This is a genomic window from Bacillus sp. AR2-1 (assembly GCF_008368755.1).
In the GTDB taxonomy this organism is placed as follows: domain Bacteria; phylum Bacillota; class Bacilli; order Bacillales; family Bacillaceae_G; genus Bacillus_A; species Bacillus_A wiedmannii.
On the sequence record NZ_QORY01000022.1, the window covers coordinates 1 to 57,671 of the forward strand.

Consider the following 57,671-nt stretch of genomic DNA (forward strand, 5'->3'; position numbering starts at 1 on the left):
TACCCGCTATATCTAAAGAACCTATATTAGCTGTTGTACCTAATCCAGATGAAACAAAAGTACGAAGCATATCAGTAATCATATATGCTGTAGAATCCTTCATAACTCGTTTTGGCTTTGGCTCAAAGTTTTTTGATTTACCATCTGGATAAACGATTTTCTTAACAAAATGTGGTTTCGTATACTTACCATCATTACCAAATGCCGCATAAGCGCCTGCAATTTCAGTTGGTGACGCTTCATTTGTACCAATCGCTGTTGATTCGGTCGGTGCTACATTAAATGTAATACCTAACTTTTCAGAGAAAGCTTTTGATTTATTAATTCCTACTTCTTTTGCAGTTTTAATAGCCGGGATATTTCGGGAAGTTTTCAATGCATCACGTATTGTAATTGGTCCTAAATGCTTTCTATCAGCATTTCTAACTTCTTGTCCCGTTGAGTACTTAAATGGAGAGTCATCAATTTGATGGTAAGTAGCCCATTTTAAATATTCAATTGCAGGAGCGTAATCAAAAATTGGTTTCATCGTTGAACCTGCTGAGCGATTTAATTCAATTGCAATATTATGTCCTTTAAAAACAGCTTTATTTTCACCACGCCCACTACCAATTGCACGTACTTCTCCTGTTTTCGTATCCATAAATGTGAAAGCCCCTTGGAATTTCTCATTTGGATAATTAATAATATCTTTATTTAAAAGTTTGTCCGCAAAATCCTGTGCCTTTGGATCTAATGTTGTATAAATTTCTAAACCGTCAGATCCTATATTAACATCTGGCAACTCTTTTTCAACTTCTTTCACAACCGCATCCATAAAAGCTGGATAGGGCATTTCTTTTTGTTCAGTTGCTTTCTTAAGTCCTTCTGTTACTGGAACTTTTGATGCTTCTTCCATTTCTTTTTTTGTAATATAACCATGTCGATTCATTAATTTAAGTACAACATTTCTTCTTTCTGTTGCTTTTTTGATATTTTGTTCTTTCGTTGGATCATAGTTATTAGGAGCTTTCATTAAACCAGCAAGCATTGCAACTTCTGGTAGTGTTAAATCTTTTAATTCCTTACCATAGTAATTTTGTACTGCTGTTGCGATTCCGTATGAACGGTTACCTAAGTAAACTTTATTTAAATACATTTCTAAAATTTCATGTTTTGAATACTGTTGTTCTAGCTTATATGCTAAATATATTTCTTGCGCCTTTCTCTTTGACGTTTTTTCCATCGATAAGAAGTAATTTTTAATAACTTGCTGTGTAATTGTACTTCCACCTTGAGAACCGTAATCCCCCTTTAGGCTAATTAAGGCTGCACGTGCAGTACCTTTATAATCTACGCCACTGTGCTCGTAAAAACGTGCATCTTCTGTTGCTAAAAACGCATTTTCTACTAACTTAGGAATCTGATCATACATAATATTCGTTCGTTTTTCTTTTCCATATTCATATATCAATTTCCCATCTTTATCATAAATTTTTGAGGATAACGGATTAACAAGTTTTGCTTTCTCAAGTTTTGGAGCATCTTTGATCATAACGAAAAAGGTAGCAACCCCTGCGACTAACCCCACAATACCAAGTAATAAACAACTAACTAAAAACTTACGAAAAAAAGATGTTTTACCTTTTGCATTTTGTTTCTTAGCAACAGGCTGTTTTTTCTTTTTAACTTGTCGTCGCTCCTCTCGAGAACGATAATTTTCTGACATGCTACTTTCTCCTGCCTTTCAATTCTCCTGTTGGTTTACTTAAAATTATTGAAGTCACTTTAAGAAATATATTCATATTTAAAAAGTGTACTAAATAGACAATTTAAGTAATAAATTTGTTCCACTTTAAGATGAGGAAGAAATTTGAGCTTATCTGATAACGAAACAGAAACGGTAATAGTGGCACAACAAAAAAATGGAATTTCATAGAAAATCCATTTTTAGCTTGATGGGCATGTGGTGGTACCCCACATCCATCAACTTAAGTGATTTTAATACGCCTAAGTACCAAAAAAACGTTATTCTTCCTAAAAAAGCTAGACTAAAAAGGATGACGTCTATTTGGCTTTATGGATAGTGAAAAACCTTAGTTTTATAACGATGTATCGGTGCCTTATATATCTGTTTAATCATTATTTCTGTTACCTTTATATATTTACATAATCTTCATTATCAGTAGTCAATACTGCATAGAATTTTTGTTATGGAGAGATTTTATTACTTGGAGATAAGCTAATATATGTTCACCTGTGTTTTTAAGAAATAGCCTATTCTTGGTCCATTGGAGAAGTAATATTATCTTTATATGTGTCAATATAAATGTTTCCATTTGCTGCAAGTACAGCATACGTAACATCTTTGTAGCTAAGGTTACGTTTTTTCAGCTCACATTGTAATTCTAACTCTGTCTGATTGTTTTGCCTTAGGTTTTCAGTCATAATTTCTCCATCCATAATTAGCTCGATGGGTAGTTTACACTCTTTTTTTGTTGGTATATTTAAATCTTGTTTTGTAACAGTACGATATTCAGGTTTTTTCAAAACAGATATTTTACCATTTGTTTCAACTACGACATAAAGAACTTCTTCAATGTTAAAAATACCATTCTCTCTTAATTGTTGGTTTAAATAATCTAGAGAATAGCGCATTTTTCGCATATTATTTTCTAAAATTTTTCCGTTTTCCATAATGACTGTTGGATTTCCAGCAAATACCTTTCTACCTATCCGACTTTTCATGGATATATAGCTAACCATTAAAATGACAAATACTAAAATAAGAAAAGCTATAACTGCATGATGAGTTTTTACATTCAAATTAAATGCTAAATTTGCAATAATACTTCCGATAGAGATAGCACCAATAAAATCAAAGGTATTCATTTCAGCGATAATCTGCTTTCCTAATATTTTAGCTCCGACAAATAAAATCGAGAAAGATAACAGTGTTCTCAAAATAATCTCTATATGTTCAGACATAAGTAGCTCCTCCTCTTAGGATTGCGTGTTCGTATTATAACGATTTATATAAGGATAGTATGTATCATTGTAAAAGAATTTATTATGTTCAATGGCATTAAATAATTCTTGTAGATGAATTAATCTTGGTTCTGTTTTCAAGTTTCTCAAGAAATAAAAAGAGACATGAATGTAAGAGGAAATATAATGATGTTGAATGTTTTGATACAGAGTATATCTTTTGAAATCGAATAAAATATGAATTATCAAAAAGAGATTGGATTCCCTTAAAGAGTAATAACTGGATAAATATGAACTGATTTGAATTACCGGGATATGTTTTCTAACTACAAAATCCTGTATCACTCTTACCTGTCCAGAAAATCATAACTTTTTAACTGATGATTTCTTTGAGGAAAAACAATCATGTGCCGACAAGTATTAATATTTTAAGAACATCCTAAAAATATATTTTTGGTGTTTTTAAATTAAATGAGAAGTGAATATGATATGTATTGTTTTCTTATTATCTAAATAAGAGTTTCTTAAATTACTTATATAAAAGCTAATGGACGAGTATTAATACTTATGTAGTAACTTTTATCTGATAAGAAAGGGGTATAAGATTTATGAACAATCTTAATTTTCCTTGTGAACAATTTGCTAAAATTCTTAATGGAAAAAGCAACATAAATCAGGGTGTTTGTTCTGTCTCCTTGCGTCGTAATATTAAAGTGCTGGTTCAAGGACGACCCAGCACCTCAGTGATACCGGTTGGGATATCTTTTGAATCGTTAGATCAAAATGGCAATGCGTTGAACTTTGGAGAAATCGCTATTTTACAAGAAGAAATCCCTTTATTTATGCAATCAATTGTTCAACAAGGGATTATTGTTAGCGCCTTACATAATCATTGGTTATATATGAAACCATTGATCATGTATATTCATATCCAATCTGTTGAACCACCATTGAGTTTTGCAAAAAAATTGGAAAATTCCTTTTCGGTTTTAAGTAGTTATCCAATTGCTGATAACGGGAGCTAATGTTCAGCAGATCCTAGCTATTGATTTTCTATATCGAGAATTATGAGAATAAAAAAAGCCCTCCAGTTAAGCAATCTGGAAAGCATTTTTATAAATTTCTAGATACATTGAATTGCGACCTATTGTATTTTTCGCTTAGCGTGAGGGGTTCCGAAATACTGGAGGTAGCCCCTCGCCACATAGTTATCAAGTTCAAATTTTTTAGTACCCCAAAAACGAATTTTTGTGCTAGCTTGTAACAAAACAGCTTATTTTTTGGTTTTGGGGCAATCTTGAATTCTGAAGTTAATAGGAATGGTGTACCGTCAGCATTTCAGAAAAAAACCACGCTAAGCAAATTTGAAATATTAAACGGCTCTTTAATATTTCAAGGACGTAAAGAATTTAGATTTTTAAACAATCAATTGTTTAAATTATTGATTGTTTAAACGTAAAATATAGTTTGTATAAATTAATTAAATTGCCGTAGAGAATTTAATAAGTTTTTATGAATACGCTACTACCTCTCTTACTCAACTTTGTAGTCAATTAGAAACTTCAACAGGAATTTTATTAAGTCTGAAGGGACTTAATCGACGATTTAACTCGGATTCTGTAGCCTTCTTTCGCACTGTATTTACTACACTTCTACTCATCAGGTAGCATAGTAAAAAAATTGAAGCCCATCAGGGTTTATTTGATATGCCTACTTTTATAAAATCTATAAAAGATAATAAAAAACTATATGAAAAGACCGCATTTTGTATAAAAATATACCTTAAGTTGATGGATGTGTGGCGGTACCCCTTGTATAAGAGTTTGTTTTTAAACAACTCTGCCTCAATAGTATCCTGATATTGCTCAATCATTATTTTACTTCATTGGCAACAAAGAAATGCTCACATACACTTGAAATACGTTTTAAATCCACATTGCCACCTGAAATAACCGCTACTACTTTTTTACCCTGTACATATTTATCAACTTTGCCTGCAAGAAGAGCGGCTGTGGCTAATGCTCCCGCTCCTTCTACGACAGCCTTCCCGCGTTGCAATAAGTCTTTCATTGCTACTTCCAATTCTTCTTCTGATACAGTTACAATTTCATCTACTAGGTTTTTTACAATTTCAAAGGTTAAATTTCCAGGCATTTTAACTGCACAACCATCCGCTATTGTTGGAGCTTTATAATGTGATACAATTTCTCCAGCATCATAAGAAGCTTTCATACCGTGTACGTTTTCAGCTTGAACCCCAATAATATTAATGGAGGGATTAAATGATTTCAGTGCTACAGCAATTCCTGAAATAATACCTCCCCCACCAATAGGTACTATGACAGTATCAACATCCCACATATCATCTAGAATATCTAAGCCAATTGTCCCTTGGCCAGCCATTACTTCTACATCATCATATGGATGTAGGTATGTTTCGCCTGTTTCTTTTATAATTGCTTCACATTTCACTTTTGCATCATCAAACGTATCACCGTATAAAATAACTTCAGAACCATATCCTCTCGTCGCATCCACTTTAGCTTGCGGTGCAGAGGTCGGCATTACAATTTTGCTTTTAATTTTGAGTAAATGGGAAGATAATGCAACACCTTGTGCATGATTTCCAGCTGAACAAGCGATTACACCACGTTCTTTTTCTTCATTTGTTAGTTGGGAAATTTTATTAAATGCACCACGAAATTTGAATGACCCCGTTAACTGCATGTTTTCTAACTTTAAATAAATTTCTCCACCGGTTTTACTGGTTAAATAGAAAGATTTAACCAAAGGCGTTTTTCTAGCATTTCCATCTAAAATTTTTTGTGCTTTTTTTATATTCCCAATGTTCAGTGGTAAAACCTCATTACTCATATTAACACTTCTTTCAATGGCTTATAATCTAATTCTAGTGTTAAACCTAAATTCTCATAAGTTATTGTACCCTTGTAAATATTTATCCCCGTCGCCAAAGCCGGTTTATTTTGGATTGCATTCTCTAATCCATTTTTAGCTATTTCTAGTAAATACTCAATATTTCCATTTGCTAAGGCCATGGTAGAAGTACGTGGAGTAGCACCAGGCATATTGGGTACTGCATAGTGGATCACATCATGTTTAACAAATACAGGATTATCATGAGTTGTATAATGATCAACTGTCTCTACCGTACCACCTTGATCTATTGCAATATCCACAATCACGCTTCCAGGTTTCATGGATTGAACCATATATTCTTTTACGATTTTCGGTGGTTTAGATCCTGGTATTAAGATTGTTGAAATAAATAAATCGGCTATTTGTATATGTTTTTCTAAGTTTTGAGTATTAGATTCAATAACTTCAACCGGATCATTTATATATCTCTCTTTTAAATATGTTATTTGTATTTGGCTCAGCTCTAAAATAGTTACACTACACCCAATTCCAATTGCCATATCACAAGCATTAATTGCAGCATTTCCTCCACCTAAAATGACTACATTTCCAGCAGGGATTCCCTCAATACCTGATAATAAAATCCCTTCTCCTTGATGTTGTTTTTCTAGATAATATGCTCCCATAAATACAGCACGACGGCCAGCAATTGCACTCATTGGCTTTAATAATGTCAAAACACCATCTTCGCTAATTGTTTCTCCTGCAATTGCAGTAGTTCCAGCATTTTTCATTGCTTCTACACACTCTTTCGACGCAGCCAAATGTAAAAAACCCCAGATTATAAGATTCTTTTTAAAATAACGATATTCTTCAGGTAATGGTTCCTTTACTTTAACTACCATGTCGACTTCCCAAGCTTCTCCTTGTGCTACTAAATTTGCACCTGCGCCTGTATATTCATCATTTGTATATCCTGATCCAATACCTGCATCTTTTTCTACTAAGATCTGATGCCCTTCTTCTACTAACTTCCGAACATTTTCAGGGGTCATTCCTACACGTGCTTCTCCCTTTTTTATCTCTTTAACTACTCCAATTCTCACTTCTCACACATCCTTTTATTAGCAATATAATACCTGTGATGAAAAAAGTAATACATGAATTTACCAAACTTATTATGTCCATTTATGTTATTTTTATCGCCTAACTAGTTTTTAAGGTAGAAAACATTCGATATCAATTATTGTTATAAGGATATGTAAACATTTTTCGAAATCCCAGGTAATATTCCTCCTTCCAAAGGTATGTGGAATTGATTCAGTGATTAAAGAGACAATGCGATGAAAGTAACTATGTTCCTTGAAGGTTAACAAACACTACTTAAGAACGCCTAATCAAGCGATTCTACCAAATAAAAGATACTGATTTATATCAATTATCATATGTTATTGATTAGAGGCGAATCGTTAATAAATAGATTTCGATAAATACTTCTATTCCTACAAAAACTTTTTAACCATTTAGTGTTATAGAAATACCACTAAGGAATGTATTTACTGAAATTGTGGCGATAACAGTATTGCTACTTGTATTAATAACCGAAACTGTATTAGAATTCACATTGGCAAAATAATATATGAACTAATTCAGTCAATGATGACCTCATAAACGTAGATGTAAATTAAGAAACCGCTTTAGAGAAAAAATCCCTGATTAGGGATTTTTACTGTGCTTTTACAGCAAGGCTATTCAAGAAATTACTAATTGAAGAAGCTTGAAAAATACGTAGGCTAAAAGAGCTGATATTATAATACTTTTCAGTAATTATAAGTATTGATGGAAAGTATTTAGATTCTTTTGGTTGCCAAGATTCGTTATGCCATTCCTGACTGTGAAAGTATAATTCATACCTATTTATTTTATCTTGCATAACTTTTTTGCTGTAAACTGACTTCTGGACTTCAATGAAGAATGGAGATCTACGCCAAATTGTAAATGCATCAGGTTCCATGAATTCTTTACCGTACTTTGGCTCCACTTTAAACAGTTTAGGTTTTTCATAATAGATAAGCTGTTTATACACATCTAATATGCCTAGAAAGTGGGGAATCTTTTGGCTAGTTTTGCGAAGTGTACTGGATTGAGGGAAGTAAATGTATGGCTGTTGCGAGATATTGGCATCCACATGACCATCTCTTCTTAATCGCTTCATCACCGTATTACAGCATGTAACCGCGTTCTTTAATCCTTGAAAATGCAAATCAATAATGTCATCACGAGACATACATCTAAAACGCTTCAAATTGTTTAGTATGGCTTTGTCTCTATTCCTCATAATCTAACACCCCGAATAATTGATTTTCTTCTTGTGGTAGGTTTTGCAACTTTATATTCTCTTTCGGAACGCGATAAGGTTCAACTATCTTCTTGGCTTTACTTAATTCTAAATAAGGAGATTGTACTTTCTTTAATCCATTTAACTTTAATATCATTTGGCCAGATTGCTCCAAGCGTTCTGAACCAGGAGTACCCATAATATTACTGTTAATTGTACTATCACATTTAAAGCCCATTCTAACCGTCATATTGAGCTTTAACTTACCATCCAGCACTTTTGCATCAGGGCGTTGCATACTTAGCATTAAAAAAACTCCAAGCGCCCTTCCGACTGCCGATATTTTTTCAACTATAGACATACATTCTTTTTCATCTTGCAACATGACCACTTCGTCGATAGCAAGTAAGATATATGGTTTCTGATTATCAGGATTTAATTTGTTGTATTCGTCAATATGATCTACTTCATACTCTTCCATCAATTTTCTACGTTCGCGTATTTCCTTCCACACTTTCTGCAGCATAATCTTCATTTCTATTTCTTCCATGCAAACCTCTTTTACGTGTTTCACCCTTCGCAAGAAATGAAATTCGGAATTCTTCAAATCACCCAGGTATAAATGTAATTTATCAGGAGACATATATTGAATGAGTGTGGACAGTACAACGCGTACCATACTACTTTTTCCGCTCCCTGTCTCTCCTGCAATTAGAAGATGCGGCGTGTTTGAAGCAATCATGTCATACGTAATCATATTTCCAAATTGGTCACGCCCTACAATTACGGGAAGATGATGTTGTATAAGTAATGGTTGCCACTTCTTATAACTGTAATTGTATGCTTGTAGCCCAGCATCCGAATGAAACACATTAAGTACAAACCTTTTAATATCACCTTCAATTGCTACATTACGCCCTAATATTTGTTGAAAGCAAAACCACTTCTTTTCAATGTTTTTCGGATCTAATCCGTTTGGAATGGTAAATATGTATCGAACCTTTTCTTTCGAGGAAAAAATGTCATGTATCTTCGGGTAAATGGGTACTTTTCCACCTCTTGTTTGATGGTCTACATATAAACCTGCCTTTGTAAATACCTCTATAAGTCGATTCTTCAAACTTTGTTTATGAAGCCAATCCTTTAAAATCCCCATGTAATTTCCTCCTTAAAACATCTCCACAATTTGAATGAATACATAACCAATGAAAAAAACTCCACCTATCCTCATTCCATGATATATTCCATCACTTAAAAGTTTCGCTGCTGCAACATGATCATTTTTCACAAGATGCTTTTCTAACAACGCCCCTCCAATTGTCGTTACTCCTAAAGCTCCTAAAGAGATAAATGTAGTTAACATATAAATTTCCCCTTTATAAACAGAATTTTGAATGTTGATGATACATGGGCTTACAAACTTAGAAATTTGGTAGAGTTACCTTGATAGCTAATTTGGTAGCAACCTTGATACATCTTATTGTGAATAGCTTGTACAATATGCAAATTTTTCTTTGCAATTGCGTATAGTTTTTTGCATTTTGGACAAGGATGATTAAAAAAGATTATGGAGGAGATTAGCGTGTGGGGTAGAGGTATTGGAAGACATAGAACAAAGCTAGCTAAATTTTTAGCTAGCTATGATTACTCAATTCAGGATTTTTCTAAAGCTAGTAAAGTAAACAGAAATACATTAGGCCAACTATGTAATGACAAGGATTATGTACCATCACCAAATACAATGCAAAAAATAATGAAGATTGTTAGAAAACATGATTCTCGAAAACAAGTAACTGACTTTTGGCATATATAAAGAGAATAAACTCTTTATATATCATTCCTTATGCAAGCTTGATATTAATTTTTATAGGGATACGGTAACGATTCCTTATAGGCATTTCATTACTGCCCTCTCGTTCTCGCACTAAGCCTTAATTAATTTTTTAGTAGTGGAAGATTGTTTTCTTTTATTAAATCATAAATGAATTTTTCTAATACACTTTCAGCTGCTTCTCGCATTTGATCCGGTGTTGAATCATTAAACACCTTTTCTATCTCCCTAAGTAGTTGTTTTAAAGAATGGGTTTCCTTGCTATTTTCCAGGAATTCCTCACCTAACCCTTGAACAAATGTACTAATAACAATTACCTTTTCCAATTTAGTTAGTTCCATCTCTATGCCTCCTAATCAGATTATCATCTAACATGATATCTCCCCTAATTAATAAAGAATTACCAAAAGTCTTGGTGTTATGACAAGATATGCATAGATATTTTCGAATCCCATGATTTAAGGGTTATATATTTCCTGTGGCCTAATCTTAACGATATGCCCAGGAACTTCCCTAAATCGTATAATTTTCATAATAGACAAGTAAAAGTCTCTAAAAGTATTCTTTTAAATTCAAATCACACGTTTGTTAGGATCTATAAATCCACATTTGAGGTAAATAATGGATTTATAGATCCGTATTTTTGGACAAATTTACCGGCTGAATTAACAGAAACTTTGTGTTACTCTGAACTTGTTGAATATCCCAATACATTCAACAATGCTCAAAATTGCATATTTACTATGCAACCATCCACCCAGATACCTTAGTTAATACTTCTCCCTAATTGTCGTTATTGCTAAGGTATCTTTTTAGATGCCCTGTGTGCAGGGCTTTTTTCTCTCAGTGATAAAGCTATTTTCCCCTTGATATAATCAATTTTTTTAGTACACTTTCTTAAGAAAATTCAGATTTGGTATTTTTACTACCATTTACTTTATATACAAATTTTAAGTTTTGAAGTTTTCCCCTTACGATTTTGAAATCTTCTGCTAAAATCTAAACATATTTTTGCGACCACTAAACTAATATATAAAAAGTAAGTAAAAGCCTTTTATATCATTTTAAATGGTTGCCATAAAGATAAGGCAAATATCCAAGTAGGATCTCCATTTCCTTGATAGCTTTGAACCGCTTCATAAAATTTCCCTTGATACTCTACTTTATCTCCCTTTGTATATGCCTTCTTTGGATCCCATTTTTCATAAGATACATTTTGATCTTTTGTTTTTACCGGAAGAATGTTACTTTGAATTGATGTATTTCCAGCTACATCTACAGCCTTCACTGCATATTTATATTCCTTATTAGCTGTTAAGTTTTGATCATTAAACGTCGTTCCTTGTACCGTTTGAATCAATTGTCCATCACGTAACACTTGATACTCTTTTACACCCACATTGTCTGTAGAAGGATTCCATTTTAACTCTACACTGTTTGTTGTAACATCACTTGCATATAATCCTATTGGCTGTGTAGGAGCTTCTGTGTCCGGTTTAGGAATAACAATTTGATTGACTTTCTTCAAACCATCCTTTGTAACTTCATATATTACTTTTTTATCAAAGCTTTCGCGTTTATTATTATCCAAATTTGTTAATATTGCTCTCTCTGCACCTTCTAGGTGTGTAAGTTCAATAAAATTGCCCACTTTTACTGGGACTGTTTTTGATTCAGCATTTTGTTGGGTATTCCCATAAACCTCTTTGTTATATACCACTTTACCTGATGTATCCTGTACTTTAATACTTGCATACGTACTATCAAAATAATTGTGTGGTGTCCCTGACATTAAATTAACTTGTAATTCTTCTGTTGATTTATTTAAATTAACTTTTGCAAATTCAAAATCTCCTATACCTTTCATCGACCATGCAAACTTATCCCCTTCTAAAATGTTTGGAGATTCATTTTTGATTTGTACCTTTTTTTCCACTGTTTGATCAAATATATCCGTTAATACAATTTTTGCATAAGTATTTGTTGGTAATGATATAGATTGACTGATTCCATTTTGATAAGATTTAATATCATTAATTACATTAATCGGTTGGCCCGTCATATTTTCATTATTATAAATTTCAATTTTCCCCTTAAATTGAGGTGTACTACTATCTTTTAGTTGCCAAGATATATTTAATTTTTCATTTTCATAATACATAGACTTTACATCATAATCTAGTTTTCCTACTTCAGGTTGGCTAGGTTGATTTAACGTAAATGTTTTTCCTGTTCCAATAGTTGATCGAGAGTCTCCCCCAGCCTTAAACCAAAGATATTCTGAAGTAGCTCCCCCATCCCAATTATTATTCAATGGCTCTTGCCCCTCTATCGATTGAGTATTCCAAGATATCCATTTTTTATCTGAGATATTTCTTCCATATCCATTTTTTACACGTGCCTCTCTTACATCTTGTCCATTACCAGCCCAATCTTCTTGAAACAGCATTTGTCCGTAGTTAAATGTAACGTTAGGAACTGGAAAGTCCATAATCCCAATAAGCTTCCATTGGTTTTTTGAAACATCTTTTAACCACTGTCCAAATTTTGTGTGTCCATTCTCTTGCCAAGAACGCATTGTCATGCGATACCAATTATAATTCTTCCAATCATATGTCGTCTGAATTTTAAGACCCGTTCCTTCTCCACCAAAATTACCTGCAACTGATGTAGGAGATACATATTCTGCTTTTATTGCTTCCTTAGAGGAAATAGGATCCCAAACTGCAAAGTGTAAAGTACGCTTTCCATTTTCATCAAAACCGCTTTGTTGTTGGAATCCAGCATAACCACCAGCTTCTCCCCCCTGGTTCCAGTTATGTACAGCCCAATATGTATAAGGTGCTGTTTGAACAGGAGACCAGTCTATACTAATAATATCTGAAGAAACACTATTTTTAGGTGTAACATAAACTCCTGGAGCAGACGCCGCCTCTATGATAGAAATTGATGAGCCAAACATCGAAAACATCGTACTAGCTGCTGTAATTGCTAGGATTTTTTTGACGCCATTTCTTGTTCTTTGATTGAACATAATTTCCCCTCTCCTCCTTCGTTATTAATAACTATTTAAAATAATATCTCTCTATATACAATTGAACAAATTTCCCATGAATGTAGTACTATCTTAATGAAATGGATATATTTAATTTTACTTTCACTGTTATTTAATAGGCAATTGTAGTATCTTATTGTAAATTTAAATTACATATCGCCAAATTCACCCTAGTAACAATAGGAAAAATTCATAAAAATAAAAACATTTCATAACTTTTTAAGCACTTATTAATAAAAAAAACCCATTTTTCTAAAAATGAGGGCGTAATGAGTTAAAAATCTTATAGTTTAGTTTCTATATCTTACTTGTCTAATAAATATTGAATTCATTTTTAAGTATTTGATGATATTGTTTCTCTGTTATTTCTTTTTTAGTTTTCTTTCCATGCCGGGTTTCTGTAAAACTTTGCTTAGTAAGTGCAATATGCCCGTGTTCAATTAATTTGCAAATAATATTCCCCTTATTTACTGGCGATTCTGGATGCTCTATAACCATGTTTTGTATAGCATTCACTTTCTTTTCATTAATTGCATTTAAATAAAAAGCATAACCGATAGACCAGGTATCGGTAAGGTCCGAATCAAAAAAATGCGAAGTTTCTCCATTTTTTCCTTTTTTCATTTCAAACACATGGGTTCCTTTCTCCGTATTTTGTTTACGAACACGATATTCACCCGTTACAGAAGTTATACTGGCACCATTAAAAGGTACAGGATATAAAGGAAGATAGGATGCGAAACCCGCATCTATTATATAGTTTTGATTTTGGTGTTGTAAAACGATAAGTGCGTGGCCATCATCAGGGTTCCACTTTCTTGTTTTTGGATCATAAAGAGTTCCAGCTATTCGATACACATTAAATCCACAATCACACAAAAAATAATATAATAAAGAATTAATTTCATAGCATAATCCGCCACGTTTCTTTAAAAGTAGCTTTTCTTCAATGTTTTCTCTAGAAAATTTTTTCGTATTTCCTTCCATAATGTCTATGTTTTCATAAGGTAATAAGTGCCCCATCTGTAAAAGAATTGTATGTAAATCCTCAAATTTCACATTTTCTCTTGGTGGAATTTTTAATTTTGAGAAAAATTTTTTTTGTAATTCAGTTAACATTATATATCTCCTCCATTTACAGAAATCATATATATACCTATATATTACGACTATTAATTATATGTGGCGTACAGCTTGATTAATACATTTTAGAAGAGTGTGTAGCACTAAATATTAGCGTACATTAAGGATCAAGTGCTCAAAAATCCCTTAATATTTATTCAAATGTATGTTTTTAATATTTTGGTATCTGTACTAATCCCCCAAAGATGAGTTGATAAGAATTTTAAATGTAATGTCTAAAAGTGTACTTTATGATAAATCGAAAAATAGAGAATCTTAGATGCAGCTATTTTTCAGATAAACAACTATATAGCCTTTAATCCTTCTATTTATACATATAATACTCTTTATATCGTTCAAACCTCGATTTTTTTGTTTTTGCTGGTATTATGGGTGATCTTAATGTTTTAGAGGGTGCTGCTTGCTTTGGCATTTCTAATACTCCACGTTTCTTCAGCTCTCTATACAAACTACTCACTTTGCACCCTACTATTTTCGCAATATCTGGATATTCAGTCCCTTGATTAAATAATTGAATTGCTTGTTTACATCTTTCATCCCATTTTTCTTCTGTCGTTCGATTTTTAACTGATTTTTTGTCTAGCTTGATACACTTTCTTTCTAGATTCCCCTGCTCGGCATTATACTCTTCTGTATCTCCTTGACGATTACAATGCTCCTCCCTCTGTAATCGTATCATTTGTGCTTTTTTCGCAACTTCTTTCATGTTTCATTCACCTCATTTTGTTTGATAAATTTTCACATCCTACTGCGTTATCTGCAATTCCTACTAGTATTTCAGATAATTCTTTTAAGAAAGCCATTAATACTTCTATTCCTTATCCCTTCTATCACAACTTTTAATTAATTATTTACAATCCAAATTAAATTAGCTGTTTACTCAAACTACTTACGTAACATCCAAATTGGTATACATTTTTTATATGTAAATATCCATTCCTTCTTGATGGCAAATGAAACAAAAATTTCTTTAAATCTTTATTAGTGATAAGTTTTAAAGAACAGTCCATCTTGGTTATAGTTTTACATAATTGTAAACTATAGTAAATTGATATTATTAATATTGAATATTCTTAATATTAATTCTATTTATACACCTCAACAAACAAAACATTAATATTAATTTCTACCAGTTTTTTGTAAACATACTAAATTATCGCCTTTTTATGGATTTACACACCTTAAATTTATATATTGTATTTTTATAGTATTAATACCTCTTTGTATTTAATATTTCTTTTACGAATACAGGTAATCTATCAAATATAGTGAATCTGAATAAGGGATATGAAGTTTATACATCTTCTTTAATTTCTATAATTACTAATTCAGAAAATATATAAGTAACCAACTATTTATCAATGTGTATAACAATTGCCCTCGACTCTTCAAGTAACCCATCAAAATTAATTTGTCTTTCAATAATTCTCTTTAGGCGTTCACCTACTTTTTCAAAAAGCATCTTTATCTTGAATAAATCCTTTTTACGTTCAAATAAATATTTTGTTCAAACTTGTGCGTGCACTAAAAAAATACAAGTGATTTTATCAGAGTCACCTTGAATTTCTTGCACACCTAGTGGAAAGAATCCGTTTTTTACTAACGGGTTCTTTTCATTATTCGTCATACTACAACCAGATTGTTACATTTTTTTACAGCTCACCCTTACTTGAATAAATATTCCGTTCTTATAGATCCGTAAATCCTCTTTTCTTTAATGTTTTTTCGTTATTTGAGTCTATTCATGTAAATGCATTATTTATTTTTCACGTATTCAATCGCCTTTGAACCTGTCGGTATAAGGTTTCTCTAGAAGTATAGTCTAGGATACATAGGATTTTTGTGTACGAAAGAAAGTATCGTAATTTCAACCAAAAACCATTTATTTACCTATGTTAAGTTTCTAAATTTGTATTGATAATTCTTGGCTTTAGAAGTATTCTATACATATTCAAACATTTGAAGATGTATAGAATACTTCTGAAATGTTAAATGTAAATAAATACTAGAGGTGTTTTAATGGGAACTGAAATGCAACAATTTAAAGCAGATTTCTTTAAAGCTTTATCGCATCCTTTACGAATAGGGATTTTGGAAGTTCTATCAGAAGGGGAAAAAAGTGTAAATGAAATTCAAAGCATTCTTAAAAAAGAAGGTTCTGCAGTTTCTCAACAATTAAGTGTATTACGAGCGAAAAATATTGTTGTTGGCACTAAAGATGGAAAACGAGTATTATACTCCCTTCGAGATCCTATGATTATGAATTTATTGGTGGTTGCGCGGAAAATTTTTAACAATCATTTAATTGATACAATTTCTATGTTAGAAGAGCTAGATGAAGCAGAAAGCGAAATGGTAAAGGAGGAATAAATTGAGAAATGAGGCTAAAAGAGAAGATATCATCCAACATGGAATTGAGATATTTCACTCTATAGGAGCTCATCACGTTTGTAATGTTTGCATTAAAAGTGGATATTCTTGTTGCTTTTCATGTCAACATTTACAAGATGGTATTGGATGTCAAAAAAGGAATACAGCTTGTACAGCATGGTTATGCGGCATTCAGAACTTTTTGTTTGATCAAATAGGATTATTAGAAGAATGGAATAGTTTTTGGGCTGATATTCCAGGACAGATGTTTCGTAGAGATATTACCCCAGATAAAGTAAAAGTCACATCGTTTATTGATACGAAAAAGCTAGATAGTCGGGCTGGAGAACTTCTAGCGGAAAAATTACAATTCCATGTACAACAAGGTGGAGATATAGGGAAATTAGAACGCCATTTAAGCAAAACTTATAGTAAGTATTAGGATGTCGTTCTCTTTTATAAAAATTAAATTCTCCTGTATAAGCGAATGCGAAACATATTTGTAATCCGGGTTTATTAAAAATAGAAAAGAAGGGTTTGTAATGAGAGGTTTATTTACGGGAAGGTTTAAAGGATATTCATTAGGGCATTTTCAAAAAGATCTTCTTTCAGGACTGATTGTTGGAGTTGTTGCGATTCCTCTTGCTATGTCTTTTGCTATAGCTTCTGGTGTAAAACCAGAGTATGGAATATATACAACATGTATTGCAGGAATACTTATTTCTCTATTTGGTGGTTCAAGGTATCAAATTGGAGGACCTACAGGTGCTTTTGTTCCCATACTTTTAGGAATTGTCATTACTTATGGGTATGAAGATTTACTACTTGCTGGTTTACTTGCTGGAATTATCTTATGCCTTATGGGAATTTTCAAATTAGGTTCGCTGATTAAGTTCATCCCACGTCCTGTAACAATTGGTTTTACGTCAGGTATTGCTGTTATTATATTCACTGGGCAAATTGCTAGTTTTTTAGGTTTAACAGGCATAAAAAAACATGAGGCTTTTATAGCAAACTTGAAAGAAATCAGTACTCATATCGGTACCACTAATTTTTATAGTGTAGTGACTGCTCTGATTTGCTTTTTCATTATACTCATAACACCCAAAATTTTGCCAAAACTACCCGGTTCATTAGTAGGTATTGTGATTTCAACTGTAATTGCAACTATATTTTTCTCAGGTCATGTGCCTACTATTGGTACAGCATATGGTACGATTCCAAATGCACTACCGCAATTCAATATACCTGAGATTACAGTAGAACGTATCCAACATTTAATTGGCCCTGCATTTGTTATTGCTATGTTGGGGGGCATTGAGTCTCTTTTATCTGCTGTTGTCGCAGATGGTATGACAAATAGTAAACATAACAGTAATAAAGAGCTTATTGGTCAAGGAATTGCTAATATTGTTACTCCGTTATTTGGAGGAATTCCGGCAACTGGAGCTATTGCGCGCACAGCAACTAATATTAAAAGTGGAGCTGTTTCACCCATGTCCGGTGTGATTCACGGATTTTTTGTGTTATTTACACTTCTACTGCTAGCTCCATACGCTTCGCACATCCCACTTGCTACCATGGCTCCTATTTTAATGGTTGTAGCTTGGAACATGAGTGAGCAAAAGCATTTTGCTCATATACTTAAAATGAAGACAGGGGATTCTCTTGTATTATTGGTAACTTTTTTCCTCACTGTATTTACCAGTTTGACAACAGCTGTGGAAATCGGTCTTATTTTGGCTATTATTTTATTTACAAAACGTATGAGTAATATGCTTGTCATGTCAAAAGTTCTTCCTGATCATACAACAAAGAATGAAAAATTATTACCGCATGTAGTAAATAAAGCTCATGATTGTCCGCAAATTAGTATTTATACAATAGAAGGGCCATTATTTTTTGGAGCTGCACAAACTTTTGAACAAAACATTTTAGCAACGATTCATTATAAACCCAAAATATTAATATTACGTATGGGCAAGGTTCCTTTTATTGATACAACAGGCGAATCCTACTTTAGAAATATTGTTCAACATTTTAAAAACCAAGGTGGCGTACTTCTTATTTCGGGGACACAATCAGAGTTGAAAACAACACTAACTAAAAATGGATTATACGCTGAGATTGGAAAAGAGAATTTTTTTGATCATACAGGAGACGCAATTAACTATGCTTTAAGACATTTGAATACAGCAAAATGTGAAGGGTGTAAGCATTTTGCTTTTCATGAATGCGCTCAGCTCTCCCAGCAATGCCAGGATATTAATACAATCAAAAACAAATCAAATGCATTAGAATTTTAAAAAATATATTTTATATACAAATTTACTTGTTTTGAATTACTCTTTTAAATATTTTATTACAAATAGAAAAGGAGAATGTTTGATTTGGGGAATGCGAAGAAAATTTTTATAAAGTTTGAACAAGAAGGATTTTTATACATTCAAAAAATGATCATTGCACAGCAAGAAGAGAATATTTTCCTTACATTTCAATGCAAAAAAAATTGTACAAATAGTGCCCTTTCAATAGATGATAAAAAGAATTACGAAAAAAGTATATCGTTTTTTTCTCATGCTTCTGGTGGTGTAATTATATGGGGAATAGCTTCAAATAAAAAGAATAATGGTGTTCACATAGCTAAAAAAATTCAACCTATCTCTAATGGAAAAGAATTTTTTAGTAATCTAAATGATTTATTATTTAAAAATCCCAACACTACAAACCAGGATGTTAAAAATATATATTCCTTTTCCTAAAGAAGTAAACCGTGGATTTGTAATCACCTATGTCCCCAGGAAAGACTATCTGTTAAAACTTAATGACTACTATACAAAAACCTGGGATAACTTTGCAATGATGATGGGACAGATTCTATTAAATTATATGTTAAAAAACGGAAAATTATTAAGGGAATCACTATAAATCATGCATATAAAGGAACCCTCTTGATTTTACAAGAGGGTCTCACTTTACATTATTTTATTTCGGTATAAAGATAAATAAAAAACTGTCATTTGAATAAAGAAAACACTAAATACAATGTATAAGGGATATCCTGGAATATATATATTAAAAATAGGAGAAAGCACTAAAAATCCAATTGCGATGATTAACACATACCACAGTGAAACAAATGCTGTACGACAAGCTCTTTCAGTAATTAACTTTTCACGTTCGTCTTCTAGGGGAAACAATAGTGGATACATCAGATATGAAAGGGCGTTATATTTCTTCCTCTGTATTTTATAAAAAATTGTTATTACAATACCTATAACTAATAAAAATAAGACTGGTGTAATATTTAATGATACTTTAAAGGCTACTTTCTTAGCTTCAATAATATTGGCAAGTTCTATAATGCCGTAATAAAGTTCAATGAATACCCAGCATGCTAACGCCATAATAAGTACATTAATCACATAAGAAATCATCAATCTATTCATCCTCTTCTGCCTCCTTATTTAATACGAACACTTCTTCCATCTTCAAATCAAACACATCACAAATTGACAATGCTAGTAATAATGAAGGGACGTAATCCCCTTTTTCAATTGCTGCGATCGTTTGCCTCGTCACTCCAACTTTTTCAGCTAATACACTTTGTGTGAAATTAAAACGAGCTCTAATTTCCTTTACTTTGTTAAAAATAGTCAAGTTCACCACCTCTTACCTTCAATGTATACCATAATTAACAAAATGTAAAGTTAACTTAACATTCATTCCGCTAAAAATCCAATTTTATAATAAACGGTACCACCACATATTCATTAATTTAAAAAGTGTATAGTGCTCCTAAAACAAAACGCTGATTGCGTGCTCTAAGGCTGAATTATTTGATATAGCAGTAAACTTCAACCCCCCCCACCTTCCAATAGAATCAATTAATAACATGGAAAAATCAAGTGAACCCTTGCTGTTCGAGTCGTTTAGGTACCCGAAGCTCACAAGAAAAAGAAGGAACCATATTTAAGTCTTAGGAAAGAGATAAACATTATAAAAACTGTCATTAAAAATTCAAGTAAACTCTCTAAAAAGTTTTACAATCAAAGGAGAGACTTTGAAACAGGAGGCGCCAATTTATGAATCGAATTGAACGTGAAGAGAAAACAATTAGCATTATGATTGATATGTATTGTAAAAACGAACATAAACAAAATACTCTTTGTGAAAAATGTCAAAAATTAAAAGATTATGCTTATTTTCGTTTATCAAAATGTCCATTTCAAGAAAAGAAACCAGCATGTCAAAATTGCAAAATTCATTGTTATAAACCAGATATGAAAGGTTTAGTTAAGGAAGTTATGAAAAAGAGAGGACCGAAAATGATTTTAAAACATCCATATTTCACGCTCATGCATGCTGTTGGTACAATGAATAAGTTTCCTGACTTACCAAAAAGAAAAAAGTGTAAAAAGAAAAAGTGGTTTGTCTAACAAACTAGTTTTTTATTCCTTTTCGACTAAAGAATTATATGTGAGTTTTAAATCCTAATTGCTTCACAATATGTTCAGCTGTGCATTGCTTCTGAATCATCTTTAAAATAAAAGTATTTCGAAAATGTTATGTAGAGATCCCTTTCCTCAAATTTGTCCGCTTTATCTCCAAACTAATCATTTTTTTGAATAGAGATTTCCGTTAGAAATTTTGGTACATCTTCATCATAACTCCGAAGATAGGTTCCGAACCTAAAGTGGCAAAAAACAAAGAGTGAATTATCCCTGTGATATCTTGGGTCACTAGTTCAGGAAAAGATAATGTATAGTTCTAAAAATACAAATGTTTCATTCGTAAAGCAACGAGCTTATTTAGAGATAATCCGTAGTCTATATGCTAGATGTTTTTTAGGAGAGTTATCCTATAGTAGTAGGTTAGCTTTTATTTACTATTTTCTCCTCGACAACTTTATCGATAAGATCATCAATAACTTCCGTGCATCTTATAATAAAATCCGCATCCTCACGAGTAGTATCACTATTGCTAATACGTTCAATTACTTCTGTTCCATATTCCCTATCTTCATCTGTTTTTGCTAAATACCTTTTGTAAGCCCTTACAACTAGTATCGCTTCTTTTTGATCCATATCAATTTGGCGTAGCTCATCATCAAAGTCTTCCAATGAAATCCCTCCTGTTTGTAAATAACGAAGTCTATTTAATTATATTACAATATAAAAATTTATTGTTGTATTATTTTTGTGAACTTGTGTAAAAGTGTAAATGTCCACGTTTACACTTTTACACATTAAGAACGAAATTACATGGAAGAATATGAAGTGGATATGAAAAGCGATATATTCATTTGACTCTAGTGAAGAAGGATTTATAAAAGGTGAATATAACAGAGGCTTTTAGATTAAAGAATATTTATTATATATCGAGTCGATACTATAACTCGATGCTGCTGAAAACGGGATATAGTATTTAAATCAAAGGAGTGGGGAAATGAGTACACAATATAAATAAGGAAACTAAAATATCTAATGTATCTCACAAATAGTATAGGTAATGTATATAAAAAGATCACTTGTCTTGGAAACAAGTGATCTTTTCATTAGATAAATTGCTACTTGCCAACAGCAGGTAGTTGTTATCCTATTCATATGTTCAATAGATATTATATCACATTTTTTAGTTATATAGCCGGAATTGTTTCTAATGAAATGAAACCAATAATATTTCAAAAGGTACCATTAATTATTTAGTACTTTAAAAATGCATTTTTGAACCTTTCGAAGCACTAAAACGGTTAGATTTTAATAAACTTCAAAAAGTGTACCATTCTAATTTTAATTTAAGAGTTCTCTTTTGCTTAAATATAATAAAAAAGAATCCTTATTATTAGGATTCTGCAACATCCCAAACAATGCAGTATCCATCAAGTGGATTAATTGGGCATAAAATTATATATAGATTATTGATTTTATATTTTGTTTTTTATTAAATGTTACGGTACGTGAAATTAAATATGTTCTGTATTTAACCCCCCCCATAGATCTTACACCTATGAGAGCTACCTAAGGGTATTTTGACTTTCGACTCCATTCTATTGTAACAGGCTTTCACCATACATGAGAAACATAAAGAACCAAAAACAGACCATCATAATAAGAAATTCTTTAAACTCTTGCTGAAAACAAAATACAACCTTCTTCCATACTACACACCCCTTTTCTCTACAACTTTTTATATGTTAAAACATAGAGGAAAGAAACCTGCCAATTTCTTTTCCTGATAATCACTCATGACTTTGCACTTTGTTTTCTTTTGCCAATCAATATCTTTTATTTTACATACTTATACTTGTTTCCCAACATCACAAAACATAAACTCTTTAACTCTCTTGACCTTGCTTTATTAAAAATAGAAGATTGTTCATCACTTTATTGATTTTCCGATCAATTCTCTGTTTCCCCTCTTAACAATTTTATAACTAATAATCCATTTTATAAAGGAGCTTGTAAAATAGCAGTTTATAAAAGAACAAATAAAATATAGTAAGGATTTTTAATATCATTCTTATATTTATACAATTTTATCGTCATTGTATACACCATATACTTTTAATTAAACTAAAAATAATTAGATATTATTATATATACTATTTCATCTATAAATTTGTTGTAAAACTTTAAAAAATAAACAAGAGTTTTTTCTCTTCAGGGATACCTAGTCTTGTACGTCAAAGTTACGGCTTTAAACAGGTATCTAATTCTGCTATTAACTATTGATTTAATAGGCTTTATGAACTTTTTCTTATTGTTAGGCCGAGATACTATTTGATATCTAACAAACTTTTGAATAAAAACCTTAAATAATTAAATGTTAGGACAGAATAGCATTTAATATTGGTTATACACTTAAAACTGAGGTATTCTAAATATACAGCAAATATAACAAAATATAACCAAATTCAATTTTAAGTTTTTATTAATTTTTAATTTCTAAAACATGATTTATTAAATCTAGTATTTTGTCTCTTTTTGTTAATTTTTAGGGAGACTTAGTATATCTACTAGAAGATTCCCTAGTTTTTTATTTAATTAAATAAACTGTACTTCTATTAGTTGAATAGATACAATTAAATTTTATTTTTTTATTCCTTGAACCACTGCTAATACATAGTCTATATTTTGCTTCAACATATTATCTATTGCTTTAAGCATTTATTGGAAATCTTTCATGTTAACAATTATTTGATAGGCTAAGATTAACGGGATGGAATTTCATAGTATTATATTTTTTACTTTTTTGAAGCAGGATTTGTATATTATTGTACCCATAATATATAAACTTTCATTGTCTATCCTTAAGGAAGTCCGTCATTCTAACATTTAATATGCAAAATTGTATACTTGCATTGTATTGTATTCCTTTAAATCTAATAAAATAATATTAAATTCTTTCTTCCATTTATTTTTTCTTTTAATATATTTTAGTTCAAAGTATGATCGTCACACTAATAAATGCCTAAATCTATTGCCCCTTTCCCCCTATATACATTTCATATCGAATTATAGATGTATATTATTCAAAAATCTGGCCCATACTAATACACATGAAACCTAAAACTGAGTTTTTAAAGCTATGTCTATTTAATATTTAAACAATACATTTAATTTCCGAATAACTCTCATTATTTTCACTTATAAAAAAATCCTCATTTGAGATTAACAACCTAACAAATAATATCAGCACCTTTTTAAAATTCAAGTAATACATACTATGCAAACTCTTATACAACAACAAAACGCTACTTTAACGCATAGCGTTCACATATAAATAAAGCTTTTTATTTGCTTTTTAGGCATATGTAATATAAAAACTGTACTTAATTGCTAATTCTATTAATGAAAGCTTTGATTCTATTGCAAATATCTAGTAAAATTCTTATATCAGCAACAAACTTCTAATATTAATAGTTAGTTTTAAAATAATTTCCTACATACATTAATGTTGTATAAATACTTGTTCACTTCCAATAATGAACGCTATTAGAACGAATAGCGTTTATTATTGAAAAAACATTAACGCTAGATGTATAGACTGACTTAATATGTAAGTATGTATACAAACAAACTGATATGAGTACAAATGATTAGATCGCTGCCTATAAAAATTTCTACTCTTAAAGGAAAGATCTTTTCAAGAACGAATCAATATCTAAAACACAAATAATGGAGGTGTGAAGTTTGGAATATGGATATTTTGCACAAGAAGTAGCAAAACAACTAGATATAAACACCAATACACTTCGCAGATGGTCAATTGAACTAGAAAAAATGGAATATATATTTGAAAGAAATGAGCGTAATCAACGAATTTACTATGAGAATGATATAGATATCTTAAAGCAAATGAAAGAATACTTAAATCAAAACTGGAAACTAGAAGAAGCTGCCACAAGAAGCATGGAAAACACTGAAGAGAACGCTCAGAAAACGGATAGCGTTCATGAGGAAAATGAAGTTCAAATAACGCTCAGAAAACGTTCAGAAACTGATATTTTGATGATTCAAGAAAAATTTTCTCACATGCTTGAGCAACAAGATAAAATTGTACAACAGAACCAAGATATCATTAAATTGTTATTACAGGAACGCTCAGAAAAAGAAGACAAAGATCTACAGATTCAGTTATTACAAGAAAAGCTGGATAAAGCAATTGAACTATTAAATGAAGATCGCCAAGAACAGCAAGATAACACCAAAAAAACGTTCATTCAACGTTTATTTAATCTAAATTAAATCAGATACGTTTTTTATCAAATATATCTAATTGAGCAAAAAAAGCGGTAGCTACCGCTTTTTTTGCTCATCCTTACAACACGCATACGTAGTTTTGTAAAAAATTTCTATGACATATTTTTTTCTCGTTTAATTTCGAAGAGTGTAGTTTTTTACAACTTGTGTATGTTACTAATCCTAACTAGAATAAAAAGCCTGTGATACATGATGCTATTATAAGGGTTGATTAATTACATAAACTTTCTACTAAAATCATCAAAAAGCATCATATCATTGGTAAAGAATACTTATAATTCAGTGGTATACTCAAAAATAGAAAGTTTGCAAAAGCGATTAGTGACATGTCTTGGTCACTATTTCAAACAATGTTGAAATATAAAGTAAAGTGGTGTAGTGAACAATTAGTTGTAATATCTAAAACATTTGCTTCTAGTCAATTATGTTCCAATTGCAACTATAAAAACATAGATGCTAAAAATCTAATCATTCTTGAGTAGGATTGTGCTTATTGTGGCACACATCATGATAGAGATCGTAACACAGCGCTCAATCTTAGAAATGAAGCTAACCGTAGGAACTATCGGGATAGCCCTACTGAATTAGAAACCGTTTGGCTTCTGTACTTAGGTATCCATTACCTCAAGGATACTAAGTGCTAAGTTGTCCAATATATTTTGCTTAACATATCTTATTGGACCTTTCTTATGGATTCCAAAAACTCTCAATATCGCTAATAGAAACATGTTAATCCTATTTCCTAAAATTAGTTAAGTATTTTCTTTGTCAATTTTTAGGGAAGATTGACTAATCCTCTAATTTCTTAACCACATAATAAACCTGTATAGGAAACTCCATGCTTTTTCTAGTCTTCTTTAATTCATTTTGCCAGACTAAATTTTTTCATATAAATGTCATCAATCACAGCATTCATTATTATTAAATCCTATGCGTTATAAACGCTATTATTAAAGGCCATATCTTTACTTCTAAAGTTACATTATGTCCTTAAAGGAAAACTACTATATTTATGCACTGAATTTCTAATGACGCTATGCGTTCATTATTTACAAAACGTTAAATTAACGTTTTGTAAGCGCCCATATCGTTTTTTTATTGTATTAAAATACTGCCATCTAATATCCTTACAGATCGTTTCAAGTTCAAAACACTAAACACAGAAAATTTTCCATTCTTTAATTTGTTAGGCCGCTATCACATAGCTCCTAGGCCTTTTAGACGATTCATATAGCTCTTATAATTAATAAGATATGTATCACAAGAAGAACATGCCCATTAATGTCTATATTTCCGTAATCATACTTCGAATATAGTCAACTAACATCAACTATTTAAAATTTAGTAACTACTTTTTTCATACCACTTGCTTAAAATACTTTATGACATATATATTGTGAAGCTCTATGCTTCATTTGGTCAGGGTCGTTATTATAACGTTCATTCGTTAGTACAACATAGAAACATACAGCTTTATTATGGACTATTAATTGATACACCCTATCAGATTTTACATATTGCTTTAGCATAAATTGTATCCTTTAGACAACTCAGGATATTGATATTAAAGAGATAAACATCAAAAAAACGGGTAGCGTTCACATAAAAAACACTCAATAACACTTAAGTTAAAAAAAGATTTTAGCATGATCACTACTACTTTTCTCTTTGTCCTGTCTTATGGATTTCAAAGATACTTCATATATCTCCAGCCTACTTTAATAAATTTATTAGATTGTATTTGTTATATTAAATTTAACATTCACTTAAGATAAATCTTAAGATTAGTAATAATAAAACAGCACCATACCATCGCAGCATTCATTATTAATAATTTATACGCGTTATCAACACTGTTAAATAAAATATATCTATCCTAAAGTCACATTATACTTTTGGATGTAAATATATCTTAACATATCATATTAATGAACCGAATTCCTTGTAAACGCTTTGCGTTCACGTTTTACAAATCGTTAAATTAACGTTTCGAAAGCGTTCATTTTTTTATTCCTACTGTATTAAACATCTTGCGTCTCCAAACATCCTTACAGGCTGTTTGGAGACGCAAGATCACTAAATAAAAAGACACTCCATTTCTTATTTGTTAGGTGGCTATTCTCGTAATTCATACACTTTATAAATAAAACACTTCGTTCTTATGATTTAAACTTGTGTTAATACCTTTATCATAATGTGTGTTATAAGAATGAAACTCTCATGAACATCTATAACACGGCTAAAATTAGGGGATTTCTTGAAATACGCCCTTGGAAGATTATGCTTTGCTTCTTGTAAGTTGATCCCTGTTTAAAGAATTTAATACAATATATTTTTACTTCATTTAATTGAAATTGTTTTTATCATTTAAAAGGACCAAAACATCATATGAATAATTATCTTATTTATTCATATGCCTGTTAGGAGTAACGCTCTTTAAACAACTCCTAACGTTGTAGTTAAGGGGTTAGTCGGTGAAATAACGGATAGCGTTCACGTGAAAATAAACACTAAAATAACACTTTGATAACGTTTAAATTCTCCAAGAATCCCGATACCTTAAAATATCCACTTAACCTTTATAGATTATAGTTAGGATTAATAATTTAAATTTATAACGTCTTCGATTTGGTAACATCATTTAAAAGCATAGTTGCTTAATAGTAGCATTCTCAAAATTATTGCATGAATTTTATCAATCTCTGACAAAGAACTACTTCCTCAAAAATGTGAAAGTGGAAGGTGTATGCCGATTGACGTAAGCCAAAATGCTTGGCTTGTTATCATATAATTGTAGATATTGCTTTTTATGAATTCTTAAGATAGGATGTTGGTTGCATAAAACTCATTGCAATTGTAAACTATCATCCCATGCTTGATAAAATTGTAAAAAACAGGATAAGACAGGAATCTCATATATTAAATAGATCGCAGTATTGTTAAGAGGTCACAGTTTCACATTAATAGTATTCTCATATTAAATACATTCTATACAAAAAATAGTTAGTAGTGTTAAAAATATTTCCCGAGGGTTTCATGGCCGTTTTTATAACGTTCATGAAGCCCTCAATGTGTGATAGTAACTTTCGTTACACTCATAAATCCCATTATAAAATTTTTCTATTTCCTTATAATTATATTTTGACACTCCCACGGCTAAAGCCACAAGCTGACTAACGTCAGTGGGATTCTTGCTACCAAAGGCGAAGTCTATTTCTAGTATCGCTGACGTGCAAGATTGCGGTGTGCCATCACCACTCCGTATCCAGTGCATATAGCAGATACGGCACTCATTCTATTACCAAACGAGTCAGATTGTGAGTTCTCAAATGTGTTTTAGCGTCTTGTGCTTGACGACTCAATACATTTTACGGAGTAGAAGAATTTGTTACTCCAACCTCATATGTATTCTGTTTTCAGACAACAAGATTGTTTTAGAGACTTTTACTTGTCTATTATGAAAATGATACCATTTCAAATTCTTGATGTACAGAACGTACCTTCGGTGTTTTATTTGTACATCGCATTTGACCTCATTCTCATCCCACCCCTAAAGTGGGTGCTATCGCACCGTAGTGAGCTTTCCCATTCGGAAAATCTGTAAAGCTAGAAATGAATTGATTTATTTTTTTAGTTAATTCTTGATTAATATATCATAATAGATATATGCCATAAGAATGAAAAATTCATTCTTAAAACCTCTAAAATAAGTGCCTAAAGCATGCGATTAGATACAACTATAACTTTCTCCTCATCACATTTTGCCTTGGGCTCCAACGTTATTGAAAATTGCATCTAAGATACATCAAGAATTATTGCCTTCTTTAGACTACATATGCCAGTTCAAAGTATCATTCGTTCTTCTGAAAAGAATACGTTTTGTTTTTGTTAGCTAGTTTCTACTGTTCGAACAAATTTAGCTTTTTTATAAATAAAAAAACTTCTTTAATTCCTAATCCCACATCATTCTCAACAGAAGTACCAATTTTCATTAATTCTTTTATGTATCATCTAACAGTCGTACTAAGTCATAGGCTTTGCAAACTACGTTCTACTATAGATATTTTTGTTTGATCACCTATTATAACGATATTTCCATTCGTTTGTTTCTTGTGGAAGATTTTATTTTGTTTGGACTAGAGTCATTCATTTCAAAAAAACATATGCCTACGTCTACCGTACTCCTCTCCGAACTAAGGTTGATACTCCAGATCTTCATATGTTTAAGAAAAGAATCTCCTATTAAATTGTAATCATATTATCTCTTAGCCAAGGCTTCTGCTCTACCAATCAAAAACATCAAATTAATTACTATATACATATGCCACTAAAAATTGATTCAAGAACGCCCCAACGCCTAAATAACACTTCTAAAACGTTCATAAAATAAGACTTTTGCATTTACTTCAACTTAAGAAACTTAAATATGTACTCCGAGAAGAATATACGATGATATAAAATTTTTGTTAAAGAATTTGGTATCTTACCATACAAATTTAGAGTTAATTTCAAAATTAAAACAAGAGCAATACAGATTATTCATTATCTATTTAAATATCTTACTTTTAAACTTTAAACCAGCATTCCTGCGATTAGTATAATTGATTCTCCGTGAACGCTATGCGTTCACGGAGAATCAATTACTACCTTCCTACTAAAAAACAGTACAAGTACACAAGGCGAACAACACCCTAAATATATACCCAATCCAAAATCTTATTATATTAGTGCTTCAGAAAGAAGTTTTACTTTTTAAAGTATGTTACCAATGGATTCCCTAAAAACAACTTTTAGGCATAGCTTTATATTGCTACTATAATCTAAGCAAGTATATAGAAACTACTTTGATATCTATCTCATTATTTATATAGAAATATTTAAATTGAAATTCTTTACAACATATACCAAACTACTTTTCTATATCGAGCTCGAAAATAAAATTTATAGGTTTTATCACTTCGTAAACTATTTTTTCTTTAAAATTAACTTTAAACACTGCTATTACAATGTTTAACGCTTTAAAAACGCATAGTGTTCATCTGCTAAGTTCGCCACATAAACACCATAATAACGTTTATTTAACAAATATATATGAATCTGTAATTAATCCTGTTCAATTTTTATATTCAAATCAAATTTCATAGATTCTCTATTCTTTTAAAGGAGTGCTGCAGATTCAAATAGAACATATACAACAAAATACATATTGTAACTTGATATGTAGAGGGTTAATTTGCATACTACTTTTTTAGTCTTTTAGTTATAGTTATCATCAAAATAGCCAAAAACAAACTTATATAATAAAGATCTCAGTTTAAAACCGTCTTTCAATGCGTTACTACACCCAAAAACATCTAATCTTCCAATCTCATTTCTTTTATCAGCTATTTGTTTATAAAAAACATTGAAATCGTTGATATAAAAGGGTTTAACGCATTAATAACGCCTAGCGTTCACATAATATCAAACACCGAAATAACACCTTTATAACGTTTATTCGGCTAACCATTTTAACTATTCAAGTATGTATAAGTCATATTTGTAATTAATCTTATTTGCTTTCTAATTTTCTTCCTCCTGATTAAAATGTATACCTCATTCCACTAGATATCCCTTTGATTCCCAAAATATATCATCAATAGTCTATCCGTAAACCATAGAAACAACATGATATTTTAAAAGGCATCTTCGACAAACGTATTCCTCCCACCAATAACGCCTTTTATATTTTATAAATATTTAAAAGATATCTAATATATATCTAAAAATACAAAGGATCAGAAATATCCCGAAATAACCCAACCCATCTCGATTTATTATCTAATTTATATTTATTTTATATCCATTTTATATTTTTTTATTCATAAACCTTATAAAACCCTTGTTGTTAAAGGTTTTATAGGTTATAATATATTTATTAGATATAAATTAGAAATAAATTTCATAGAGGTGATGTATAATGGCAAGTTTAAAAGGCAAAACTCTTCATATAGACATAGAAGGTGATATTGGGAACGATTCATTTAAAGGTTACATCAATGGTGAATACATAAAAATGAAAAATGTATATCAAAGTGTTTACTCAATGCCTAATGTTACAGAGACAAACATCCAAAAAAACGTAGTTAATTTAGTAGATAATATGTTCGTGAATATTGCTAGTAAATCAATTCGAAGATCCGGGATGTATTTCATTGGAAATCGTGCTATGTTAACAGGTAAAAATCCTAAAAACATGAACATTAAAGTCGGTCAAAAATACAATGATGATTTACCACTAATTAATATGCTAGGATTAATCGCAAACAAATCAGTTCAACTTGAATGGGAACGAACAGAACAACTGCCACAATCAATTAATGTGACTGTTGACCTTATTTCAGCTATCCCAGCAAGCCAATGGACACCCGTAAACGCTAAACATTTAGAACAACGTTTTACTAATTCAAATCATGTTGTAGTGGTTTATGTAGGAGAAGAGCAGGTAACGGTTAGCTTAACATTTAATAGTGCAAACATTACACAAGAGGGTGTTCCTCCGTTATTTGCAATTCTTGAAGGGGAAGAGGAGATGTTTACTGATTTCACTAAACTATATGCAAAAAAACTTGAAATCAAAAAAATTGACGGCTCCTTCTTTAAAAACAAAAAGATTTTACATTCTGATATTGGGGATGGAACAACTGAGTATATCTATACAGTTGGCGTGAACCCTGTAATTGATGCTTGTAGCGGTGAAAGACGTGGTGTCGGTCATGCTACAGAAGAAGCTGTAAAATTATTAAATCAAGAACGTGGCACAAACATTAAACGCCAACAATTCTCTCAGATTCTTCAAGATATAGATCATAAATACCATGAAGAGGCAACAACCCACTTTAATATTACAAAAGTGGAACAAGCTGAACTAATCCTAGAAGATACAGATGAAAAATATGTAAACAATACAGCCAGTGAAGCTGAAGTTTTATGTGTGTATGGTGGGGGAAGTATTACTTTTAAAGATGAATTATATAATCAATTATTAGAGTATTGTGAGCGAGTTGGAATGTACTTATTGTGGATTCCAGAGAAATACGCTGTAGATATGAATGCTAAGGGGATGCAAATTATCAAGAAAATTCTTTCTCGAAAAAAGGTGAAATAGTATGTCCGACAAAAAAAGAGAATCCTTCTTCTGGAACCTCAAGAAGATTGAGAATGAAGAATTCTTTAAATGGTTCGAGTCACAAAGCAATATAGCCGATTCTTTGTATAAACTTGTTTGCTATTTTATTGATAAACACGGATTACAAGACGTGGCTGATTATAAGATACAGCAACAAATGCAAAAAGAAATTTTACTTCAAGATAAAGACTTTTTAAATGATGTTAAGCGTATACTTTTAAATAATTCAAACCTTACTATTCAAAAAGAAAGCCAAGCAAATGAAGAAGAGGTAGCCGATTCAAATAGAATAATCTCATCTAATGAAAAGAATTCTACTTCTAAAGATACACATATAGAAAATGAATCAACAACTGAAAAAGCAGTACTAAAAGATGAATATGAAGATCTGGATACGGCCAATTTATTTGGTAACTAGCGTTATAACTCCATGATAAAAAAGAGAATAGGGACTCTTTTTTATCATGGAGTTATATTTTTGCTAAATAGCGTTATAACTCCATGATAAAAAAGAGTCCCTAAAATAGGGACTCTTTTTTATCATGGAGTTAAACTTTTTCTACATCTTATCGATAATAATTTGTCTTTTATACCACTGATTTAATTTATCTTTAGCCGTGCCTGAAAGGCGTTTTGTTTTCTTATTATAAAACCTAGAAAGGGTAGGTTGTGATATACCTATTTCTTTTGAAAGTTCTCGCATTGTAATATTTTTATTCATATGGAAGTATGATATTTTTTCTCTAATTGAATTTTCATACTCATCAACATCTAAAGTGTTATTTTCTATTTTCACAGGAGACTCTTCTTGTATGATCTCTACTGTTTTTTTCTTCACTATTTTTTCTATTGAATTCATTAATTCTTTCGGCGGTAAAATTATTATACCTAACTGAGCATAATAGTTCTTAAACCAATTCTTCTTTGTTAACATTTCCTCTTTTAAATCTTCACTGTACTCCCAATGTGATATTACCTTTTCCTTCTCTAAATCAATAAGAACATTTTCTAACTGTTCACGAATACGATTTGGCTTTTGATTTTGATTTATACCCATGACAGCCAGTAATCCCTTATCTCCTCCTATAGAGTAAGGCCTTTTTAAACTAGAGAACATTTGACGAATTCTCCATTGCCAAGTTAAATAACGAATCAATCTCTTATGATATTTATGTCTATAACTATTATATTCTAACGCTTTTTTTGATAATAGTGCCGTTGTACTACTAGAACCATATAAATAACTTGATAAGAAGCTCCCTGGCTTAATCCTGCAAGATTCTATCCCCATATATTCGTTAGTGTTAGTATCTCTCCAGAGTACCACAGAATCTAATACAAAAAGCCTCTTAATAACTTCTCGCTTTACTTCATAATGTTTACCTGCTTCAGCTCGATCATTTAATACAACTACCTCATTATCATCATTTAAATAGATAAAAATACTTGCTAAGGCAGCAATTCGTTTGGCAACCTTTATTTTATCTTCTGCTCGATAATATTCTGTGTTATTAGCCTTTGCTTTAGGTATGCTACACATTTCTAATACCTGATTATATGAAAAGTCTATGAATTCATCAGGGGACTTTGCCTCATTTAACCATTGGATAGTAATTGCATCTAAACAGTCAGCAGTTAAATCATCCATATTACTCATTACACCATCAACCAATGTATTCCAACGAGCAGCTTCTTCAATATTTATTAATCTTAAATCTTCATCTTTATGTGAAGAAAGTTGTGCAACTCCACTACTATCTTTCGTTTCAATTGGATAAGATTTCAACTTTGTATTTTCATCTTCTTCAAATTGATTCTTTGCTATACCATCTCTTAATTTATAATAAACCGCAGAATTATTCACTTCATAGTAATTCTCGTGCTCTAAACTTGTATTAGATTCCTTTGGTTCCTGCACGGTTTCATTGTTAGCTCTTGAAAACTCTTGCTCCACAAATAATCCTATCGCCACATCAATTTCAATTTGGTAAGCTTCTATGTTGGTGAATATTTCCAAAGAGGAGATTCCCTTTTTTTGTTGCTGTTCAAGCCACTGTACAAGCATTGAAAATGATGGGGAAAAATAGTCCGAAGTTACGATCCTACTAGTATCTTCTTTAACTTCTAAGTAATAAGCATTCCATTTATACCACAATTGTTCATTATGTTTATAGATAGGTGCTGATATTACTAATGCATCTTTAAACAATTGTAGAACATTATCCATATACATCCTTCTCCTTATTTAATTTACAATTGAGAATGATTTAAACTTAAATCTATATAGCCTTATGATGTTCCTATTCATGAAAATAAAAAAGAATACAGTAAGTTCTATCCAACCATCCTTTAGTGATAATCTAGCACGTATGCTTCTAACCACTTCTTTTACTGATTATACAAGACTGTATCCATTTGGAAAAGGTAAGACGTTATAAGAAACCTAATATTTTTCAAGGAATTAGCTGAAACATGAAATTCTTTTGCGATATCATGTCCCTTTTGATTAAACATGAAAAAGCTAGGTTATTCATGTTTTAAAATTTCCCTTGTATATATGGTAATACTCATTAAAGTTTGCATACAAAGTGAAAATTCATAGCGGTATCATGTCCCTTTTGACTAAAACATGAAAAAATCCAGTCTTAAATGTTTCATGAAATTAAACTATATATTTTTTTCATAATCTTTTTTACCCTTGATACAAAAGGGTTTCTTCTATATTCAAGGTATGAAACAAGAAAATTTATAGCGGTATCATGTCCCTTTCGTGTTTAATAACTCTTCTTAAATCCCTTATATACCATGCATTTATACAACATCTCCTCAAATTTCAGGGAATTATAGAACATGAAAATTTATAGCGGTATCATGTCCCTTTCTATCTGAAAAGATGAATCAATCCTAGCGGTATCATGTTCCTTTTATAAATACCAAATTTCATATAAATCCCTTTAACATCAATGTTTATTGACGGTTTTCATGTAAATTATAATAAATAGAAATATGAAAATCTACAGCTCTATCATGTCCCTTATATTTTTATGAAAATAAGCTTCCATCCCCATTAGAACAACGTTTATTAGCATTTTACAACTCATTTTCTTATTTATTCGGAACATGAAAATCCATAGTGATATCATGTCCATAAAAAAAATAGAACAAAACCCGAAACCCCTTGGTATGAAAGGGATTAACGTACATTTCATTTTTTCATGTTGGCTCTTAAAGGGGCCCATTTCATCAACTTTTGATTTGCTATAATTAAAATCGGTATATTTTATATTGTACGGATATGTATATTTTAATTTGTATAGGAGGTGAAAAAGATGAGCAAATCATTTGTTATTCGTAATCAACGTAGTCTAGATGGACAATCTACTAATGCGGTTATAGTTACATTAAAATCTTGGCAAGCACTTGTTGATGCATTGGAAGGAAAATACTATAGCTATAAAGATACATACCTTGAAGATATTATTAATCAAATGTCGTATGAAGAACGTATTGCGGATATCGATGGATTTGTTGCACAAGCAAAGCCATCTTTTTCACGTCATACTATTTCAAAGACAATGGGAAGAAAACATAAATTGTACGGTATTACAAATGCAGATCTTGAAGTATTTCTTTACCTACATAAAAAATGCTATACGAATGGTATTATTCCAAACGTAACAGTACATATGCTTTGGGAAGACTATAAGCAATACAAAGAAGAATTGGCATGTATACAGCATTCTCAATTCTATATTGCATTAAAAAAATTAAGCCTACATAACATTATTACGATTGAAAATGAATTAGATAGTCGATACACAATTAAAATAACTCATTTTATGAATGAAGAAACAGAAAAAGCAAATCCTTATGTTTACATTAGTCCTGTAGTCTTTACAAAAGCTTTCTTTGAACTTTCAGTAGCATCTAAGAAGCTATTCTTAGATATTGCTATGCAACAGCATAGAGAGACTACATTAAAACGTTCTTTAGACAAACAGGATGAAAGAGGTAATAAGACTCACTTTGGTGGGATGTACCGCTTTCTACATAAGAAGTATCCACATCAAATTCGTGCAGTTATGAAAGAACTAACGACTGTATTGCCTTGTACAGGAACTCCACTATTCAAAATCTGTAAACTACAAAAAGGGGTTCAAAACAAGAAAAAATACACGACTTTATTTTTATCTATTCATTCAGACTTCTTATGTGGAAAAGAATCAGGCGAACTACAGTATCGTGATCCTTTTACTCCAAAGGTTACGTATGCCCGTAAAGCCCGATTTATTGAATCTACACTACAAGAAATGCATATTGGGGAATTTACACGAGACATGAATAAATTTATTCATGTACTTAAAAATACCTGTCATCGACAAATCCGTAGTGTAATACATAGTTTGCGTGACATGATTGATCGCACTGAAAAATATCCAAGTAAGTTAGTATATACACTGAAAAAATTATTGAATCAAACATCACAGTATCATATTCTTGATACCGCAGCTAAAGAAGGGGTTTATCCTCTTATTACACAGCACGTACCAGCAAAACAAAAAGAACAAGCTATCTTTGATTTCGGATTGCATTTCTCTATGTACTCTCGCCGAAGCATCAAGAAGCTGTTCCGTAAAACATTTGAGTTATTAAAGAACAAATTTGCCGTACCTGTTACAGAGGAATCTTACCATCGTAATTATCTAAGATATCAAGAAGAAACATTATTTAGAAAATACGCTTATGAACAAGGTGCAAATCTAAATGCTTATATGGCTTTAGAAATAGAAATGCGTGAACTTCTAAAAATAAAAGGACATAAAGAACGCTTTATTCCTAGTGATGTACGTGAATTGTTCATTGAAAAGATAGATAAATTACCAAAAGAAAAGCTAAGGGTAATTGAAGTACCTGGTAGCATAAATTTAATTACCTTTATACGTGCCTTGGAACAGCTGATACGTGCTGGAATTCAAGTAACATCAACTGAACAGGTATTAAAAGTAATGGAAGAAATGTAATCATTTTCAGCTCTCTATATTTGAAAAAAATCAAAGTAGAGGGCTATTCGTGTTGGCTCTATCATTCAAAGTCTTTCTATTAGATCCATTTATATACTTTTCTAAAAGATTCTATTGAAAATAGAATCTTTTTTTATGCACTTCTATACAATAAAAGTTATTCATCATTGTTAATTTCCACAATAGTAACTTGAAAAGGCATCCAATACCTATATGAATAGAGATTTTACTCTACATAAAATCATAAGAAAAATTAAATTTTTAGTGGATATGTTTATAAAAAGTATCATTTGTGAATAAAAATATCATACTATTGTTGCTATATAAGGGTTCTATAAGTAAATCTACTAAAATTCATCAAGTTTTATGTGATTAAATATGAATAACTGAATTAAGTGGATTAAATAATGATCATTGTGTATAGATTGTGTACAAATGACTACAAATTGGGGACAAATATCGAGAATGTCTTCTTATTTACGAATGAATAAATATACTCATTACTGAATTATTTTTCTTCGTTTTTTATGTAGGTATAGTGGTATTATTTTATGATTTTATGTAGAAAGGATGATACAACAAAGTCTATTTTCACACTCCCATTACATACCATTTATGATTTTTTACAGTAGGGCATGTTAAAAACATTGTCATAGCAGGCTTTATTCTATATTTTATGAACCTATAAAAGTTTTATCTTTATATTTTTAATATATATAAGATATATATTTATATAAGATTTTAAAAAAAGGGGGAATATTTTAGAGAGGATGGGGACAAACAAAATATTTTTAAATAAAAAAATAATTTATATTATATATACTAATGTTTTCAAAATTTATTAATAAAAAGTTCTAACTACTATACACATAAAATACTACTAGATAAATTACATATAAGTGTTAAGTGTCTTCTTTAGTAGAGTTATCACAACAAAGAGATTTACATACTATAACAAATTAATAGTCCTTTACAAGAAGATGAATTCCTGTTGCTTTAGGAAATTAATAGTTATAAACTTATAGGCAAAGTCGAGATCCTCGCTATAAGTTTGTAAAAATAGAGTATAAATTTATTATACTTTATTAAATTTTTTATACATGAATAGGAGTGATATTTATGCAACTAAAAAATGTAACACCTATGGGATTAAATGATGAGGTATTCAAAACAATTATTAATAAAACTGAAAATACATTTCCATCATTTTTTTTCATTAATCCGTCAGGTAATGTTGTCATACCAAAATATTTGAACAAGGATATTTGTATGTATGCAGTTTTCGGTGAAACAATGGTTATAATTGATAATGAAATTGAGATATTAAGGCATCAACAAATATTGTATTTTAATGCTGAGGTGTACATTGAATTGAGAAATAATACAACTGAGAATGTAATTGTATATATTGATGGTGTAAATAAGTAATTATTGATTAGAATTATTATAAATATTTGTGAAATACTTCACAAAAAATACACAATAAAAAATAGTCATTTCATGTATAGTGGGAGTAGTTGAAAATTTCATATTATTATTTGTGAAATACTTCACATGTTTTAAGACTTTACTTAATAGGCAAGATGAAAACAATAAGTTCCAACATTTTAAATCTATTTTTATAGTGATCTGGAGGCTTTAATATGACAAACAAGACAGATGAAAAAGAAGTACAAGCAATGGTCAACGTAGTAATTAAAGATGAAAATGATGTACAAGAAGTTGTTAATACTTTAGTTGAAAATGGAAAAGAAGCACTAAAAGCAATGGAATCTTATACGCAAGAGCAAGTAGATCATATTGTTCATGAAATGGCACTATCTGGATTAGATCAACATATGCCATTAGCAAAAATGGCGGTTGAGGAAACTGGTCGAGGTGTGTATGAGGATAAATGTACAAAGAACATATTTGCGACTGAATATATTTGGCATAGCATAAAAAAAGATAAGACTGTAGGAATTATTCATGAAGATCCACATGAAGAAGTCATCGAAATTGCCGAACCAGTAGGTGTAGTTGCTGGTGTGACACCAGTAACGAATCCTACTTCAACAACTATGTTTAAAGCAATTATTGCAATGAAAACACGAAATCCAATTATTTTCGCTTTTCATCCATCTGCTCAGCAATGCTCTGTTGCAGCGGCTAAAATTTTAAGAGATGCTGCAATTAAGGCAGGGGCACCGGAGAATTGCATTCAATGGATCGAAAAACCTTCTGTTGAGGCAACAAAAAGATTAATGAACCATGAGGGGGTTGCACTTGTTCTTGCAACCGGGGGTGCTGGAATGGTGAAATCAGCATATTCTACAGGGAAACCAGCCTTAGGGGTAGGACCTGGGAATGTACCTTGTTATTTAGAGAAATCAGCACATGTAAAACGAGCTGTAAATGATTTAATTTTATCAAAAACATTTGATAATGGTATGATTTGTGCTTCTGAACAAGCAATCATTGTAGATAAAGAAATCTATAATAGTGTAAAAAAAGAAATGCAAGACAACAATTGTTATTTTGTTACCGAAGAAGAGAGAATAAAACTAGAGAAGCTTGTTATTAATGAAAATACATGTGCAGTAAATAGTGATATCGTTGGGAAATCAGCACATTATATTGCATCATTAGTAGGCATTAAGGTACCAGAAGATACAAAAATACTTGTAGCTGAAATTAAGGGAGTGGGTGCAGAATATCCACTATCACGTGAAAAATTGAGCCCAGTATTAGCTTGTATCAAAGCAAATTCACAAGAAGAAGGATTTAAATATTGTGAAGAAATGTTAAATTTAGGTGGCTTAGGGCATTCAGCGGTTATTCATTCTACAAATAAAGAAGTACAAAAACAATTTGGTTTAAGAATGAAAGCTTGTCGCCTTATTGTAAATTCACCATCAGCACAAGGTGGGATTGGTGATATATATAACGCATTTATTCCATCTTTAACATTAGGTTGTGGTTCATACGGTAAAAATTCTGTTTCTCAAAACGTAACAGCTACACATTTAATAAATGTAAAGCGTTTGGCGAATAGAAAAAATAATATGCAATGGTTCAAATTACCACCTAAGGTTTTTTTTGAAAAACATGCGACACAATATTTAGCTAAGATGCCAAACATTTCACGAGCATTCATTGTAACGGATCCAGGAATGGTAGACCTGGGATATGTGGACACAGTTACACATTACTTACAACAGCATTTAAATGATGTAAAAGTAGGTGTTTTCTCAGAGGTAGAACCAGATCCATCAGATGAAACAGTATTCAAGGGTGCTGAGATGATGAGAAGCTTCAAACCTGATGTAATTATTGCATTGGGCGGAGGTTCAGCAATGGATGCAGCAAAAGGAATGTGGCTATTTTATGAATATCCAGAAACAAAATTCTTTGGAATCAAACAAAAGTTTTTAGATATTAGAAAACGTACATGTAAATTTCCAACACTAGGGCAAAAAGCACAATTTGTTGCGATTCCAACAACATCAGGAACAGGGTCAGAAGTGACACCATTCGCGGTTATTACAGATAAAAAAAATAATATAAAATATCCACTTGCTGATTATGAATTAACACCAGATGTAGCGATTATTGATCCACAGTTTGTAATGACAGTGCCACCTCATGTAACAGCAGACACTGGAATGGATGTGTTAACACATGCAATTGAAGCATACGTGTCTATTATGGCAAATGACTATACAGATGGATTGGCCTTAAAAGCCATTGATCTAGTATTTAAATATTTACCGAGAGCATATAAAAATGGAAATGATGAAGAAGCACGTGAGAAAATGCATAATGCTTCTGCAATTGCAGGTATGGCTTTTGCAAATGCATTTCTTGGTATTAATCATAGTTTGGCGCATAAGCTTGGACCAGAATTTCACATTCCACATGGACGCGCTAACGCAATCTTAATGCCGCATGTAATCCGCTATAATGCTATTAAGCCGAGAAAACATGCATTGTTCCCAAAATATGAGCATTTTGTGGCAGATGAACGTTATGCATATATTGCAAGAACATTGGGGCTGCCAGCAAGTACAGTGGAAGAAGGGGTAGAATCTCTTGTGCAAGCAATTATCAGCCTTGGAAAAGAATTGAATATTAATATGAGTATTGCAGGACAAGGAGTAAAACAAGAAGCATTTGAAAATGTTGTGGATGTCTTATCGGAAAGAGCATTTGAAGATCAATGTACACCAGCAAATCCGAAACTTCCATTGATTTCAGAATTAAAAGAAGTATATAAGCAAGCATATAAAGGTGTGTAATAAGTTAAGTAGGTATAACTTTTTAAGTTCATAGATTTTGTATTTGATATTTGTAAATGTATTGTATATGGGTGTTAAGGGGAAATATATATTATAAACAGCTGTGCTTTAAATGGAACATCTAATAAAAATGCTACCTAGATGACCTGTATGTAGGTAAGATGGGAGTGTACAAAAGCTATGTCTAATTATAAGAAGTTAAATCAAGTAATTGAAAAAAAAGAGGAATTAATATCGCTTGTTAAGCAGTATGGATTCACTCATGAAAAGGTAATTTGTTATAGTAGAGAATTAGATTTATTACTAGATGATTTGATGAAATCTAATAGAAATAATAAATAAATAAAATTTATATAAAAAAAATATAAAATATAAATTTTAAAGATATTTTTAAAATAAAAAGCGCTCTCCTACTTATAGGTGAGTGCTTTTTTATCTTAATTTCATCTATTTTGGTGAGGGGTTTTTAATTGCTAAAAACTTATGCGTGATAAATCTCACAACATAAATGAACATATAATTTTACAATATAGTATGTAAGTTGATGGGAGGCTTTCTTTTTGACAAATCGTGATTATAATAAAAACCCATTTATTGTAATATGGGAGTTAACAAGAGCATGCGAATTAAAATGTCTACATTGTCGTGCTGAAGCTCAGCATTATCGCGATCCTTTTGAGTTAACATTAGAAGAAGGAAAAAAACTAATTGATGATATATATGAAATGGATAATCCGATGCTGGTTTTTACTGGTGGGGATCCATTAATGCGTTCGGATATATATGATATTGCTGAATACGCGGTGAAGAAAGGTATTCGGGTTTCCATGACACCCAGTGCTACTCCAAAGGTTACTAAAGAAGCGATTAAAAAAGCAAAAGATGTTGGGATTGCTAGATGGGCATTTAGTATAGATGGACCAACAGCTGAAGTACACGATCATTTTAGAGGAACAGAGGGGTCATTTAAATTAACAATGGATGCAATTCATCATTTAAATGAATTAAAAATCCCTATTCAAATTAATACAGTTGTTTCTAATTATAATTTGAGTGTACTTAAAGATATGGCAAATTTAGTAGAAGCATTAGGTTGTGTGTTGTGGAGTGTATTTTTCTTAGTCCCAACAGGACGTGGTAAAGAGAAAGATATGATTTCACCAATTCAACATGAAAGGGTGTTCCGCTGGCTATATCAGCTTAGTAAAACTGTTTCTTTTGATATAAAAACCACAGTTGCTCAGCACTATAGACGCGTTGTTCTTCAAGAAAAAATGAAGGGAATTAAAAAGATAGATCAAATTATTCAATATAGAGATGTACTGATGGAAGGGATGACGGACGGAGTTAATGAATTTGGACGCGCTCCAAAAGGAGTAAATGATGGAAATGGAGTTGTATTTATTTCTCATATTGGAGATGTATACCCAAGTGGGCTATTGCCGATTAAAACCGGGAATATTAAATCAACACCGATAGCTGAAATTTATCGAAACTCTCCTGTTTTTCAAAGTCTTCGTAATCCAGACAATTATAAAGGAAAATGCGGTGTTTGTGAGTTTCGATATGTTTGTGGGGGATCTCGTTCTAGGGCATTTGCGATGACGGGGGATTACATGGAAAGCGAACCTTTTTGTATATATGTTCCAAAAGCATTGCGGAAAAAGTGTAAGAATTGAGCATGTCTCTTTTTTTAACCTGTTTTATAAATTTTTTTATTGTATATTTCCAGTACTTATGAGCAGATACTTTCTGCCCATAAATACTGGGTTAGTGATGACTAATAATTGAAAAAAAGCAAGGGAATTATACTTATCTTAGGCGTATAATACGTTGATTTGAGCTTCCGCGAAATGGAAGAGTCAAATCTCTTTTTTGGATTTCAAATCTTCCATCAACTAAAACATCTCCATAATGTAACAGCTCAATCATATCTTTGTTTTGTGAGTTTTGTATCTCTTCTAGTGTATAGCCAGTGTAAATCCAAAGATTTTTGTTTAAACTTTTTACAGCCTTTGCAACTTCTTTGACCTCGATAGCTTGAAAAAATGGGTCACCACCTGAAAATGTTACATCAGTTAGAGGATTTGTGGAAATTTCTTTTATAATTTCTTTCACACTCATCTCGGTACCATTATAAAGATTCCATGATTTGGGGTTATGGCAACCTAAACAATGATGCGGACAACCGGCAAAAAACACAACTGTCCGTAATCCTTCACCATCTACTACACTATCATGAATAATATTCATTACCTTCATTTATGTTTCACACGATCTGCTTCTTCACTACGCTTTGCATTGTTCCATTTTGACATGTCCCCTACAAGATATCCAGTAATACGGCGAATTCTTTCAATATGATGATCTTCTATATTTCCACAGCTAGGGCACTCATTTTCAATCACTCCATTATAGTCACAACATTTACAACGATCCACTGGGTGATTAATTGAACCATATCCTACTTCATACTTTGCCATTGCTTGAAGAATCTGTTTTAAAGCCATTTGATTATGCGCTGCCGCCCCATCTAGTTCAATATACGTAATATGACCACCGTTGCAAAGAGCATGAAACGGTCCTTCTAAACGTATTTTATTAATTGCTTGAATAGGATAATAAACTGGAATATGAAATGAATTTGTATAGTAATCATGATCGGTTACACCTGTAATAGTTCCAAACTCAGCACGATCCTTTTTGATAAACTTCCCTGATAGTCCCTCGGCAGGAGTTGCAATTAAAGTGAAATTCAAGCAATGTTCTTCTGTTGCTTGGTCCATTTTATTTCTCATAAAGGTAACAATTTCTTTTCCAAGTTGCCATGAATCTTTATCTTCCCCATGGTGTTTTCCTGTTAAGGCAACCAAGCATTCCGCAAGTCCAATAAAACCAAGGCTCAATGTTCCTTGCTGTAAAATCTCAGAAACTGAATCTTCTGGTTGTAGTTTTTCTCCATTGCGCCAAATCCCTTGTGAATATAGGAATTGAAAATCTCTTGCCTTTTTTGTACATTGATATGAATATCTTTCTAGCAATTGACGAATGCCAAGTTTGATATAATGATTTAACGATTTGAAAAATCCCTCTTTTGAATCATTTATTAAAGCCAATTTTACTAGATTAATAGAGGTAAATGATAGATTTCCCCTGCCAATTGCTGTCTCCTCACCATGAATATTAGACATCACACGAGTACGACAACCCATATAACATACTTCACTTTCTGGGTGCCCATTATAATACGCTGCATTAAATGGCGCATCTAAAAATGAAAAATTAGGGAACAATCGCTTTGCTGTTGTTTCTAATGCAAGTTCAAATAAATCATAATTTGGATCTTTTTCTTCAAAATTCACACCTTTTTTTAACTTGAAAATTTGAATGGGGAAAATAGGCGTTTCGCTTTTTCCTAAACCCGCTTGTGTTGCCTGTAGTAATTGTTTAATTAATAGCCTTCCTTCCCTTGATGTGTCCGTTCCATAATTAATTGAAATAAACGGAACTTGTCCACCACCACGGCTATGCATACTATTGGAATTATGAATGAATGCTTCACATGCTTGATATGTATCGTTTTCTGTTTCTTTCCATGCAAACACTTCGATTTGTTCCTTTGTTAGCGGATAGTCTATTAACTTTTTCTTATTTTTTTCAAATGTTTTCCTCACATATGGTGCTAAATCTATATCAAACATGGCAAGAGATTGCCCACCATGCTGCATATTTTGATTAGCTTGAAGAATAATAGACGAGAGTGCTAATGCACTTTTAATATCTTGTGGTTGTCTCATATGGCCATGTCCAGTGTGGAACCCTTTTTTCAGCAATTGTGCTAAAGGGATTTGTGAACACGTGGTTGTTCCTGTTGCATAAAAATCTAAATCGTGTGGATATAAAATGTTTCGATTGATAGCTTCTTTTACTTGTTTAGAAAGCAAATGTTCCCTTACATAAAGTTTTGCGCTCTCTGATGCAAATGTTCCCATCATTCCCATTGGAGATCGACCATCAACATTTGCATTTTCTTGCATTAAGTCTTGATCGTTACTTTTTATAATTTTATGAAAAGTTGTCCATAAAGTATTTTTTTGCTGTTTTAAATTGTCTGAGGTGTTCATGAAATTCACTCCTTTTCAATATGTGGTACTCAATATCGGTAAATGATACTATATATAGTTTGTTTCTGCAATGGTACTAATATATGAAGTATGTGATTTTTTCTATTTAGAAGAGATTAAATCTAGAAGTTTATCGTATTATCTTGCTCATAAAAAATGAAAAGATATAGAATGATTCAATTATTTATAGATAAAAATTCTTTTGTTTTAGGTTCAAAGAGTGAGGTTATCAATAGAGAGTAAAAACACAATAAAGAGTGTTTTATTTTATAAAATAAAAGGTATAAAAATAGAATGCAGTGATTTCACTCACAGTATTTTTTAAAAACATAGTTTATCTTATAAGGGAAGAGTGAGTATGAGAAATTCATTATATTTTACTATTTGGGATGGGTATTCCCTAAATTGGTGGAGTATGATTACCAGTGGGGGGATTCTCTCACTGGTAAAGTTTTTTATCTATAAATTTAATGATATATATGCTACTTATTATCATTCTTACGTAACATTTTGATAAAAAATTAAATGTGAGGTGTGGAAGAATGAAGTTAATTATTCCAAAGCAGCATGGAGCCTGGGGAATGCTGCTTATTCCATTTGTTTTAGGTATTTTAACTGGTAAATGGACATGGTATCATATACCTCTTTTTTTAGCGTGGTTTTTTGTGTATTTAGCTACATATCCCTTATTAATGTATGTAAAACAGCCGCGAAAGAAGTATTATTTGTATTATTTTTTTCTTTACTTTGGTGAGGCTTGTATATGTACAGCTATTGCTCTTAGTTATGAATGGCGTATAGTTTACTTTTCTATTATTATGCTTCCGTTTTTTTGTATAAACATTTATTTTTCTAGCAAAAAAAATGAACGAGCCTTATTAAATGATGTATGTGCAATTCTTTTGTTTTGTATAGGGGGCATTATAAGTTATTACTTCACAATGAAAACAGTCGATAAAAATATATTGATAATAGCGACTATAACATTTTTATATTTTATAGGAAGTACGTTTTATGTAAAAACAATGATACGTGAAAAAAAGAATCCAACGTATCGCATTCTATCATGGTGGTACCATTTATTACTTGTGATTGTTACGCTTATTTTATCACCAACGATTACCATTATTTTTATCCCAAGTTTGATACGGTCTATAGTACTGTATGGAAGGAATATTTCAATCTTAAAGGTGGGGATTTTAGAGAGTATAAATGCTATTTACGTTTTTATTACAACAATAATAGTATTTAAATATTTTATCTCGTAAAGGCTAATAATGATTCATATTGTTTATATTATATTTATATATAAATTTGTTTATATTTAATATTGTATTAATGTTTTCTTCAATACTGTATGTAGAAAGGAGTGTATAAATAATGACTTTTTACCAAAAATTAATGCCGTATTATGATGAAATTTTTCCGGAAAATGAAAAACAAGTGAATTTTATTGCTTCTTATTTACAAGAGGGGGACTCCGTAATTGATGTAGGTGCGGCAACAGGGAATGTGGCTAATGCATTAGTTGAAAAAGAAATGATTGTAACTGCGATGGAACCAGAGAAGAAAATGGCTGATAAAATTTCTGAGAAGGCTATAACCCATAGGGGAAGACTTTTTGTAAATACACTTAGAATGCAGCAAATAGACGATGTACCTGGGATATTTGATGGTATTTATTGTATTGGAAATACGTTGGTTCATTTAGACAATGTACAGGAAATTACTGATTTTATTCAAAGCTCTTTTAAAAAACTTAAGAAAAATGGAAAGTTCATAGTTCAAATTGTAAACTATGAAAAAGTATTAAATCAAAAAAATTTCATATTTCCAGTAATTAAGAAAGAACATTTCTCATTCAAACGAGATTATGCAATAGAGAGAACAAAGGTGCTATTTACTGTAACATTAAATACAAGTGGTGAAGAATTCTCAAATAGTATAGAGTTATATCCAATTACAAAAAAACAATTACTTCCCATATTAATAGATTGTGGATTTGAGTCAGTAGAAACTTACGCTAATTTTGATAAAAAAATATATTCACTTGATGGTCCGGCATTAGTAATTGTAGCAACAAAATAAATTTTAAAAACACCTGAGTAGAAAGCTGTTACTCAGGTGTTTTTTTATTAATTTTTTTAAAATGTGATTCTAGTCCTCTTTTAATTATAAAAAAGTTTATATAATTCAGTGGTAAATCGAATCTGATTGAGGAGGAATTGAGTTATATGGGCAAAGAAATTCAGTTAACTAAAGATATATATTGGGTAGGAAAAGTTGATAATAGAGAAGTTCCATTTCATCGTTTAATCTTAGCAAAAGGAACAACTTATAACGCGTACTTGCTAAAAACGGAAAAACCAACAGTGATTGATACAGTTGATATCGAGTTTGGAAGAGAATTTGTAGAATCATTAAGTAAATTAATTGATCCACAAGAAATTCAGTATATTGTAGTGAATCATACAGAACCCGACCATTCAGGGGGATTGGCAGCATTAGCATCAAGAGCTACTAATGCAACGATTGTATGTACAGAAATTGCAGTACCAGAAATACAAGAGATGTATAAACTGCATAATCGAAAGTTTTTAGTAGTAAAAGACGGTGATACATTAGATATTGGTGGAAAAACATTGAAATTTAAAGAAACGCCATATCTTCATACTGAAGAAACAATGATTACCTACTGTGTAGAGGATAAAATTTTATTTCCTTGTGATATTTTTAGTACTCATATAGCAAATGACGAGATTTTCAGTGATAAAGCGAATGTAGATATTACGGAAGATTTTATCGGCTATTATAATGCCATTATCCATCCACATAGAAGATATGTAAGAACATTAATAGAAGCTCTAAAAGAATTGGATGTACAAATGATTGCACCATCTCATGGCTACATTTTACGTCAGGATATACAGAAGTATATTAAATTATATGCGGATATGAGTAGAGATACGAATCAAGATAAGAAAGTAACAATTGTATATACAACAATTAAAAATAATACAAAAAAAGTAGCAAATATTATTAAAGAAACTTTAGAAGCAGATAATATTCATGTAACAGTATTTAACGCTGATAAATCAAAAAAATTAGAGGTTTTAAAGAGTATCCAAGAAGCAGATGCAGTCTTCATAGGATCTTCAACTAGATATGCAGATATGATTGGTAATTTAGAAGAAATTTTAAAAGAAATGACAGAAATGAATCTAGAAGGGAAAATTGCAGCTTCATTCGGTTCATATGGTTGGAGTGGAGAGGCAATTGAAGTGATACAAGATTACCTCAATGAAACAAATATGAATGTACAAAGTACATCAAAAGTTATCAAATCTACAGGTATGACTCATGTTGAATTTCCTATTCGGATTAGATTCTCTCCAAAAGATGAGGGGAAAGTAAAGAAAATCCAACATGCAACAACATTTGTTACAGATTTATTATTGAGTTCTATTTAATCGAAAAATGGAGGTGAAAACATGGAAAAGAATTTTGTTATTATTGGGAGTGGTGTAGCCGCTGTAAATGCCGCTAAAACTATTAGAGAGTATGATAAAGGATCAAATATATTTATTTTTGGTGAAGAGCCATCACTACCTTATAAAAGAATTAAATTATCAAAGGATCTGTATTCAGATTTACACAGTGAAAAAGTGTTAATTAAAAAGAAAAAGTGGTATCAAGATAATCACATATCAGTTTTTATAAATACAAAGGTGGTAAAAATTAATACAGATGAGCAATTTATTGTTACATCCAATGAAGCGGTATTTTCTTATCATAAACTATTAATTTGTACAGGAGCGAATAATAGAAGATTAGAGATAAATGGAATTAATAAAAAAAATATTTTTACTATTAGGGACATGAAAGAAGCAGATGAGCTTAAAGGACATTTAGAGGACAAAGAAAGTGTTGTGACCATTGGTGGGGGTGTACAAGGTTTAGAAACAGCATGGTCTATTCTGAAAGATGGTAAAAAGGTATCTATTGTAGAAGTAGCTCCTTTATTAATGAGAAGACAATTAGATACAAAATCTTCGCTGCTCTTAAAACGAAAAATTGAAAAGGAAGGAGTAAAGGTGTATTTAAATACTTCTATTGATTCTATTCTCGGGAAAGAATCCGTAACTGGCATAAAGATGAACGACAATTCTCAAATTAATTGTGATAGTATTGTTTACTCAATTGGCGTTACTCCGAACACTAAACTTGTACATGATACTGCTATTAAATTAAATAGAGGTATTGTTGTGGATGAGAAGATGAGAACAAATATAGACTCCGTATACGCTGCGGGAGATGTTGCAGAAGTAAATAATGAAATTGAAGGCTTATGGGGGACTGCCTTGGAACAAGGAAGAGTAGCAGGTAGTAATATGGTCTCTAAAACTGCCATTTATAAAAAAGAAATTCCAACCACTATTTTTAACGCATTCAATGTATCTTTATTTTCAATTGGAGTTGTTAATGAAGAGCAATGTGATACAACAATTGTTGAAGAAGACGGTAAGGAGAAGTATACAAGGTTATTTATTAAGGATAATAAAATAGTCGGTGTGATTTCATTAGAAGGAGTTGCTGCATCTATTTCTTACAAATCTGTGATTGAAAAGCATGTGTCGTTAGAAGGAATAGATTTATTAAATACAAACATAAGTGAAATAATGAACAAGTTAAAAGAAAAAATATAAATCTGTACAAAAAGGAGAGGAAATCATGAAAAAATACATTTGTTTACCATGTGGATATATATATAACCCAGAGGTAGGGGATCCAGATGAGGATATAGAACCAGGAACAAGTTTCGAAGATTTACCAGAGGACTGGGTTTGTCCTGTGTGCGGAGAAGATAAAAATCATTTTGCACCACTAGATGAATAAGAAGGAAAAAACAATGAGAATACTGCACAGTATTCTCATTGTTTTTTATATTTTTGAATGTGATTCTGGTCACAGAAATATTCTTTAAAAAATTCTATAATAATTATGTAGCAGATACTTATACCGATTCAGCCATTCTCGGTACACTCTATATGGCCCTGGCGCCACCCTTTCTCCTCAGGGCCATATTTTTCTATGCCATATCAAAATATGTTTATGAAGATAGTGTATATCACTGTCTTCATAAACATATAGTTGTGATTTGGGTCACTGCAATATTTGATAAAAATGTCTATAATAACCTTGGATATCAGTATATTTTTAATTCTATAGTTAAAGTAAGGTGAGAAAGTATGGACGATAATCATAAAAAATCAAGAGAGCTTTGCCCAAGAAAAGTACTAATTTTTAAGACCCTTTCCGAAGAGGAAATTAGTAATATAGCTTCAATGACAAAACATAGGAAGTTTAAAAAGGGTCAGCCATTAATTCTTGAGGGAGATAAATCAGATACATTATTTATTATTAATAGTGGACAAGTAAAGCTATGTACATTAACTCTTCAAGGGAAAGAGCAAATATTGCATATACTAACAAGTGGTGAATCCTTTTGTGAATTAAATATATTTAATTATGATGAAAAAAGTAATTTTAGTGCGTATGCTATAGAAGATACTCATATCTGTATGCTAAAAAAAGAAAATATGGATTATATAATGGAACGAAATCCAAGTATTGCATTAAAGCTGTTAAAAGTTGTCACAAAACGTTTAGCTAAGGTAGAGAATTTAGTGCAAAATTTAGCGACAAACAATCCTGAAGTTAGAATTGCTCATATACTATTGGAGTTTTGTGATAAATATGGCAAAAGTACAGAGGATGGAATACTTATTAACTTGCCATTGACACGAGAGGAATTGGCAAATTATGCGGGGGTAACAAGAGAGACTATTAGTCGTAAATTGAATAAGTTTGAAAGTTTAGGACTCATGGCCTCTGTTGGAAATAAGAAAATAATAATAAAAAATCAGTTAGCTATTAGAAGACTTATCAGTTTCTGACAAAAGACTCCTTTCTAAGAATATAAAAGAGGAGTTATTACAAAATAGTAAGTATTTTAATTGTGTAAATTCTTAAAATCATTATATATGAGGAAATCACAAAAAAGGAATATGTGTTACCAACCGGTTTAATTGATAAGATATGGATTTTTTGAGCCGCAAAATACTACATACCTTATAATCAAACTTAAATAATAAATTTTAAATTATTTTATCTTATATTTTTGATTTATGGGAAGGACACACCTTACGTACCACTCCAATGGTATAGGTGTGTCCTTTAATATTACAATTATAATGTTATTAATTCTCGTGTAAACCAAGTATTATTATATAATTATTATATAATAGAAAATTAGTAATTTTAAATTTATCTCAACTTATAGCTTTGTGTTTTTAAGGAATGATAGTTAGGGCTTGGCTGCCTAATTGAACCCATGCTTCCTCAAAATCTTTCTTATCAATTCTTTTGTTTTTTTCCATATCTAATGGATCATTAATGTATACATATTGACCGGTATATCCAGTTAATAAAACACTATGTTGACGGTATGTAACCCGCCCCTCACTCGAATTTGTTTTCCAAGTACGAAACTCATAATCAGGTAGTTTGCGGAAGCTTGCGTTTGTTAAAATCCAAACAGGGTGTCCTTTATCAATTGCTTTATATAAATTTTGGGGATTACTTCCAGTTAAATCTATAATACAATTCTCTGGTATGTATAATTTAGCTAACTCTAAAATCGGCTTAATATGCACACCTAAACCAGGCATATCTATGTCATACATATCTCCAACAAATCCTTCGTCCATATTTCCCATTAATCCATTGTTTTGAAAAGGGACATATTTAATATTTTTAGCTAATTCTAATTTATCAACGGATAGACCATTAAAATTTAAAAGCATTGCTAAACTTGTAACTTCGCATCCACGTTCTAATTCTGGATTTTGTAGAATTAAAGGGACTTCTAAAGGATTATTCTCTTTAGAATATGAATTTTTTTTATCGAGTTTAACAAGTTTATCCATCCCATATGTTTTATTTTTAGCGCTATTATTTTCATCTTTATGGACTAGAGTTATTATACATAATACGATGCAGAAAATGATTAAAAGATATATATTTTTGTGTCGTTGCATTTTAGTATGTCTCCTTATTTAAATTGATATTTTAATTTAGTACGCAATAGGATTGCAAACATGTCAATATTGAAGTTTTCCCTTTAATACGTTTTCAAGGGATTAAAACTCTTCTTAAACAATTATTAAGAAGAGTTTTTTTATAGATAAAAGTTATAATGAATTTGTTTTAATTAACTAAGAAATTACGCAAAAAGAGTATTTGTCTGTGCATTTGTTATATGCTCGGCTAATACAGTAGCTTGTGTATGGAGGGGGGCTGGAAATCCTAATGTAATACCATTGTGTTCAGTGCATTCACCAACTGCATAAATTAATTTATCATTTGTTTGCATATACTTATTAACAACTATGCCACGGTTAACATGTAAACCAGCCTTTTCTGCTAAATGTGTATTAGGTCGCCTACCAATAGGTATTACAATTAAATCGTATTTTATAATAGTGCCATCTTCGAATTGAATTCCCTCTGCGTATTCTGTACCTAGGATTTTAACCGTGTTTTTTTCCATGAAAAATTGAATCCCTTTTGCTTTTAGCTTGTTACGTAGTAATGAACAATCCAGGATATCTTGTTTTGCCATTAAGTGTGAAATGAAATGAACAACGTGGACGTCTATTCCTAAATTAAATAATTTTTGTGCAATTTTTAGACCGAGCATACCATTGCCAATAATAATAGCTTTTTTTGAATGCTTCTTAGTATTTAATAGAAATTGGATTTCTTCAGTTGTTTTAAGTTTATTTACTCCAAATAATTGCAGTCCTTTAACGGGAAAAATAAAAGCAGTAGAGCCTGTTGCAATGATGAGTTTATCGTAGAAAACAATACGTCGTTTATCTGTAACAATGACCTCGTCCTCACGATCAATTTCTATTACCTTTTCGTTTGTGAAAAGCTTAATATTATGTTGTTTGTACCAATTATATTTCTTTAGCATTCTATTTTTTATATTTAATTTTAATGAAATAGTGTTTATCTGATTGTAGAGAGGATAGAGTTCATCACTGAAAATAGAAATGTTATACATATTAGGGTTGTGTATTAAAATTTGTTCAATACAGCGTAAACTAGATATACTATTACCGATGATTACTAAGCGTTTTCGTTTCCTCATATCAATTTCTCCTTTTGATTGTGAAGTGTTGAGCAATGATGTCTGTTCATATTATATCAATTTTAAAAACAGAGTGCTTGATATGTAGTTTATTTTAAAATATGTCACAAATTATCTTTATTCGGGTAATGAGATACAAATTGGATCCCATTAAATTCATAGGTTAGAGCCGAATTTTTAACATTTTACTAAGATATTTCAGATAGAAAATATTGAATATGTTTGCTGATAGTAGTATTTCTTCAATTTTTAAAGAGTAAAGCATATAAACACACTGTACCTAAAATTAAAGTTTTTTGTATAAATATAATGAATTTCCTGATGCGTCACTATACAAGTAAGTAAAAATTAAGATGAAGTGCTTTTCTTAAACATGATAAATTAAAACTTGTTATACCAGATTAATTATTTTTTAATCTATATTGAATAGGTATATTCGTGGATTATGCACCTTCTAGGATTTATTAAATATAGCAGATTGCACATCATTTGAATTATTTCGTAAAGTGAGTGTGTTTATTTTGTGAAAAGTTGAACAAAATCTTGAAAGTGAATATTGAAACATGTAGTTTATTCTTAGGATAATTTATAATAAATAGGAACTAAAGGAGTGTATAATTTTATGTTAGAAAAAGGGATAGCTGATGCTATAAAACTTGCACAAAAGAAGAAACAAATATTAGATATAAACCCAATACAATATTTTGTACGAGCGGTACTAGCCGGCATCTATATTGGATTTATTATCGTATTATGTTTTAAATTAGGGGATTTTTTTCATGTTGTAAATTCACCTGCAACATATTTAATTGCTTCTTTGTTTTTTGGAATTGCACTTATATTAATAATATATGGTGGCGCGGAATTATTTACTGGGAATACAATGTATTTTACAATCTCGACTTTACGAAAAAAAACAACGGTCTTAGATACTTTTCGTAACTGGGGTGCCTGTTTTTTAGGTAATCTGATAGGTGCAATATTTTTTGCGTTATTATTTTATGGTACTGGTATTTTTGATCAGATTGAATATGAACACTTGCTAAGTAATGTTGTGGAAGTGAAAATGAATACTCCGACAATACAGTTATTTTTTAAAGCTATTTTATGTAATTGGCTCGTTTGTCTAGCATGCTTCCTTCCTTCTCAAGTAAAAGGGGATACATCAAAAATAATTGTTATGATGTTATTGGTTTTTACATTCTTTTTATCTGGATATGAACATAGCATTGCAAATTTATCGCTATTTGCAATCTCTCTAGTATCGCCACATCCCAATACAATTTCTTTTAGTGGGGCTATTTATAATTTGATTCCAGTTACAATTGGAAATATTATTGGTGGATCTGTATTCGTTGGTATGGTATATCATTATATAACAAAAAATTGCCCTATTCCTGAAGAGGTAGAAGATTTAGTGGAATCTCAATTTGAGGAGAATATTCCATTACAAACACAAATAAAACTTTAAGCTACTAATATAATCATTTCTGTATAAAAATAACACTATTATTTTTATATCAATTGAATTAATAAGCGAGAAATACTAATATAATACATTTTTAAGTATATTTTTTCTTTTATAAAACATATTGTTTGTTTTTGTTAGACGTATAAGGGACGGAAAATATACAAAAAACATTCACAATTTATGTGCTGTAAATTTGTTAATATAAAATGCAAGGTCAAATGTTGAATCTATTACAGCAACCTATAAAAATTTTATTAGGAGGTATACTCGGAGATGAATTTTAAAAAAATTTAACGATTTTCCAGTATAGAAAATTATGGGTAAAATAGATAGAAAAATCCTTCATATAAAAAATTTAAATTTGCAGTAATCAGATTTGAATGAAGATAATATAAGGATGAATGTCAATATGAGAAATGATGGTCAGTTAATGACTCTTCGAAATGTAAGCGTTAACAAATTTATTTAACTAGATGTATTTCGAGTTCATTATTTGTTTATTCAAAATCAATTAAATCTCTTTTTATTAGAATAACAGCAATGCACAAAAACATAACATAAATAGTGAGGGATCTATAAATGAATAAAAATATTAATCGTGTAGTTTTAATTGGTACAGGGGCCGTAGGATGTAGTTATGCATATTGTATGATTAATCAGGGCCTGGCAGAAGAATTCGTTCTTGTGGATGTAAATGAAGCAAGAGCAGAAGGAGAAGCAATGGATTTAAGTCATGCAATTCCTTTTTCACCATCACCAACAAAAGTATGGAAGGGTAGCTGTGAGGACTGTAAAGATGCGCAAATTGTTGTAATTACAGCCGGATTGCCACAGAGACCAGGTGAAACACGTTTAGACTTAGTTGAAAAAAATACTAAGATTTTTAAAGAAATTATTCGTAATGTCATGTCAAGCGGATTCGATGGTATTTTCTTAATTGCAACAAATCCAGTGGACATTTTAACATATGTAACTTGGAAAGAATCTGGGTTGCCGAAAGAGCGCATAATTGGTTCAGGTACAACACTTGATTCTGCACGTTTCCGTTACATGTTAGGAGAATATTTTGAGATTGATCCTCATAATGTTCATGCTTATATAATTGGTGAACATGGTGATACGGAGCTTCCGGTTTGGAGTCATGTGTCAGTTGGCGTTCAAAAGCTACAAACCATTTTAGAAAATAAAAGTCAGTATAATCAAAGTGACTTAGACGAAATTTTTGTTCGTTCACGTGATGCGGCCTATCATATAATTGAACGTAAGGGAGCGACCTGTTATGGAATTGGAATGTCTTTATTACGTATAACAAAGGCAATTCTACATCATGAAAATAGTGTTTTAACAGTATCTGCATACCTTGAAAATGAATATGGTCATAATGATGTATATATAGGAGTTCCTGCTGTTATAAATCGTCAAGGTATTCGGGAAATTATAGAAATTGAGTTAAATGCAGAAGAAAAGTTTAACTTTAATCATTCTGTACATACATTAAAAGAAACCATGTCACCAATACTATAAGATGAATTTATCGTATAACATTATGGCGAATATATAAATACTTAGCAACATTTTAAATGTACCTAATCTAATATACTCTGAAAGTAAATATTATAGAAAAAATGTTTGTTTAAATAGAAATAAAGTACTTTCATCTTGTAAAGAATCATTTTATAAACATTATTAAGAAATTAAGATTCTGCACAACATTAGTTCATAACATATCAAGATTGAACGTTTTTAGAATCTACATAATTATTTATAGCTAAATATGTTATGATTTTCACAAAAGGTTGATACCTTTTGTGCATAGTTTCCTTTAAGTCACTAAATACAGACATATTTGATCAAATAAAAAGCACTTTTTTAAAAATTTAAGGAAGTGCCTTTTTATTTGTTATTAAACATTAGAAACCTATTAAACTACATACATTTATAGAAGAGAGCAATTCCTGTGTGCATCTGGCTACCGTTTAATTACATTCTTAATGGACGTTTATAAAACAATGAGCATACAGTAGGAAATGTGAAAATTAGGGTGAT

The 57,671-nt window shown here is 31.1% G+C and carries 43 protein-coding genes and 4 pseudogenes; 26 read left to right on the forward strand and 21 right to left on the reverse strand.

Annotated elements, in window-relative coordinates:
• Together DT250_RS24090 and DT250_RS24095 are read right to left on the reverse strand one after the other, a co-directional pair.
• Positions 1 to 1,708 (reverse strand): transglycosylase domain-containing protein (locus tag DT250_RS24090; protein WP_149213789.1); only part of this gene is annotated, 1,708 nt, incomplete at its 3' end.
• 548 nt (positions 1,709 to 2,256) lie between these two features.
• Positions 2,257 to 2,967, reverse strand: coding sequence for a DUF421 domain-containing protein (locus DT250_RS24095; RefSeq protein WP_149213790.1), 711 nt, complete (start codon positions 2,965 to 2,967; stop codon positions 2,257 to 2,259).
• Positions 2,968 to 3,575: 608 nt separating this feature from the next.
• On the opposite strand from DT250_RS24095, the gene DT250_RS24100 reads away from it, so the two are divergent.
• Both DT250_RS24100 and DT250_RS24105 read left to right on the forward strand, forming a co-directional pair.
• A complete protein-coding gene (locus DT250_RS24100; RefSeq protein WP_149213791.1) occupies positions 3,576 to 3,992 on the forward strand; it encodes a DUF1259 domain-containing protein in 417 nt (138 codons plus the stop codon).
• Positions 3,993 to 4,481: 489 nt separating this feature from the next.
• Positions 4,482 to 4,622 (forward strand): annotated as a pseudogene (locus tag DT250_RS24105) (IS4 family transposase); the annotation flags it as partial.
• 217 nt (positions 4,623 to 4,839) lie between these two features.
• Here DT250_RS24105 and tdcB read toward each other — a convergent pair.
• The 6 genes from tdcB to DT250_RS24140 all read right to left on the reverse strand — a co-directional run bounded on the left by tdcB (position 4,840) and on the right by DT250_RS24140 (position 9,545).
• The gene (tdcB, locus tag DT250_RS24115; RefSeq protein ID WP_097891101.1) at positions 4,840 to 5,841 is read right to left on the reverse strand and encodes a bifunctional threonine ammonia-lyase/L-serine ammonia-lyase TdcB; all 1,002 of its coding nucleotides are present in this window, start codon (positions 5,839 to 5,841) and stop codon (positions 4,840 to 4,842) included.
• Positions 5,838 to 6,950 (reverse strand): alanine dehydrogenase, encoded by a 1,113-nt coding sequence (gene ald / locus DT250_RS24120; protein WP_097891099.1) that lies wholly within the window; start codon positions 6,948 to 6,950, stop codon positions 5,838 to 5,840. The genes tdcB and ald overlap by 4 nt, the downstream gene beginning before the upstream one ends.
• Positions 6,951 to 7,359: 409 nt before the next feature.
• Positions 7,360 to 7,467, reverse strand: a complete 108-nt coding sequence (locus DT250_RS24125; protein WP_176546161.1) for a hypothetical protein — start codon at positions 7,465 to 7,467, stop codon at positions 7,360 to 7,362.
• A gap of 103 nt (positions 7,468 to 7,570) precedes the next feature.
• Positions 7,571 to 8,182 carry a replication-relaxation family protein gene (locus DT250_RS24130; RefSeq protein WP_001245889.1) on the reverse strand — a complete coding sequence of 204 codons (612 nt, stop codon included), beginning with the start codon at positions 8,180 to 8,182 and terminating at the stop codon, positions 7,571 to 7,573.
• On the reverse strand, positions 8,172 to 9,338 hold the full coding sequence (locus DT250_RS24135; protein ID WP_000511834.1) for an FtsK/SpoIIIE domain-containing protein: 1,167 nt from the start codon (positions 9,336 to 9,338) through the stop codon (positions 8,172 to 8,174). Before DT250_RS24135 ends, DT250_RS24130 begins: the two co-directional genes overlap by 11 nt.
• Before the next feature lie 12 nt (positions 9,339 to 9,350).
• The gene (locus DT250_RS24140; RefSeq protein WP_149213793.1) at positions 9,351 to 9,545 is read right to left on the reverse strand and encodes a hypothetical protein; all 195 of its coding nucleotides are present in this window, start codon (positions 9,543 to 9,545) and stop codon (positions 9,351 to 9,353) included.
• A gap of 219 nt (positions 9,546 to 9,764) precedes the next feature.
• Here DT250_RS24140 and DT250_RS24145 point away from each other — a divergent pair, with 219 nt between their 5' ends.
• On the forward strand, positions 9,765 to 9,995 hold the full coding sequence (locus DT250_RS24145) for a helix-turn-helix domain-containing protein (RefSeq protein WP_000264559.1): 231 nt from the start codon (positions 9,765 to 9,767) through the stop codon (positions 9,993 to 9,995).
• 122 nt (positions 9,996 to 10,117) lie between these two features.
• Here DT250_RS24145 and DT250_RS24150 read toward each other — a convergent pair whose 3' ends face one another.
• The 4 genes from DT250_RS24150 to DT250_RS24165 form a co-directional block, all read right to left on the reverse strand.
• Positions 10,118 to 10,354, reverse strand: coding sequence for a hypothetical protein (locus DT250_RS24150; RefSeq protein ID WP_097925372.1), 237 nt, complete (start codon positions 10,352 to 10,354; stop codon positions 10,118 to 10,120).
• Positions 10,355 to 11,067: 713 nt separating this feature from the next.
• A complete protein-coding gene (locus tag DT250_RS24155; RefSeq protein WP_149213794.1) occupies positions 11,068 to 13,047 on the reverse strand; it encodes a DUF3472 domain-containing protein in 1,980 nt (659 codons plus the stop codon).
• A 333-nt stretch (positions 13,048 to 13,380) separates the two neighbouring features.
• Positions 13,381 to 14,187: an arylamine N-acetyltransferase family protein gene (locus DT250_RS24160; protein ID WP_149213795.1), complete on the reverse strand. Its 807-nt coding sequence runs from the start codon at positions 14,185 to 14,187 to the stop codon at positions 13,381 to 13,383.
• Between the two features lie 328 nt (positions 14,188 to 14,515).
• Positions 14,516 to 14,917 (reverse strand): hypothetical protein, encoded by a 402-nt coding sequence (locus DT250_RS24165; RefSeq protein ID WP_149213796.1) that lies wholly within the window; start codon positions 14,915 to 14,917, stop codon positions 14,516 to 14,518.
• A 1,313-nt stretch (positions 14,918 to 16,230) separates the two neighbouring features.
• Here DT250_RS24165 and DT250_RS24175 point away from each other — a divergent pair.
• The 4 genes and pseudogenes from DT250_RS24175 to DT250_RS24190 all read left to right on the forward strand — a co-directional run bounded on the left by DT250_RS24175 (position 16,231) and on the right by DT250_RS24190 (position 19,509).
• Entirely contained in the window at positions 16,231 to 16,581 is a 351-nt protein-coding gene (locus tag DT250_RS24175) for an ArsR/SmtB family transcription factor (protein ID WP_000536400.1), read from the forward strand.
• Between the two features lies 1 nt (position 16,582).
• The gene (locus DT250_RS24180; protein ID WP_098876544.1) at positions 16,583 to 17,023 is read left to right on the forward strand and encodes a DNA mismatch repair protein; all 441 of its coding nucleotides are present in this window, start codon (positions 16,583 to 16,585) and stop codon (positions 17,021 to 17,023) included.
• 100 nt (positions 17,024 to 17,123) lie between these two features.
• The gene (locus DT250_RS24185; RefSeq protein ID WP_149213797.1) at positions 17,124 to 18,887 is read left to right on the forward strand and encodes a SulP family inorganic anion transporter; all 1,764 of its coding nucleotides are present in this window, start codon (positions 17,124 to 17,126) and stop codon (positions 18,885 to 18,887) included.
• Positions 18,888 to 18,971: 84 nt separating this feature from the next.
• Positions 18,972 to 19,509, forward strand: a pseudogene (locus DT250_RS24190) (hypothetical protein).
• A gap of 47 nt (positions 19,510 to 19,556) precedes the next feature.
• Here the strand turns inward: DT250_RS24190 and DT250_RS24195 are convergent.
• Both DT250_RS24195 and DT250_RS24200 read right to left on the reverse strand, forming a co-directional pair.
• Positions 19,557 to 20,030: a DUF2178 domain-containing protein gene (locus tag DT250_RS24195; RefSeq protein ID WP_149213798.1), complete on the reverse strand. Its 474-nt coding sequence runs from the start codon at positions 20,028 to 20,030 to the stop codon at positions 19,557 to 19,559.
• Positions 20,023 to 20,241, reverse strand: a complete 219-nt coding sequence (locus tag DT250_RS24200) for a helix-turn-helix transcriptional regulator (RefSeq protein WP_149213799.1) — start codon at positions 20,239 to 20,241, stop codon at positions 20,023 to 20,025. Before DT250_RS24200 ends, DT250_RS24195 begins: the two co-directional genes overlap by 8 nt.
• A gap of 425 nt (positions 20,242 to 20,666) precedes the next feature.
• Between DT250_RS24200 and DT250_RS24205 the strand changes: the two genes are divergently transcribed.
• Positions 20,667 to 21,020 (forward strand): nitrous oxide-stimulated promoter family protein, encoded by a 354-nt coding sequence (locus DT250_RS24205; protein WP_149213800.1) that lies wholly within the window; start codon positions 20,667 to 20,669, stop codon positions 21,018 to 21,020.
• A 34-nt stretch (positions 21,021 to 21,054) separates the two neighbouring features.
• On the opposite strand, the pseudogene DT250_RS32360 reads toward DT250_RS24205, so the two are convergent.
• Together DT250_RS32360 and DT250_RS24215 are read right to left on the reverse strand one after the other, a co-directional pair.
• Positions 21,055 to 21,333: pseudogene (locus DT250_RS32360) on the reverse strand (integrase); the annotation flags it as partial.
• A 122-nt stretch (positions 21,334 to 21,455) separates the two neighbouring features.
• Entirely contained in the window at positions 21,456 to 21,704 is a 249-nt protein-coding gene (locus DT250_RS24215; protein WP_149213801.1) for a hypothetical protein, read from the reverse strand.
• Between the two features lie 3,072 nt (positions 21,705 to 24,776).
• On the opposite strand from DT250_RS24215, the gene DT250_RS24220 reads away from it, so the two are divergent.
• From DT250_RS24220 to DT250_RS24240, 4 genes and pseudogenes are all read left to right on the forward strand, one after another.
• Entirely contained in the window at positions 24,777 to 25,331 is a 555-nt protein-coding gene (locus tag DT250_RS24220) for a MerR family transcriptional regulator (RefSeq protein WP_149213802.1), read from the forward strand.
• Positions 25,332 to 25,561: 230 nt separating this feature from the next.
• Positions 25,562 to 25,990, forward strand: a pseudogene (locus DT250_RS32715) (zinc ribbon domain-containing protein); the annotation flags it as partial.
• Positions 25,991 to 31,305: 5,315 nt separating this feature from the next.
• Positions 31,306 to 32,493, forward strand: coding sequence for a ParM/StbA family protein (locus DT250_RS24235; protein ID WP_000157618.1), 1,188 nt, complete (start codon positions 31,306 to 31,308; stop codon positions 32,491 to 32,493).
• A 1-nt stretch (position 32,494) separates the two neighbouring features.
• Positions 32,495 to 32,932, forward strand: coding sequence for a hypothetical protein (locus tag DT250_RS24240; protein WP_001280894.1), 438 nt, complete (start codon positions 32,495 to 32,497; stop codon positions 32,930 to 32,932).
• A 141-nt stretch (positions 32,933 to 33,073) separates the two neighbouring features.
• On the opposite strand, the gene DT250_RS24245 is transcribed toward DT250_RS24240, so the two are convergent.
• Positions 33,074 to 34,741, reverse strand: coding sequence for a helix-turn-helix domain-containing protein (locus DT250_RS24245; protein ID WP_000370965.1), 1,668 nt, complete (start codon positions 34,739 to 34,741; stop codon positions 33,074 to 33,076).
• A gap of 79 nt (positions 34,742 to 34,820) precedes the next feature.
• On the opposite strand from DT250_RS24245, the gene DT250_RS32370 reads away from it, so the two are divergent.
• From DT250_RS32370 to DT250_RS24270, 6 genes are all read left to right on the forward strand, one after another.
• Positions 34,821 to 34,952, forward strand: a complete 132-nt coding sequence (locus DT250_RS32370) for a hypothetical protein (RefSeq protein WP_254914694.1) — start codon at positions 34,821 to 34,823, stop codon at positions 34,950 to 34,952.
• Positions 34,953 to 35,843: 891 nt separating this feature from the next.
• Entirely contained in the window at positions 35,844 to 37,535 is a 1,692-nt protein-coding gene (locus DT250_RS24250) for a hypothetical protein (protein ID WP_061664424.1), read from the forward strand.
• Positions 37,536 to 38,654: 1,119 nt separating this feature from the next.
• Positions 38,655 to 38,963, forward strand: a complete 309-nt coding sequence (locus DT250_RS24255; RefSeq protein ID WP_001176240.1) for a hypothetical protein — start codon at positions 38,655 to 38,657, stop codon at positions 38,961 to 38,963.
• Positions 38,964 to 39,214: 251 nt separating this feature from the next.
• Entirely contained in the window at positions 39,215 to 41,812 is a 2,598-nt protein-coding gene (gene adhE / locus DT250_RS24260) for a bifunctional acetaldehyde-CoA/alcohol dehydrogenase (RefSeq protein ID WP_080451701.1), read from the forward strand.
• Between the two features lie 180 nt (positions 41,813 to 41,992).
• Entirely contained in the window at positions 41,993 to 42,154 is a 162-nt protein-coding gene (locus DT250_RS24265) for a Spo0E family sporulation regulatory protein-aspartic acid phosphatase (protein ID WP_002099070.1), read from the forward strand.
• Positions 42,155 to 42,372: 218 nt separating this feature from the next.
• Positions 42,373 to 43,491: a TIGR04053 family radical SAM/SPASM domain-containing protein gene (locus DT250_RS24270; RefSeq protein ID WP_149213804.1), complete on the forward strand. Its 1,119-nt coding sequence runs from the start codon at positions 42,373 to 42,375 to the stop codon at positions 43,489 to 43,491.
• 133 nt (positions 43,492 to 43,624) lie between these two features.
• On the opposite strand, the gene nrdG is transcribed toward DT250_RS24270, so the two are convergent.
• Entirely contained in the window at positions 43,625 to 44,074 is a 450-nt protein-coding gene (gene nrdG, locus DT250_RS24275) for an anaerobic ribonucleoside-triphosphate reductase activating protein (RefSeq protein WP_097891248.1), read from the reverse strand.
• A complete protein-coding gene (locus tag DT250_RS24280; RefSeq protein WP_149213805.1) occupies positions 44,071 to 45,936 on the reverse strand; it encodes an anaerobic ribonucleoside triphosphate reductase in 1,866 nt (621 codons plus the stop codon). The genes nrdG and DT250_RS24280 overlap by 4 nt, the downstream gene beginning before the upstream one ends.
• A gap of 542 nt (positions 45,937 to 46,478) precedes the next feature.
• Here DT250_RS24280 and DT250_RS24285 point away from each other — a divergent pair.
• The 6 genes from DT250_RS24285 (at position 46,479) to DT250_RS24315 (ending at position 51,893) form a co-directional block, all read left to right on the forward strand.
• Positions 46,479 to 47,204, forward strand: coding sequence for a YwiC-like family protein (locus DT250_RS24285; protein WP_016083467.1), 726 nt, complete (start codon positions 46,479 to 46,481; stop codon positions 47,202 to 47,204).
• 112 nt (positions 47,205 to 47,316) lie between these two features.
• Positions 47,317 to 48,024, forward strand: a complete 708-nt coding sequence (locus DT250_RS24290; protein ID WP_149213806.1) for a class I SAM-dependent methyltransferase — start codon at positions 47,317 to 47,319, stop codon at positions 48,022 to 48,024.
• Between the two features lie 146 nt (positions 48,025 to 48,170).
• Positions 48,171 to 49,406 (forward strand): FprA family A-type flavoprotein, encoded by a 1,236-nt coding sequence (locus DT250_RS24295; protein ID WP_098082256.1) that lies wholly within the window; start codon positions 48,171 to 48,173, stop codon positions 49,404 to 49,406.
• Between the two features lie 21 nt (positions 49,407 to 49,427).
• Entirely contained in the window at positions 49,428 to 50,642 is a 1,215-nt protein-coding gene (locus tag DT250_RS24300; RefSeq protein ID WP_097891240.1) for an NAD(P)/FAD-dependent oxidoreductase, read from the forward strand.
• 25 nt (positions 50,643 to 50,667) lie between these two features.
• Positions 50,668 to 50,832 carry a rubredoxin gene (gene rd, locus DT250_RS24305; RefSeq protein WP_000759867.1) on the forward strand — a complete coding sequence of 55 codons (165 nt, stop codon included), beginning with the start codon at positions 50,668 to 50,670 and terminating at the stop codon, positions 50,830 to 50,832.
• 353 nt (positions 50,833 to 51,185) lie between these two features.
• Positions 51,186 to 51,893: a Crp/Fnr family transcriptional regulator gene (locus DT250_RS24315; protein ID WP_149213807.1), complete on the forward strand. Its 708-nt coding sequence runs from the start codon at positions 51,186 to 51,188 to the stop codon at positions 51,891 to 51,893.
• A gap of 396 nt (positions 51,894 to 52,289) precedes the next feature.
• Here DT250_RS24315 and DT250_RS24320 read toward each other — a convergent pair whose 3' ends face one another.
• The gene (locus tag DT250_RS24320) at positions 52,290 to 53,036 is read right to left on the reverse strand and encodes a C39 family peptidase (RefSeq protein WP_149213808.1); all 747 of its coding nucleotides are present in this window, start codon (positions 53,034 to 53,036) and stop codon (positions 52,290 to 52,292) included.
• Positions 53,037 to 53,221: 185 nt separating this feature from the next.
• Positions 53,222 to 54,154: an FAD-dependent oxidoreductase gene (locus DT250_RS24325; RefSeq protein WP_098133291.1), complete on the reverse strand. Its 933-nt coding sequence runs from the start codon at positions 54,152 to 54,154 to the stop codon at positions 53,222 to 53,224.
• Positions 54,155 to 54,776: 622 nt separating this feature from the next.
• On the opposite strand from DT250_RS24325, the gene DT250_RS24330 reads away from it, so the two are divergent.
• Complete coding sequence (locus tag DT250_RS24330; RefSeq protein WP_097891236.1) at positions 54,777 to 55,625, forward strand: formate/nitrite transporter family protein; 849 nt, start codon at positions 54,777 to 54,779, stop codon at positions 55,623 to 55,625.
• 579 nt (positions 55,626 to 56,204) lie between these two features.
• A complete protein-coding gene (locus DT250_RS24335) occupies positions 56,205 to 57,149 on the forward strand; it encodes an L-lactate dehydrogenase (protein ID WP_149213809.1) in 945 nt (314 codons plus the stop codon).
• Positions 57,150 to 57,671 lie beyond the last annotated feature (522 nt).

Excerpts from the sequence above, each read along its gene's own strand:
- nrdG (WP_097891248.1), bottom strand. The coding sequence starts at position 44,074 with ATGAAGGTAATGAATATTATTCATGATAGTGTAGTAGATGGTGAAGGA.
- DT250_RS24095 (WP_149213790.1), bottom strand. The coding sequence starts at position 2,967 with ATGTCTGAACATATAGAGATTATTTTGAGAACACTGTTATCTTTCTCG.
- DT250_RS24155 (WP_149213794.1), bottom strand. The coding sequence starts at position 13,047 with ATGTTCAATCAAAGAACAAGAAATGGCGTCAAAAAAATCCTAGCAATT.
- DT250_RS24255 (WP_001176240.1), top strand. The coding sequence starts at position 38,655 with ATGCAACTAAAAAATGTAACACCTATGGGATTAAATGATGAGGTATTC.
- DT250_RS24100 (WP_149213791.1), top strand. The coding sequence starts at position 3,576 with ATGAACAATCTTAATTTTCCTTGTGAACAATTTGCTAAAATTCTTAAT.
- tdcB (WP_097891101.1), bottom strand. The coding sequence starts at position 5,841 with ATGAGTAATGAGGTTTTACCACTGAACATTGGGAATATAAAAAAAGCA.
- DT250_RS24165 (WP_149213796.1), bottom strand. The coding sequence starts at position 14,917 with ATGAAAGAAGTTGCGAAAAAAGCACAAATGATACGATTACAGAGGGAG.
- DT250_RS24320 (WP_149213808.1), bottom strand. The coding sequence starts at position 53,036 with ATGCAACGACACAAAAATATATATCTTTTAATCATTTTCTGCATCGTA.
- DT250_RS24265 (WP_002099070.1), top strand. The coding sequence starts at position 41,993 with ATGTCTAATTATAAGAAGTTAAATCAAGTAATTGAAAAAAAAGAGGAA.
- DT250_RS24315 (WP_149213807.1), top strand. The coding sequence starts at position 51,186 with ATGGACGATAATCATAAAAAATCAAGAGAGCTTTGCCCAAGAAAAGTA.
- adhE (WP_080451701.1), top strand. The coding sequence starts at position 39,215 with ATGGTCAACGTAGTAATTAAAGATGAAAATGATGTACAAGAAGTTGTT.
- DT250_RS24150 (WP_097925372.1), bottom strand. The coding sequence starts at position 10,354 with ATGGAACTAACTAAATTGGAAAAGGTAATTGTTATTAGTACATTTGTT.
- DT250_RS24135 (WP_000511834.1), bottom strand. The coding sequence starts at position 9,338 with ATGGGGATTTTAAAGGATTGGCTTCATAAACAAAGTTTGAAGAATCGA.
- DT250_RS24160 (WP_149213795.1), bottom strand. The coding sequence starts at position 14,187 with ATGTTAACTGAATTACAAAAAAAATTTTTCTCAAAATTAAAAATTCCA.
- DT250_RS24290 (WP_149213806.1), top strand. The coding sequence starts at position 47,317 with ATGACTTTTTACCAAAAATTAATGCCGTATTATGATGAAATTTTTCCG.
- DT250_RS24140 (WP_149213793.1), bottom strand. The coding sequence starts at position 9,545 with ATGTTAACTACATTTATCTCTTTAGGAGCTTTAGGAGTAACGACAATT.
- DT250_RS24280 (WP_149213805.1), bottom strand. The coding sequence starts at position 45,936 with ATGAACACCTCAGACAATTTAAAACAGCAAAAAAATACTTTATGGACA.
- DT250_RS24300 (WP_097891240.1), top strand. The coding sequence starts at position 49,428 with ATGGAAAAGAATTTTGTTATTATTGGGAGTGGTGTAGCCGCTGTAAAT.
- DT250_RS24195 (WP_149213798.1), bottom strand. The coding sequence starts at position 20,030 with ATGAATAGATTGATGATTTCTTATGTGATTAATGTACTTATTATGGCG.
- DT250_RS24285 (WP_016083467.1), top strand. The coding sequence starts at position 46,479 with ATGAAGTTAATTATTCCAAAGCAGCATGGAGCCTGGGGAATGCTGCTT.
- rd (WP_000759867.1), top strand. The coding sequence starts at position 50,668 with ATGAAAAAATACATTTGTTTACCATGTGGATATATATATAACCCAGAG.
- DT250_RS24240 (WP_001280894.1), top strand. The coding sequence starts at position 32,495 with ATGTCCGACAAAAAAAGAGAATCCTTCTTCTGGAACCTCAAGAAGATT.
- DT250_RS24175 (WP_000536400.1), top strand. The coding sequence starts at position 16,231 with ATGGGAACTGAAATGCAACAATTTAAAGCAGATTTCTTTAAAGCTTTA.
- DT250_RS32370 (WP_254914694.1), top strand. The coding sequence starts at position 34,821 with ATGAAAATAAAAAAGAATACAGTAAGTTCTATCCAACCATCCTTTAGT.
- DT250_RS24245 (WP_000370965.1), bottom strand. The coding sequence starts at position 34,741 with ATGGATAATGTTCTACAATTGTTTAAAGATGCATTAGTAATATCAGCA.
- DT250_RS24295 (WP_098082256.1), top strand. The coding sequence starts at position 48,171 with ATGGGCAAAGAAATTCAGTTAACTAAAGATATATATTGGGTAGGAAAA.
- DT250_RS24205 (WP_149213800.1), top strand. The coding sequence starts at position 20,667 with ATGAATCGAATTGAACGTGAAGAGAAAACAATTAGCATTATGATTGAT.
- DT250_RS24250 (WP_061664424.1), top strand. The coding sequence starts at position 35,844 with ATGAGCAAATCATTTGTTATTCGTAATCAACGTAGTCTAGATGGACAA.
- DT250_RS24330 (WP_097891236.1), top strand. The coding sequence starts at position 54,777 with ATGTTAGAAAAAGGGATAGCTGATGCTATAAAACTTGCACAAAAGAAG.
- DT250_RS24130 (WP_001245889.1), bottom strand. The coding sequence starts at position 8,182 with ATGAGGAATAGAGACAAAGCCATACTAAACAATTTGAAGCGTTTTAGA.
- DT250_RS24235 (WP_000157618.1), top strand. The coding sequence starts at position 31,306 with ATGGCAAGTTTAAAAGGCAAAACTCTTCATATAGACATAGAAGGTGAT.
- DT250_RS24325 (WP_098133291.1), bottom strand. The coding sequence starts at position 54,154 with ATGAGGAAACGAAAACGCTTAGTAATCATCGGTAATAGTATATCTAGT.
- DT250_RS24185 (WP_149213797.1), top strand. The coding sequence starts at position 17,124 with ATGAGAGGTTTATTTACGGGAAGGTTTAAAGGATATTCATTAGGGCAT.
- DT250_RS24335 (WP_149213809.1), top strand. The coding sequence starts at position 56,205 with ATGAATAAAAATATTAATCGTGTAGTTTTAATTGGTACAGGGGCCGTA.